This is a genomic window from Bacillus sp. LK2, assembly GCF_001043575.1.
GTDB lineage: Bacteria > Bacillota > Bacilli > Bacillales > Bacillaceae_G > Bacillus_A > Bacillus_A paramycoides.
This window is the reverse complement of sequence record NZ_LDUK01000044.1, coordinates 1-47,590: the sequence shown is the minus strand read 5'-3', so window position 1 is coordinate 47,590 and position 47,590 is coordinate 1. Positions and strand designations below refer to the sequence as shown.

General features: G+C 35.5%; 48 protein-coding genes, 3 pseudogenes and 1 riboswitch. Of the genes and pseudogenes, 9 read left to right on the top strand and 42 right to left on the bottom strand.

All coding sequences use genetic code 11. From position 1 onward, the window contains the following. Nucleotides 1-428: 428 nt before the first annotated feature. Together VK90_RS22155 and VK90_RS27715 are read right to left on the bottom strand one after the other, a co-directional pair. The gene (locus tag VK90_RS22155; RefSeq protein WP_053081452.1) at nt 429-1,031 is read right to left on the bottom strand and encodes an alpha/beta fold hydrolase; all 603 of its coding nucleotides are present in this window, start codon (nt 1,029-1,031) and stop codon (nt 429-431) included. Nucleotides 1,032-1,037: 6 nt separating this feature from the next. Next, the gene (locus VK90_RS27715; protein WP_053081451.1) at nt 1,038-1,310 is read right to left on the bottom strand and encodes an alpha/beta fold hydrolase; all 273 of its coding nucleotides are present in this window, start codon (nt 1,308-1,310) and stop codon (nt 1,038-1,040) included. 1,014 nt (nt 1,311-2,324) lie between these two features. Here VK90_RS27715 and VK90_RS22150 point away from each other — a divergent pair. Beyond that, entirely contained in the window at nt 2,325-2,765 is a 441-nt protein-coding gene (locus tag VK90_RS22150; protein ID WP_048375267.1) for a YaiI/YqxD family protein, read from the top strand. Nucleotides 2,766-2,850: 85 nt separating this feature from the next. Here VK90_RS22150 and VK90_RS22145 read toward each other — a convergent pair whose 3' ends face one another. From VK90_RS22145 to VK90_RS22115, 7 genes and pseudogenes are all read right to left on the bottom strand, one after another. Next, nucleotides 2,851-3,165, bottom strand: coding sequence for a DUF3892 domain-containing protein (locus VK90_RS22145; RefSeq protein ID WP_048375266.1), 315 nt, complete (start codon nt 3,163-3,165; stop codon nt 2,851-2,853). Nucleotides 3,166-3,356: 191 nt separating this feature from the next. After that, nucleotides 3,357-3,776 carry a GNAT family N-acetyltransferase gene (locus tag VK90_RS22140; protein WP_048375265.1) on the bottom strand — a complete coding sequence of 140 codons (420 nt, stop codon included), beginning with the start codon at nt 3,774-3,776 and terminating at the stop codon, nt 3,357-3,359. 51 nt (nt 3,777-3,827) lie between these two features. Then, nucleotides 3,828-4,652: a DUF2785 domain-containing protein gene (locus VK90_RS22135; RefSeq protein WP_048375264.1), complete on the bottom strand. Its 825-nt coding sequence runs from the start codon at nt 4,650-4,652 to the stop codon at nt 3,828-3,830. A gap of 125 nt (nt 4,653-4,777) precedes the next feature. Further along, on the bottom strand, nt 4,778-5,449 hold the full coding sequence (locus tag VK90_RS22130) for a uridine kinase (RefSeq protein ID WP_048375263.1): 672 nt from the start codon (nt 5,447-5,449) through the stop codon (nt 4,778-4,780). Nucleotides 5,450-5,619: 170 nt separating this feature from the next. Continuing rightward, complete coding sequence (locus tag VK90_RS22125; protein WP_048375262.1) at nt 5,620-6,363, bottom strand: metallophosphoesterase family protein; 744 nt, start codon at nt 6,361-6,363, stop codon at nt 5,620-5,622. 85 nt (nt 6,364-6,448) lie between these two features. Next, nucleotides 6,449-6,781 (bottom strand): annotated as a pseudogene (locus VK90_RS22120) (phosphotransferase); the annotation flags it as partial. Nucleotides 6,782-6,795: 14 nt separating this feature from the next. Continuing rightward, nucleotides 6,796-7,593: a VOC family protein gene (locus tag VK90_RS22115; RefSeq protein ID WP_048375260.1), complete on the bottom strand. Its 798-nt coding sequence runs from the start codon at nt 7,591-7,593 to the stop codon at nt 6,796-6,798. Between the two features lie 207 nt (nt 7,594-7,800). On the opposite strand from VK90_RS22115, the gene VK90_RS22110 reads away from it, so the two are divergent. Continuing rightward, complete coding sequence (locus VK90_RS22110; RefSeq protein WP_048375258.1) at nt 7,801-8,703, top strand: sulfite exporter TauE/SafE family protein; 903 nt, start codon at nt 7,801-7,803, stop codon at nt 8,701-8,703. A gap of 40 nt (nt 8,704-8,743) precedes the next feature. Here VK90_RS22110 and VK90_RS22105 read toward each other — a convergent pair whose 3' ends face one another. Continuing rightward, nucleotides 8,744-9,193, bottom strand: coding sequence for a GNAT family N-acetyltransferase (locus VK90_RS22105; RefSeq protein ID WP_048375268.1), 450 nt, complete (start codon nt 9,191-9,193; stop codon nt 8,744-8,746). A gap of 385 nt (nt 9,194-9,578) precedes the next feature. Continuing rightward, a riboswitch (Lysine riboswitch) is annotated at nt 9,579-9,771 on the top strand. Between the two features lie 112 nt (nt 9,772-9,883). On the opposite strand from VK90_RS22105, the gene VK90_RS22100 reads away from it, so the two are divergent. The 3 genes from VK90_RS22100 to VK90_RS22090 all read left to right on the top strand — a co-directional run bounded on the left by VK90_RS22100 (nt 9,884) and on the right by VK90_RS22090 (nt 12,574). Beyond that, on the top strand, nt 9,884-11,350 hold the full coding sequence (locus VK90_RS22100; protein ID WP_048375256.1) for an amino acid permease: 1,467 nt from the start codon (nt 9,884-9,886) through the stop codon (nt 11,348-11,350). Between the two features lie 113 nt (nt 11,351-11,463). Continuing rightward, complete coding sequence (locus tag VK90_RS22095) at nt 11,464-11,775, top strand: iron-sulfur cluster biosynthesis family protein (protein WP_048375253.1); 312 nt, start codon at nt 11,464-11,466, stop codon at nt 11,773-11,775. Nucleotides 11,776-11,803: 28 nt separating this feature from the next. Then, a complete protein-coding gene (locus tag VK90_RS22090; RefSeq protein ID WP_048375251.1) occupies nt 11,804-12,574 on the top strand; it encodes a DNA alkylation repair protein in 771 nt (256 codons plus the stop codon). 64 nt (nt 12,575-12,638) lie between these two features. Here the strand turns inward: VK90_RS22090 and VK90_RS22085 are convergent, their stop codons facing one another. Continuing rightward, a complete protein-coding gene (locus tag VK90_RS22085) occupies nt 12,639-13,130 on the bottom strand; it encodes a DUF2716 domain-containing protein (RefSeq protein ID WP_048375249.1) in 492 nt (163 codons plus the stop codon). 198 nt (nt 13,131-13,328) lie between these two features. Here VK90_RS22085 and VK90_RS22080 point away from each other — a divergent pair, with 198 nt between their 5' ends. Then, nucleotides 13,329-14,093 (top strand): class I SAM-dependent methyltransferase, encoded by a 765-nt coding sequence (locus tag VK90_RS22080; RefSeq protein ID WP_048375247.1) that lies wholly within the window; start codon nt 13,329-13,331, stop codon nt 14,091-14,093. 81 nt (nt 14,094-14,174) lie between these two features. Here the strand turns inward: VK90_RS22080 and VK90_RS22075 are convergent, their stop codons facing one another. The 13 genes from VK90_RS22075 to VK90_RS22015 all read right to left on the bottom strand — a co-directional run bounded on the left by VK90_RS22075 (nt 14,175) and on the right by VK90_RS22015 (nt 25,704). Beyond that, nucleotides 14,175-14,699 (bottom strand): NUDIX hydrolase, encoded by a 525-nt coding sequence (locus tag VK90_RS22075; RefSeq protein ID WP_048375245.1) that lies wholly within the window; start codon nt 14,697-14,699, stop codon nt 14,175-14,177. Between the two features lie 143 nt (nt 14,700-14,842). Continuing rightward, nucleotides 14,843-15,364 (bottom strand): signal peptidase I, encoded by a 522-nt coding sequence (lepB, locus tag VK90_RS22070; RefSeq protein WP_025147835.1) that lies wholly within the window; start codon nt 15,362-15,364, stop codon nt 14,843-14,845. Between the two features lie 102 nt (nt 15,365-15,466). Further along, on the bottom strand, nt 15,467-17,641 hold the full coding sequence (locus VK90_RS22065; protein ID WP_197088223.1) for a peptidoglycan D,D-transpeptidase FtsI family protein: 2,175 nt from the start codon (nt 17,639-17,641) through the stop codon (nt 15,467-15,469). 254 nt (nt 17,642-17,895) lie between these two features. Beyond that, nucleotides 17,896-18,636, bottom strand: coding sequence for an NAD-dependent protein deacylase (locus VK90_RS22060; RefSeq protein ID WP_082148017.1), 741 nt, complete (start codon nt 18,634-18,636; stop codon nt 17,896-17,898). A gap of 67 nt (nt 18,637-18,703) precedes the next feature. Next, nucleotides 18,704-19,351 (bottom strand): pyroglutamyl-peptidase I, encoded by a 648-nt coding sequence (pcp, locus tag VK90_RS22055; protein WP_048375239.1) that lies wholly within the window; start codon nt 19,349-19,351, stop codon nt 18,704-18,706. Nucleotides 19,352-19,367: 16 nt separating this feature from the next. Then, on the bottom strand, nt 19,368-20,330 hold the full coding sequence (locus tag VK90_RS22050) for a DUF979 domain-containing protein (protein WP_048375237.1): 963 nt from the start codon (nt 20,328-20,330) through the stop codon (nt 19,368-19,370). A gap of 1 nt (nt 20,331) precedes the next feature. After that, on the bottom strand, nt 20,332-21,027 hold the full coding sequence (locus VK90_RS22045; protein WP_048375235.1) for a DUF969 domain-containing protein: 696 nt from the start codon (nt 21,025-21,027) through the stop codon (nt 20,332-20,334). 22 nt (nt 21,028-21,049) lie between these two features. Beyond that, nucleotides 21,050-21,811 (bottom strand): 5-oxoprolinase subunit PxpA, encoded by a 762-nt coding sequence (gene pxpA, locus VK90_RS22040; protein WP_048375233.1) that lies wholly within the window; start codon nt 21,809-21,811, stop codon nt 21,050-21,052. An 18-nt stretch (nt 21,812-21,829) separates the two neighbouring features. Continuing rightward, entirely contained in the window at nt 21,830-22,819 is a 990-nt protein-coding gene (locus tag VK90_RS22035; RefSeq protein ID WP_048375231.1) for a biotin-dependent carboxyltransferase family protein, read from the bottom strand. Next, nucleotides 22,810-23,523: a 5-oxoprolinase subunit PxpB gene (pxpB, locus tag VK90_RS22030; RefSeq protein ID WP_048375228.1), complete on the bottom strand. Its 714-nt coding sequence runs from the start codon at nt 23,521-23,523 to the stop codon at nt 22,810-22,812. Before pxpB ends, VK90_RS22035 begins: the two co-directional genes overlap by 10 nt. A 14-nt stretch (nt 23,524-23,537) precedes the next feature. After that, on the bottom strand, nt 23,538-24,290 hold the full coding sequence (locus tag VK90_RS22025; protein WP_048375226.1) for an IclR family transcriptional regulator: 753 nt from the start codon (nt 24,288-24,290) through the stop codon (nt 23,538-23,540). Between the two features lie 157 nt (nt 24,291-24,447). Then, nucleotides 24,448-24,999: a signal peptidase I gene (gene lepB / locus VK90_RS22020; RefSeq protein WP_002172560.1), complete on the bottom strand. Its 552-nt coding sequence runs from the start codon at nt 24,997-24,999 to the stop codon at nt 24,448-24,450. A gap of 27 nt (nt 25,000-25,026) precedes the next feature. Next, entirely contained in the window at nt 25,027-25,704 is a 678-nt protein-coding gene (locus VK90_RS22015; RefSeq protein ID WP_048375224.1) for a copper homeostasis protein CutC, read from the bottom strand. Nucleotides 25,705-25,908: 204 nt separating this feature from the next. Here VK90_RS22015 and VK90_RS22010 point away from each other — a divergent pair, with 204 nt between their 5' ends. After that, nucleotides 25,909-26,829 carry an MBL fold metallo-hydrolase gene (locus VK90_RS22010; protein WP_048375222.1) on the top strand — a complete coding sequence of 307 codons (921 nt, stop codon included), beginning with the start codon at nt 25,909-25,911 and terminating at the stop codon, nt 26,827-26,829. A gap of 312 nt (nt 26,830-27,141) precedes the next feature. Here the strand turns inward: VK90_RS22010 and VK90_RS22005 are convergent, their stop codons facing one another. The 12 genes and pseudogenes from VK90_RS22005 to VK90_RS21950 form a co-directional block, all read right to left on the bottom strand. After that, nucleotides 27,142-28,290: an acyl-CoA dehydrogenase family protein gene (locus tag VK90_RS22005; protein WP_002172566.1), complete on the bottom strand. Its 1,149-nt coding sequence runs from the start codon at nt 28,288-28,290 to the stop codon at nt 27,142-27,144. A 154-nt stretch (nt 28,291-28,444) separates the two neighbouring features. After that, nucleotides 28,445-29,113 (bottom strand): YdcF family protein, encoded by a 669-nt coding sequence (locus VK90_RS22000; RefSeq protein WP_374202580.1) that lies wholly within the window; start codon nt 29,111-29,113, stop codon nt 28,445-28,447. 303 nt (nt 29,114-29,416) lie between these two features. Further along, on the bottom strand, nt 29,417-30,004 hold the full coding sequence (locus VK90_RS21995) for a GNAT family N-acetyltransferase (RefSeq protein WP_048375219.1): 588 nt from the start codon (nt 30,002-30,004) through the stop codon (nt 29,417-29,419). A 199-nt stretch (nt 30,005-30,203) separates the two neighbouring features. Then, nucleotides 30,204-30,584: a VOC family protein gene (locus tag VK90_RS21990; protein ID WP_048375216.1), complete on the bottom strand. Its 381-nt coding sequence runs from the start codon at nt 30,582-30,584 to the stop codon at nt 30,204-30,206. 86 nt (nt 30,585-30,670) lie between these two features. After that, nucleotides 30,671-31,186: an SRPBCC family protein gene (locus tag VK90_RS21985; RefSeq protein ID WP_048375214.1), complete on the bottom strand. Its 516-nt coding sequence runs from the start codon at nt 31,184-31,186 to the stop codon at nt 30,671-30,673. Nucleotides 31,187-31,215: 29 nt separating this feature from the next. Then, nucleotides 31,216-31,560 carry an ArsR/SmtB family transcription factor gene (locus VK90_RS21980; RefSeq protein ID WP_002137101.1) on the bottom strand — a complete coding sequence of 115 codons (345 nt, stop codon included), beginning with the start codon at nt 31,558-31,560 and terminating at the stop codon, nt 31,216-31,218. A gap of 734 nt (nt 31,561-32,294) precedes the next feature. After that, nucleotides 32,295-33,623 (bottom strand): YjiH family protein, encoded by a 1,329-nt coding sequence (locus VK90_RS21975; RefSeq protein WP_048375211.1) that lies wholly within the window; start codon nt 33,621-33,623, stop codon nt 32,295-32,297. 126 nt (nt 33,624-33,749) lie between these two features. Continuing rightward, entirely contained in the window at nt 33,750-34,628 is an 879-nt protein-coding gene (locus VK90_RS21970) for an aminoglycoside phosphotransferase family protein (protein ID WP_048375209.1), read from the bottom strand. After that, entirely contained in the window at nt 34,615-35,145 is a 531-nt protein-coding gene (locus VK90_RS21965) for a GNAT family N-acetyltransferase (protein WP_048375207.1), read from the bottom strand. The genes VK90_RS21970 and VK90_RS21965 overlap by 14 nt, the downstream gene beginning before the upstream one ends. A gap of 23 nt (nt 35,146-35,168) precedes the next feature. Further along, nucleotides 35,169-35,632 (bottom strand): annotated as a pseudogene (locus VK90_RS21960) (DUF2691 family protein). A gap of 204 nt (nt 35,633-35,836) precedes the next feature. Then, complete coding sequence (locus tag VK90_RS21955; protein ID WP_048375205.1) at nt 35,837-36,271, bottom strand: ferritin-like domain-containing protein; 435 nt, start codon at nt 36,269-36,271, stop codon at nt 35,837-35,839. 230 nt (nt 36,272-36,501) lie between these two features. Then, nucleotides 36,502-37,683: a YhgE/Pip domain-containing protein gene (locus VK90_RS21950; protein ID WP_048375203.1), complete on the bottom strand. Its 1,182-nt coding sequence runs from the start codon at nt 37,681-37,683 to the stop codon at nt 36,502-36,504. 172 nt (nt 37,684-37,855) lie between these two features. On the opposite strand from VK90_RS21950, the gene VK90_RS21945 reads away from it, so the two are divergent. Further along, entirely contained in the window at nt 37,856-38,473 is a 618-nt protein-coding gene (locus tag VK90_RS21945; RefSeq protein WP_048375201.1) for a TetR/AcrR family transcriptional regulator, read from the top strand. Nucleotides 38,474-38,495: 22 nt separating this feature from the next. On the opposite strand, the pseudogene VK90_RS29955 reads toward VK90_RS21945, so the two are convergent. The 5 genes and pseudogenes from VK90_RS29955 to VK90_RS21920 all read right to left on the bottom strand — a co-directional run. Further along, nucleotides 38,496-38,618: pseudogene (locus VK90_RS29955) on the bottom strand (YolD-like family protein); the annotation flags it as partial. 139 nt (nt 38,619-38,757) lie between these two features. Then, nucleotides 38,758-41,145 carry an immune inhibitor A domain-containing protein gene (locus VK90_RS21935; RefSeq protein WP_048375198.1) on the bottom strand — a complete coding sequence of 796 codons (2,388 nt, stop codon included), beginning with the start codon at nt 41,143-41,145 and terminating at the stop codon, nt 38,758-38,760. A gap of 340 nt (nt 41,146-41,485) precedes the next feature. Beyond that, nucleotides 41,486-44,092, bottom strand: coding sequence for a phosphoenolpyruvate synthase (ppsA, locus tag VK90_RS21930; protein WP_048375196.1), 2,607 nt, complete (start codon nt 44,090-44,092; stop codon nt 41,486-41,488). 133 nt (nt 44,093-44,225) lie between these two features. Next, complete coding sequence (locus VK90_RS21925) at nt 44,226-44,567, bottom strand: YolD-like family protein (protein WP_048375194.1); 342 nt, start codon at nt 44,565-44,567, stop codon at nt 44,226-44,228. Continuing rightward, on the bottom strand, nt 44,564-45,829 hold the full coding sequence (locus VK90_RS21920; RefSeq protein ID WP_048375192.1) for a Y-family DNA polymerase: 1,266 nt from the start codon (nt 45,827-45,829) through the stop codon (nt 44,564-44,566). Before VK90_RS21920 ends, VK90_RS21925 begins: the two co-directional genes overlap by 4 nt. Before the next feature lie 202 nt (nt 45,830-46,031). Here VK90_RS21920 and VK90_RS21915 point away from each other — a divergent pair, with 202 nt between their 5' ends. Continuing rightward, nucleotides 46,032-46,382 (top strand): YxeA family protein, encoded by a 351-nt coding sequence (locus VK90_RS21915; protein ID WP_048375190.1) that lies wholly within the window; start codon nt 46,032-46,034, stop codon nt 46,380-46,382. A gap of 183 nt (nt 46,383-46,565) precedes the next feature. Here the strand turns inward: VK90_RS21915 and VK90_RS21910 are convergent, their stop codons facing one another. Continuing rightward, the gene (locus VK90_RS21910; protein WP_048375188.1) at nt 46,566-47,204 is read right to left on the bottom strand and encodes a class I SAM-dependent methyltransferase; all 639 of its coding nucleotides are present in this window, start codon (nt 47,202-47,204) and stop codon (nt 46,566-46,568) included. Nucleotides 47,205-47,590 lie beyond the last annotated feature (386 nt).

Sequence of the window (47,590 nt, the reverse complement as noted above, 5' to 3'; positions counted from 1 at the left end):
CCCTTAAGTTGATGGGTGTGTGGTGGTACCCCAATTTATAATCCTTTGTTTAGTTGATTATTCTTATTTTTAAGATACACGATGCTTTACATCTGTGAATACGACTCCCGCTATAGGCTATGTCCTCCTTCAAAAGCAATTAATCCCTTATATAATTCTTTTGTTTTATACTTTTTCGCGTATAGTATGTAGTCTTTTATTTTCAACTAATTTATTCTGAAAAGACTACAGAAATTTTAAAAGCTCAAACAACCATAACTTCGTACTAAATATAGGAAGGGGTTAAATTTATAACAATAAAGTCGTTTAAAAGTCTAAGTTTCATTCCACAATAGTACCTTATTCTGGAATAAGGTACTATTGTGGAATAAGGTACTATTGTGGAATAAGGTTGACATTCAACATAAAAATGACCATAGGAACCTAGTCTAGTTACCTCTTACAAATTCCTTTATAGCGGATACCACTTTTTCAGGCTGTTCTTCGGCAGCAAAATGTCCGCAATTTCCGATTATCCTTGCTTTGATATTTTGTAAACCATTTTCTCTAAATCCTTTCATATATGTTTCAATATCTATGCGTTCATCTTCTCCGCGCAGATAGAGAATCGGAATCAAAACAATTTCATCTTTCGACGCGAAATTATCTTTTTGATCCTGATCAAAATATCTATAAAAATCAAATCCTGCTTTCAGAGCTTCTGGACGGGTGTAAGCATTGGTATATGATTTTCTAAGGGCATCACTCATCTTCTTACCTTTTCCTGCAAGGACATCATAAAAGTAGGAAAAATATAGAGATTCATTACCCGCAACCAGTTGTTCAGGTATTTCAGGTATAGAATGAAAAGCAAAATGCCAGATGTAAGGATTGCTTTTCACTATGTCCCAAGGATCAACTCCTGGGATAACGACATTCATAATAACCGCGCGTGTAACCCTATTTAGAGATTCCTTTAAAAATGCATAAGTTATTTGTCTACCAACATCACATCCGACTAAGGTGACATCGGTTAAATTCATAGCATCCATAACGCCTCAAACATATCTTGCTATATTCCGTTTGCTGTATGACTGTAGCTGGATTTCCGAGTCTCCTATACCGGGCAAGTCGATGGCTACAACATGATAGTCCTCAGATAGGACTGTCATAACTGTTTCAAACTCTAACCAACATGCCGGCCACCCATGAATAAAAAAGATTGTTGGCTTTGACTCTGAACCTGCTTCGACTACATGGATAGGTATCTCTTTAACAATAACCTTCCTGTGTGTGAAGAATGGTTTTGTACCTTTTTCCGTATTCACCATGTTGTCTCACTCCTTATAAGTATGTTGACCACAATACGAGCAATCGCAACCAGTTTCTTGACTTTATACAAGTTCCCAATGAAATAATTCTATATAATTAAAGAATGATATTGCCATTAAACAAAACTAATTACCATTGGAACTTCTGTAACTTTTATCTCCATTTATCAACCATCTCCTGTTGACACGCAAGGGAACTTGTGTTCTTTTTGTAATTTTCAGAATACACTATTTGTACCTCTTAATCAACCCTATAGCAGACTAATTATCCTCCATATTTAGCCCCTCATATAAAGTGAAACTTTAATCAGTGGGGGTTTTGTTCATCCCCCACTGATTATTAGTTGAACCAATCGGGCGTTTACGTGCAGTTGATCTCCCACCTAACTTCCTCGCATTCTCCGAATTTTGAGGTGGGAGTCTTACTGCCCGTTAATGCGGGATAAATGAGTGATCAATCTTTTTTATTATCAATACATGAAACGTGAAAAATCATAAAAAATGAAAGGTGATACATATTAGTCATGTATCACCCTTATAATTCTTGTTCAACATTCGTGCCCTTTAATAAAAAAATGTTTTTTTAACGAATTTACCGAAAGAATTCTCCTTCCTCAAGCGTGTGAAGGGCGATAGCCCAACGGTAGGTGGGAGATGAATTTCGGTTTGGCATAGCCAAAAACTTTTGATAAACTAGCTATATGAAGTTCTTTGATAACTTGATATATGAGGTTGCAGGAAGAAAATAGAGTGCGAAAATCAAGCCATTCGGTTCCTGCGTAAAATATCAACCGTACCAAGAGAGCATCCAAGCGTTGGACATCTAGGGGTGGAACACTCCGAAGTAACGCTCAGGGAGACGAAAGGTTACTTTCGTCGTGGAACTGAGAAGCTCCCACTTCAAGCTTTGCTAAGTGGTGAGTAGTTCACTGAGTTTAGATAAATCTTCCTCGTTTGACAAAAGATAAATCTGCCATTATTATCAATTCGTACTTATTTATGGGAGTGATAAAAATGAAAATTTACGTTGATGCAGATGCTTGTCCTGTAAAAGATATTGTTATCTTTGAAGCTACGAATGCTGAAATTCCTGTTACCCTCGTTACTAGCTTTTCTCATTTTTCTAATGCGGAGCAGCCAGCAGGTGTGGAAACAATTTATGTTGATTCTGGAGCAGATGCTGCGGACTATCGGATTATGCAGCTAGCAAAGAAAGAAGATTTAATCGTTACGCAAGATTATGGTCTTGCTTCGCTCGCTTTAGCAAAAGGCTGTGTAGTTCTTCATCATAAAGGGTATAAGTATACAAATGAGAACATTGACCAATTATTACAAACACGTTATTTAAGTGCAATGGTACGAAAAAGCGGAAAGCGTACAAAGGGGCCAAAACCATTTACAGCTGAAGATAAAGAAAAATTTAGAGAGCTGTTTAAACAAGTGATTTCACTTTGAAATGAATCTTCTATTTGTAGGGAAAACTGAGCAAAGTAAAGAAGAGAATATCCAAATGAACATTCTCTTCTTGAGGTTTACCCATTTAAAAATCAGGTAAGTTATCTAAATTATTTTCTTTCGTTCCATCAGGTTCACTACGTATAATATCCCTGCCATACTTATGGAATACGTCCACATGAGCTAACTTCCCTGATTTTGCTTCATCAAGAGCAGTAATATAATCTAATTCTCGTCCACTACTTGTTTTAAAGGCAATTAAATCACCTTCATCATTTTTACGAACTGCAACAATTTGTTCTGCTCCTGAATCGACTTCCCGGGCTACTTCCAATTGTGCCTGCTCTTCTCCTTGATGTAAGTAATCATTATAAACTTTTTGAAAATCTTTTTTATCCATAAAACTCACCTCCAAAACATTTTATTAGTATGTTTTGAAGTTATTAGTTTTATGTACTATACCCATCAAATTAACAAAAATACACTCCCCTAAAGAGATAACCCAAATCATAATTTTTTCAATCTATTACAACTTCATTTTTAAATTTTATAGAGTACCTCTCAACATTAGGGAATTAAAACTGTTAATATTTACTTTTTTGAAATTACAGTAAACATCCCCGTCATGTTTGGCGAGTAATCTTGAAAATCAAATTTTTCATAGAATGGTTCTTTACCTTGTGATGCAAACAAACCGACAAATGCCTTATCCGGGGCATTTTGATTTAAATATTCAACCAACATGTTCATTATTTCTTTCCCAATACCATTCTTCTGATAATCTGGATGAACTACTATGTCTTGAATATAGAAATAGATAGCCCCATCACCAACAATTCTCCCCATGCCTACAATTTGTTCATTATCATTGACTGTAATGCAGTAAATTGAATTTTGAAGTGATGTTTCCGCCACTTCAAAATTCATATAATCAGTCCATCCGACAGACTCACACAAATATTTATATTCTTCCAATGTTGGAATGTTATTTTTAAACTCATATTTCTTCAAAATGTATTCTCCAAGTCCGCAATGTTAGCAAGTATATAAATTCGACATTTTTTAATATCTACGCAAATTCTTCAAAGTCTCCAATATATCATCTGTAAAAACAGTAGATCCCTCTTTCTCTAAAGCTGTAAAATATAAACTTCTTAAGAACGCTCTAATATTTTGTACTAAAATAGCATTTTGAGGATTTCGGATGTCTTCAACAATTGCTATACTATGTAGCCAGTTGCTCCACTCTTCTTCAGTTAAAAGATTTTGGTTACGTAATGACATAATTGGCGTTACTAATCTCTCATCCTCAAAGTTTATGTATACGTAATCATTCAATCGAACCTTTTGACGAACTGCAGCTAGTATCGCATATGAAAACTCGCGATTTTGTATCGTACGTGCTAAAGCATCTAACGCATCAGCCGCATGTGCAGTAGAGTGCGCCCATCCTTTTCCTTCTACGTAACCTCTTACATCTTCTTCTAAATATACATATTCCAAAACTTGTTCTGCCACACTGTACAGTTGTTCTTCCGTTAACAATGGTTCTCTTTCATGTACAGATAAAATAAGTGGTGGAATTAATACGGAAAACGCACGTTTAAAAACAGAGTCTGTTCCCTTTTCACCAATTTTATAAAATAAATAGTCAGGACTAATCGCTTGTAACATTAATCCTCGTAATTCCTTTTGTCTAAATACATCATTTGTAATCCATGTGTGAAGCGTACTATAAATCAAATCATCACGTAATTCAGCTTCTGGTGATCCGATATAATCTAGCATCCACTGCGCATATGGATATGCATCTACGTCTTCTGGTACAGCATAATTGTTATTTTTTATTTGTTGTAGTTCTTCTTTTAATTCTTGTACTTCCGTCATTATATGTCCTGTCCCCTTTTTACGTTTTTTAACTTATTTTTGCCTTATCCCCTGTAATTTTTTTCATAAAATTAATTTAATTATAACAATAAATAAAAGGTTATACATATATTTCTGACTGTGCATTACTTTCGTTCATGGAATATAACATCTGGATTTCCAAAATCACTATTCAGAAATATAGCATCCGCACATTCTTTCGGATTATGCTCTTCTATATACATCTTACAAGCCGCATGATACCTGCCCAAAAACATCTTCTCTGCTTCTTCATAACTCCCAAAAGCTTCAGTCTCTCGCTTTGCACCACGTTTTCTCGCAATCTCAAAATCTGTATCAACAAAAATTTTATATTCAAATAAATGCTCAATGTCTTTTTTTAATAGAAATGTCCCATCAACTATTAACACCATATTAGGCGGAGCCACTACAGGTGCATTCTGTACAGGGATATCCGTTATTAAATTATGAGAAATCGTTTCGTAATGTAAATCTCCATTAGGTCCTAAAGGCATTAATAACCTTTCTTTAAAGGCTTTATAATCGTGTGCATCTTCATAATATCCTCTTGCAGATTCTTTACCTTGCGCATATCGAATCGCTCTCGGGTTATGAAAATCGTCAATGCTGGCACGTGTTACTTGCACTCCCCGTTTTTTCATTTCCTCTGCTAGTTCGTTTGCAAATGTTGTCTTTCCTGAGGCTGTAATACCACTTACTCCAACTCTTAACGGATGAGTTAAATTTAACGCTAAAATATGATCAGCAATTTCTTTCATTCGTTTTTGGCGATGCACGACATTCCCTCCTTAATATTGTTTACATAATATAATTATAATAAATAATTTTTGTCACTATTTGTCGGTAAATCGATATTTTGAAAAGACCGTTGATATATTTCACGTTACGACCGATATATTTGAAAAATTTTTGATATCGTTCCATTGACTATTGATCTAGATATTCCCTACTTCGCTTTCAATCCTCGATACAAAGCAGTCCGTAATTCCTGCTTATATTCCTCAATTTCTGGCATATCAAGCTCTTCCGCTAATTGAATAGCTAATTCAATATCATACGGTACACGTACGAGTTGAATGGAAAAACTCGTTGCTTCTTTTTCGTTGTACATTCCTTCAAAGATTAAATACGAAGCTTGTGTAATTTCAAGTGGGTTTCCTACGCTACCTGTATTGCACAACGTTTTCCCTCTGAAATTTTGAACGTACGCTTGGTGAACGTCACCGTAGCAAACAACATCTGGTTTTCTTTCCCCCTCTATATTTTCCGTCAAATCGCTATTTTCGAACATATTTTTACGCTCTTCTCTTGAAGCGTACGGTTGAATCCTTTCATACAAACTTCTTGGCGAAGCGTGGAACATACGAATAAGTTTTCCACTCATAAAAAATTCGATAGAAAATGGTAGATTTCTTAAATACTCATTTTGTTCCTCTGACAATTGTTTTTGATGCCATTTTAACGTTTCAAACTCAGTCGGTTTTGTTATAAAGTCATCCCAATTCCCCATAACAACTTGTTCACATTCTTTACGAACGATTTCAATTACTTCGCTTGAATGAGGTCCTTTCCCTACTAAATCACCCAGACAAATAATGCGTTCTATTCCTCTTAATTTAATATCTTTCAGTACGGATTCTAATGCTGGAATATTACCATGAATATCTGAAATTACCGCAATTTTATCCAAATGAATCCCTCCATCATTTATCGTTTACTATATTCGTATTAAATGATTGATACCATCTCGGAACATAAGAAGAAAAATCGTTATGCTCTTCGATAGATAAAGTTTTTAATATATCTTCACCATCTAATCCATCAATCCACTCAAAAACTTGTACACATTTCTTTAATTCGGTAAGGCTTATAAAATGAATTAATTTTGGCATGGGAATATGTAATGACTCTAGCCGCTGCATATATTCATATTCTTCCTGCTTCCGTTCAAAATATGAAGAATCACATACTTTTATAAAATACGTTTCTCCACTCTCTAATTCAATTTTATATTTCTCATCGAACGAAAAACCTTTTGAAATAACAATCGTTCTTAAAATAAGAGGCCAGTCTAGTTTTCTTTCTATCGCTTTTAAAATTGTCTCCACAAAACTCACCTCTATTAATATATGTACATACTACCTAGTACTTGATGCTCCTGTTTTCCTTCCCCTTTAAACTCCACCGCAAACGGATATTCTCCGTACTGTACTAAACGTTCTTGTACGAATCCTTCCCCTACCGGTTCACAAAACTGCACACTAATACCACCAAATAATACACTTTGACACTCTGCATTCCACTCTTCATCTCTTATGATTGAACTTACTGTTAATCCCATTACTTCTTTCCATTTCTGCACTGTTTCTCGAACATTTTTCACCGCATAATGAATTGTTTTTATTTCTTGCACTCTGTTTTTATGTTCCGTAATCGTCCCTGTTTTACGTAGATCGATTCTTCTTTCTTCATCCGTTTCATTCCACTGTATAAAGAATGGTAATTTTGGTCCGTCCTCTTCCTGCTTTACAAATAACATTTTCCATTCTAAAAGACGACCATCTTTTCTCACTCGTTTTCCTTCAAATGGTCCTATCGTTTGTAAACCATGCTTGCTTAAATTAATTGCTAATTTTTCAATTTCATCTGTTCGAATTGCGATTTGTAGCATTCCTTCTGCATTTTGCAATTTAACAACCGTTTCCTGCACTAATGGATTTTCTGCTTCTTTCGCTTTTTCTTCGTGCTGGACTGCTAAAAATTCTATATATGATAAATCAAAGTAACATAAACTATTCCAAGTACCCCAGTTTGTATGCTGCCCGCCTGGCACTGTATGAAAACCTAATGACTGCATTTGTTTTGCCGCTTCCTCAGGCGTACAATGAACTGCGTGAACGAGATGATCAAATGCTAACATATTCTTTCTCCCCTTTCTCTCCATCCTTTTATTGTATATTTTCTCTTTCTTTCATTCAATTCAAAAAACTTAAAAACCTAGTTGATTTATATGATTAATATGTATTATAATGAAACAAATTTATATCTTGCTGATTGGAAAAACCAAAGGCACTTTTCTCACACGGGAAAAGTGCCTTTTTTATTTATTATTACAGGGGGATTATTTATGCAGAAATTAATTGTCTTTGCTATTATTGGGTTTTTCGCTCAATTGATTGATGGAGCGCTTGGAATGGCGTATGGGGTAACGTCTTCCTCTTTATTATTAATGTTTGGTATCGCACCAGCTGTTGCTTCTGCATCGGTTCATTTAGCTGAAGTAGTCACTACTGCCGCTTCCGGTGCATCTCATATACGATTCGGAAACGTTGATAAATATACAGTTTCTAGACTTACATTACCAGGGGCGATCGGTGCTTTTATCGGGGCATGTTTTTTAAGTAATTTACCTGGCGATGTAATTAAACCATACATTTCCTTATTTTTATTTACTTTAGGGGTTTATATTTTATTACGATTCCTCATTCAAAAACAAATTGTTGCTTCAAATAAGCGTATGTCTGCGAAACAACTTGTGCCGCTTGGCCTTTTTGCAGGATTTGTTGATTCAACTGGCGGTGGTGGCTGGGGACCTATTACGACACCTGTTCTTCTTGCAAGAGGCAATGAAGCTAGAAAAGTTATTGGATCTGTAGATACGAGCGAATTTCCTGTTTCACTCGCTGCAACAATCGGCTTCTTCATCTCACTTGGCTGGGAACAAGTAAGCTGGGTTTGGGTGTTTTCCTTAATGCTCGGTGGTGTTGTTGCAGCGCCAATTGCAGCATGGTTAGTACGCATCGTTCCTCCACATTTACTCGGCGTACTCGTCGGTGGCCTTATTATCTTTACGAATATACGTACATTACTTACATCATTTAAAGTTGATCCAACTATTATTACACTTTCTTATGTTGCAGTTGGTCTAGTCGTTATTATTTCTATTTTCATTTCTGTCCGCAATCATTCAAATCATTCGAAACAAACGACGATAGGCTATCCGACAGATCAAAAACAAATGCTACCATAATTGCGCAAAATACCGTCCGATTTGCTTCGGGTGGTATTTTTTATTTTTCAATCTTCCAATTAATCATCGTTTCAGTACTATTTACTTTATTCATATGTAATTTCTCTAATACACGAATAGAGCTATAGTTATCAAGGAGTGTCTCTGCTATAACCGTTTCCACCTCTCCTGTTTGAAAAGCCCACTTCATTAATTCACGAACCGCTTCTGTTGCATACCCTTTATTCCAATATTTCTCAATAAACCCGTAACCAATTTCAACTGTATGATTCTCATTAGGTGCCCCTTTAAATCCTATATCACCTAAAACGATGTCATCTTCTTTTCGAATAACATACCAAGCGCCCCACGGTAATAAAGCCGCATCTTGTTTCACATTTTCTACATGCCCTAAAATATGCGGACCACTATTGTATCCTTGATTATTCGCAATTTGAACCCACTTTTCCGTACACGGGATAATATGTAATCTTTCCGTTTCTAATTTCATAACGATGTCCCCTTTTCCATTAAACAATACTTCAATTTTATCATAAATATAAAGAATATTCATTCTTTTCAACACGCACATATGTTTATTCTTGAAACAAAATAAAGAACTAATCCCCTTTTGATGTTTATGTCGAATTATATTTTCTGAATTTTCTTTTAATTTTAGAGGATTTTTCATTATTTTTTGCGAAACATTTGTATAACAATTTTTTCTTTGCTTATTGTTACATAATAGTAGGTTCGGGTGGAGTTTTGCAAGCGTTTCCTATACAATAACCGATAATTTTTGACTTTTCCCTACAAAATTCCTTGCAATATTTTCAGAAAGTCATTACAATTGCCATATATTAAAAATCATAGCAATAAATAAATCCTCATCAATCCGATGAGGTAGAGGTTGCAACTTTTAAGAGTATAACGGCCGAGACACAGAGAATGTCATCGACTCCGTTTGAAAGGAAAAGTTGCCGAAGTTTATATTTCTTCTCTGGAAATATGGGCTGGGGCTGTCTCCGAAAGGAACAGAACTGTCACGTTTACAAAATTACCGTGTAGACGTGGGGTGCTATCTTAACGGAAGGGTATGATGGGGTGGTTATTTGTGAAACGTTCCGCCTAATTCTTTTGGCGGTTTTTTGTATTTTTCTCCCCCGCTCCTTCCTATCTTACAAGAAAAGGAGTGTTGAACATGAATAGCGCAACGAATCAAGCTACCTCTAAAACGCAAACTACACAAGGACAAGGTGAATTAAAACGTGGATTAAAATCTCGTCACCTTACAATGATTTCTCTCGGTGGTACAATCGGTACCGGACTATTTCTTGCCAGCGGTAGTGTTATCCATACAGCTGGTCCCGGCGGTGCACTAGTTGCATACGCTGCAATTGGGATTATGGTTTATTTTTTAATGACAAGCTTAGCAGAACTCGCAGCTTACATGCCTGTTACTGGATCTTTTAGTACTTATGCAACAAAATTCGTTGATCCATCACTTGGTTTTGCACTTGGATGGAACTATTGGTATAACTGGGCGATTACGATCGCAGCTGAACTAGCGGCCGTAACATTAATTATGAAATTTTGGTTCCCAAATACACCTTCTCTTATTTGGAGTGGACTTTGTTTAGCTATTATTTTTCTCTTAAATTATTTATCTGTTAAAGGATTTGGTGAATCTGAATATTGGTTCGCACTTATTAAAGTAGTTACTATTATTATCTTTTTAATTGTCGGTTTTATGATGATTTTTGGAATTATGGGCGGCGAATTTATTGGATTTAAAAACTTCACTGTTGCAGATGCACCATTTAACGGCGGAATCATGACAATTATCGGTGTATTTATGGCCGCTGGATTCTCATTCCAAGGAACTGAATTATTAGGAGTGGCTGCTGGTGAAACGTCTGATCCAGAACGTAATATTCCGAAAGCAATTCGTTCTATTTTTTGGCGTATTCTATTATTCTACATTTTAGCAATTCTCGTTATTGGTTTATTAATTCCTTATACGACTGATAGCCTTGCAGCAAGTGATGTTACAGTAAGTCCATTTACACTTGTATTTGAAAAAGCGGGCGTTGCCTTTGCTGCTTCTGTTATGAACGCTGTTATTTTAACTGCTGTTTTATCTGCTGGTAACTCTGGAATGTACGCATCAACTCGTATGCTTTGGGATTTAGCTCGCCAAGGAAAAGCACCAAAGTTTTTAGGTAAATTAGATAGCCGCGGTGTACCTGTTAACGCATTAATCGCAACATCAGTAGTTGGTAGCGTCGCTTTCATCGCTTCTTTATACGGTGACGGTGTTGTATACATTTGGTTATTAAATGCTTCTGGGATGTCAGGATTTATTGCTTGGGTAGGAATCGCTATTAGTCATTACCGTTTCCGAAAAGCATATATTGCCCAAGGAAAAGATTTAAAAGATTTACCATATAAAGCAAAATGGTTCCCGTTCGGTCCAATCTTTGCATTTACACTTTGTGTGATCGTTATTTTAGGTCAAAACTACGGAGCATTTATGGGAGCATCTATCGATTGGAACGGTGTACTTGTTTCTTACATCGGTTTACCACTCTTCTTAGTACTATGGTTAGGATATAAATTTACTAAGAAAACGAAAGTGATTCCACTTGATAAATGTGAACTGAAATAAAGTACAACGAGCAAACAATATTGTTTGCTCGTTTTTTATTGCAATGCTTCTTCCTTCCCTATTTCTTCTGTTTTTGCAATAATAGAAGAAACATAAATAAAGGTTGGGATCCAATGAACATTCGTATTACTGATGAAGCAAAAGCAGCTATACAGAGGCTAGAACGTGAAGACAAAAAGATCATTCGCATTAGAGGAACAATGACAAACTCTTGTAGTATTTTTGTTGATGTTGATCTAATTTGGGATACATATAATGCAAATGACGTTGTATATGAAGATGAACAGCTTATTGTACAAATGGACTCATTCACAAAAGATTATACTGGGGATACGTTAAAACTTGATTATAAGACAACTGGTTTTAGTATTACGACTCCAAGTGAGACTTTGGTTTATGGATTGTCGATTAAACAATCAAAATAGTTTTTCATTTGGCCAATGAGGTGAAAAAATGGGTAAATATGTTCCGTTAAAATTTTTATTTAATGAAGAATTAGCAGAAAAAATGGCTGATTCTATTTCTAAGCACGATCCTAATTTCTCTAAAAGAAGCTTTGTAGATTCTGTAACATGTAAAGTTGAAAATTTAGAGTTAAAACAACGTGTAGAAGTAATAGCAGATGAATTACAGAATGCATTACAAAAAGATTTTAATGACGCAATACGTATATTACTTAAAACATTGGGACCAGAAAATACAACAGAAGTAGGCACATTTACAAACGGCTATATGTATATGCCTATTGCAAAATACGTTGAAAAATATGGGATTAATGATTTTGAATCCTCGTTCAACGCAATGTATGAAATAACAAAAAGAAATACTGCTGAATATGCAATTCGGCCTTATCTTGAAAAGTACCATGAAGAAACATTGAACTTATTACAACAGTGGCTACATGACGAGAACAGCCACATTAGGAGATTAGTTTCCGAAGGTACTAGACCAAGACTTCCTTGGGCCAAAAAAATAGGAGCTCTTAAAGGTGACTTTAGGAACAATTTAGAACTTCTTGAACCATTAATGAATGACCCTTCTAAATATGTTCAAAAATCAGTAGCCAATCATATCAATGATATTACAAAAGAAGATAAAGAACTCGTTTTTCAATGGTTGCAACAATTGCGCGAAAAAAAACATCCTGTTAATCCTTGGATTATGAAACATGGGTTAAGAACGGTGATAAAAAATGGAACTTTACCAAAAGATTTTTCTTTTTAAGTATTTTAAACAAAAACGCTTATGCTTCAAAAATGAAGTATAAGCGTTTTTTCTCTTTCAAACATTATCCCTGCCTTAAAATCTTATAAAACATTTCCGGTTTATTTTGCTCAATGCTCTCTATTAGTTCTTTTCCAAATATCGTTATACTCTTTTCCCAAGGATGACCTAAATACCCCCACTTCAAGTCCTTCTGAATAAAGAAATAGTAGTCTCCATTTGGGATGATTGGAATTATCCACTCATCAAATTCATTTCTATCGAACTTTAAATGTGGATTTACCCAGTAACATTCATGTTGCCAATCAAGTACCGTTATATATTCATCTAATTCTGTATTCTCTCTAAAAGCTTGTAACGCTTTTTCTTCAAGCTCGTCATATGCACTTAAATCCACCGACTCACCGAAATACTGAGAAATATCATATGTAACAAAAGGACTTGGCACTTTAAATGATGGAAATGTAACATCACTCGGTGAAAACTCAAGTTCACTGTATACCCTGTCCCAAATTTGATCGTACTCTTTGTCTGTAAACTCAATCCAATTTTTCATTAAACAACTGCCTTCCCTTATAATTTCAAAGGATTTCCACTCGACTATCCCGAATATATAAATAACTATTCTCGCGAGGAGCGAATGTAATATGAATCTATTCGAACACGAAACGTAAGACCGCTTCATTTTAATAAGAGGTCCTCCCTTTCTCATTTCTTACTATATCATTCATTAACGAAATAGGAGGACAATAATATGAAACGTGATCCATTATTTTCAGCACTATTAGAAAGTGCAAAGACAAATTTTAGCGGCTGGGACTTTTCTTTCATTTCAGAAACTGGTCGAATGAATAGCGAGCCTTTATCATGGTCGTACGGTAGCGCTGCTTTCCAGCTTATGCAACATGCAAAATCAATGCTAGATATGGGTACTGGCGGCGGAGAGTTTTTATCTATGTTACAACCGTTTCCGCCAACTATTTACGCGACTGAAGGCTATGCTCCAAACGTACCAATTGCTCGGAAAAAATTAGAGCCTTTAGGAGTTACAGTTATAGAAGTGGCTGATGATACTGCTTTGCCATTTCAAGACAGTCAGTTTGATTTAATTGTGAATCAACATGAATCATATTCTGTTTCTGAAGTGAAAAGAATTCTTTCCTCCAATGGAACATTTCTTACACAGCAAGTCGGTGGTCTTGATTGTGCCCATCTTAATGAGCTGTTTGGTGCACCGCTTAATTCAGAATTTGCAAGTTGGTCACTCGAAACAGCATGTAGTGAATTAAAACAAAGTGGATTTACAATTATAGAAGCGAAGAAAGAGTTCCCTCTTCAGCGCTATTATGATATCGGCGCTGTCGTTTATTATTTAAAAGCAATTCCGTGGCAAATCCCTGATTTTACTATCGAACGCTATAATGAGGAATTGTATCGCATACATGAAATGATCTTGCAAAAAGGATATTTCGATGTAAAGCAACACCGCTTTATCATTAAAGCAAATTATGTAGAGTAAAACTTGAATTAGCATTCCCTGCAAAAAAGCCAAATTCCAATAAAGGATTTGGCTTTTTTTAGTATTTTAACAGGGCTTCTCCTATTGAGAAACGAGATGTTTTGCATGTCGTTTTTTCGTATCATCTTCTGTCAGAATAGAAGTTATGTAATCAATGATATTCCGGTTATCATAAATAAAGGTATGCTCTAATTTGTTATCCTCTTTTAATAATATCGGTAAGTATCTTTGTAAATTGCTTACTACACCTCTGTTATCACCATCTAATATCCAATCGATTGACTTCCATTCTAATATTCCTTCAGCCGTGCTTAATGGTGTGTCCATATGTACTCCATCTGGTAAATCAGCAAGGAATACATACATTCCCTCACTATCCCGAGGCTCGTCTTTATCTTTAAAGATAACATTCCCCTTATACGTTACACTTTGAAGCTGAATTCCCGTTTCCTCAAACGTTTCTCTAATTACTCCTTCATATGGGGTTTCATTATCCTCAATTTTACCGCCAACACCATTCCACATTCCCATTGTCGGCTTTTTGTTCCTATTCAAAAGGAGTATGTTATCCCCTTTTCTAATGAAGCATATTGTGTACTTATACATACTATCATATCCTTTCTATTTCCTAACCGTTAACTTAATATAAAAGCGTTACTTATCATCACCCTAACAGGAGCACTTGAGGATGAAAAGGTTCATCTAATTCATTCGTTGTTTTTTGAAGAAAATAAAATAACTAGACTAAACTAGTCTAGTATTTTCATTTTCGAAAAAGGATAATATATAAATTCCACCTTGCCAATAACGTTATCTTCTTCAATATATCCTAAGCCATTTCGACTATCCCTACTATACTCACGATTATCTCCCATTACAAATAACTTATTTGGTGGAATCTTTGTCTTTTGAAAGTTGTAAAACACTTGTGTATTGTTATATAGGTCTTTATTTATATACGGTTCATCTTGCTTTTTGTCATTAACATATACACTTCCATTCGTTATGTTAATGACATCACCAGGAAGTCCTATTACGCGTTTTACATAATATTTCGATCCATCTTCTTCTTTAATAATGACGATTTCTCCGTGCTGTATGTCAGAAACATGTACAGCAGCTTTATTTACAAATACGTAGTCTTCTTCATGTAAAGTCGGTTGCATTGATTTCCCTTCAACTTTACATAAGGTAAAAGACTGATACACTACTACCAAAACAAATATAAATAGTATGTACTTTCCCCAGCCGCCCTTGATCTCCTTTTTCATATGTATTCCCACCTTATCAAAACACTTTTCAGCTCAAAAATATATCACTGCACAATATGGTTTCATCTGTGCAGTGATATACTACAATTTTAATTTCGTTTTTTACTGTACATTATTCGGCTGTTGTGCAACCGGGACTGCACTTACACCTGATCTCTGTGCTTTCAAATCAAAATACGCATCCAAAATTTCTTTACCAATTGCAGAATTAATACCTGATTTATCATTATTCACCCACGGTACAACAACAGAAAAAGCTACTTCCGGATCAGCGTCATATGGTGCATAACCGGCGAGAGTTAAATTATAACATTTTTTTCGGTTATTGTTCTCATCTCTTCCAATATCACTTTCCCCACCATATACCGTCTCTGCTGTTCCTGTTTTTCCAGCCGGTTTATACGGTAGACCTTTAAAAGTTCCAGTACCTGTCCCATCAGCTTCCTGGAAAACTCTTCTAAACCCTTCTTTTACATGATTAATATATGTAAGATCCATATCCACTCGATTTAACACGACTGGTTCTATCGATTGAATGACTTTTCCTACTTCCTCTGGTCTATTTGGTTGCTCTCTAATTTCCTGTACAATTTGTGGTTTCATCCGGTAACCACCATTTGCAATTGTTGACATATATTGCGCTAGTTGCAGCGGCGTATATGTATCATATTGTCCAATCGCATAATCAAGTAAAAAACCTGGTATATTATCTGTTCTACCTATTTGACCCATCGATTCATTCGGTAAATCTATGCCAGTTGGCACGCCTAAACCAAATTGTCTAAAATAATAACGCATTTTATTAAATGCATCTTGTTTAATATCTAACGGATTGTTTGGTACGTAATCAACCCCTGCAATTTTTAAGGCCGTATTAAACATGTAGACATTGGATGATACTTGCAATGCTCTTAAATCATCAATATCTCCAAAGTCTTTCCACGATTTCTTCGGCTTCGAACTTCCTTTAAAGAACATTGGGGCATCAAAGAAATGTGTATATGGCTTAATCGCTTCTGTTTGATATCCCGTTAATACCGTAGCTCCTTTCACCGTTGATCCTAACTCATACGAGCTTATCATCGTTCCTAAAGCGTAGTCTTCTATTTGCATTCCACCGTCTTTATTTACAATTTTCTTCCCTGCCAATGATAAGATTTGGCCATTTTTTGGATTCATCATAACGACGAACGCACGGTCCATCATCGGTTCTGAAGAATGAAATGCCCTTAAATTTTTTTCAAGACTTTCCTCCACTTTCTTCTGTAGATCCATATCAACTGTTAATATTAAATTGTTTCCACTTTTTCCTTTTGTCACTTTTTCAGTCCGAATAATATTTCCCGCTTTATCAGTAATATTTTTAGACTGTTCTTTCGTCCCATGCAGTGCATCTTCGTATTGTTTTTCGATGTAACTCTTACCGATACGATCATTTCGGTTATAATCTCGTACTAAATAATAGTCTAATTGCTCCCTCGGTAATCCTTCATTCTCACTAGAAACACTACCAAGTACAGAACGGAGTATTTTGTCATTTGGGTATTCACGCTCCCAATCTACAGTCGTATCTACGCCTGGCAAGCTCGACAACCTTTCACTAACTACTGCGTATTCATTTTGACTAACATCTTTTTTGACAATTTGGGGTGTCATTTTATATCCCGCATTCATTTTACTTTTAATTGCTAGTACTTCTATATCTTCTTTTGAAAGCTCATTTAATTCTTCTTGTGTAATTCTTTCCCTTCTCAGTTCTTCCACTTTTTTATCTAAGTCTTTTCCTTCTATTTTCCGCTCTCTAAATGTATTCTCATCATCTTTTGTTACTTTTTTTGCTGCACGCTCTTCATTTAACTGCATCCAAAAGTCTTTTTTATCTGTCTCTGTTAACTTGTCCATATCTTCTTGTGGCATTTCGATTAACTGTGCCAATCCTCTTGCTACTTTTAAAACTTCCTTCGAGTCTACCCCTTTCATTTTCGTGTATGTAACTGTTCGTAACGGTTTATTATTAACAATAGGTTTTCCTTCTCGGTCAAACATTTTCCCTCTAGGTACAGGTGTACTCACCGTTACATCTTCCTTTTTATTCACTTCATTTCGATACGTTTCTCCATCAATGATTTGTACTTTACCTAGCTGAATAATAATAGCTGAAAATAAAAGAAATACGACAAAAAATAATACATTTAATCGAAATGGAATATGAGTCTTTTTCTTTTTCGACTGTTTCTGCTTCTCCTTTTTCTGTCTCATTTTGCTCCCTCGCTTCATTCTATTAACATTTCTCTGCATGAAAAAAATACGTTCCCTACATTGCACGCAAATACATCATTATGTATCAAATTTATTTATATGATATATATAGAATTTTATATTAATTACAAAAGAAAGAAAAGATTTAATTTTCAGTTTTCTGTGTTCATACCCTATTTATTACCATTCCCCTTACTAAGCAATAACATGAATATATTTCATACAAAAAAACTGAGGTGGCCACCATTCACCTCAGTTTTTTAATCAAATCATTATTCTTTCATTGAAGATAGGCTTTCTACAAATTCACCAATCTTATTTTGGAAAACATAATCAAAATTATATTCTTGTCCTGTTAACTCTTCATTTACTAAAATTGTTGTTGCCCCTACTTCTCTCTTTGCCATTTCTGGGAATGAAGCGACAGGCTGTACTTTTAATGACGTTCCCATTACGAGAAGTACATCTGTTTCATATAAACGTTTTATCGCATTTTGATATTGTGGTAACGTATCTCCGTATAAAACAACATCTGGATTTAGAATGAAATTACATTTCTCACAGCGCGGCACTTCATGATCAATCATATACTGTAAATCATATCCCGCTTTACACTTCGGACAATGCGCAGTTTGAAGTGTTCCATGTAAATCAATTACATGTTTACTTCCACCTAATTGATGCAAACCATCAATATTTTGCGTTAAAATCGTTATGTCTTTTCCTTGTTCCTCTAGCTCTGCTAAAAAGTGATGCCCACGATTCGCTTCATATTGATGAAACGTATTAATTTGAAAGATTTCTTTATAATGCTTCCAAAATTCTTTCGGATTTCTATTATAATAGCCTCTTGATAAATACATCTCTACATTCGCATCAGCATATAATCCATTTGCTGAACGAAAATCAGGGATTCCACTTTCCGTGCTTGCACCAGCACCTGTTAACACTGTAATTTTCTTTGCTTTTTCTAATATCGAACGTACTTCCTCATATTGCTGCACAAAAATCACCTCTATGTATATTCATACACTATATTATACCAGTTGTTTATAGAAGGTGTTGTACAATTCGCTTTATTTAATGCGTCGCGCCCCCGCATTCAACAATATCTATTTCCACTTCTGTTGTTACCTCAACTGCTAATTGTATCCCTTTACGAATCGTAGAAAGTGACATACTCGGTTGCCCTGGATAATTACTCGCTTGTTCTGGTAGGAACGGAATATGAACAAAACCACCTTTTATTTTCTTATCATGTTTCTCTAGTTCATGCATAAGACCATAGAATAAGTGATTACAAACGAATGTACCTGCAGTTTGTGAAACGGAAGTTGGTATACCTTCTTCGCGAAGTCTTTTTACGATTGCTTTCATCGGAAGTGTGGACCAATACGCAATAGGGCCTTCTTCTACAACCGGTATATCCACCGGCCTGTTCCCTTCATTATCAGCACTTCTTGCATCGTCAACGTTAATTGCTACACGCTCTATCGTAATATCTGCCCTGCCCCCAGCTTGTCCAATACATATAATAATTTCTGGAGTCAGCTCTTCTATATACGCTTTTAATACTTGTATTGATGTATGAAATACAGTTGGAACTTGTTTACTAATAATCTTGTACTCTCCGATTGTTTGTTCATGCAAACTTTTTGCGACTTCCCAAGCTGGATTGATGCTTTCTCCGCCGAACGGATCAAATCCCGTTAGTAATACTGTTTTCATAGTTTCACTCTCCTAATTAGAAACGATATACAAGACCGTACATAATAAACATATTTATAATGAAAATCGAAATAGCAATTGGTACTTGCGCCTTAATGACAGCATTTTTATCTTTCAGTTCTAAAAGCATCGCCGGAACGATATTAAAGTTTGCCGCCATTGGAGTAATCAGCGTTCCGCAATATCCAGCAAACATGCCGAGTGCTGCCATAATCGCTGGATTCCCCCCATGCATTTGTACAATTAGAGGTAAACCGATTCCGCCAGTAATTACTGCAAATGCTGCGAATGCATTCCCCATTACAACTGTAAACAGCATCATTCCTAAACAATATGCCATAACAGCAACGAACGGATACTCTGTCGGTAATACTTGTCCGACTAAATCAGAAACAACTTGTCCAACGCCAGACTTCGCGAAAATACCGCCAAGCGCCGCTAACATTTGTGGTAAAATAACAGCCCAGCCAACAGCTTGTAATAATCTACTTCCTTCTTGAACAGGCGTTGTTATTTTCGCCTTTGTGATGCTCATCGCCGCTACGAAAGCGAGTAACGCTCCTAATGCTAGTGCAATTAATGTCACTTTATCAGGATCAACAAGTGCGACATTTCCCCATTTGATTTTTCCTAACGTTAGTGTTCCGATAATTGTAAAAATAGGTATTAAAAGTGCAGGCATGAAAATTTTATTTTTTAATTTCTCAGCATGTTTCACACGTTCTTGTACTGGTACTTCTTTCTCCTGAGATTTTGTTACTTTATTTAATGAAGCTAAAACGACCATGACAAGTACAATACAGCCAACATAAAACGAAGGGATTACATTTCCAAATATAAATGTAACTGCAAACAATGCCCAAAATAAACTAGAACCAAATCGGTTTGGATGCTCACGATCAAATGCAATCCGAACAGCGATAAATGCAACTATTATACCTAATATATAATAAATTGTATCCATTGTTATCACGTTCATCTTATATAACCTCCTTCTCTTGTTTTTCTTCTGCCTTCATTGTTTTCTCTATATACTTATCAAACCTTCTAAACCTAATCCAGCTCACAATAAGGGCAGATATCGCAGTCGGAATTCCCCAAAGCGCCATATCCCATACACCGACATGCATTCCTACTGAATCGAAGAACCCTTTCATTAATAAAATGGCACCAGTTGCGATAAAAATATCTTCTCCGAAAAACCAAGCTGTGTTTTCCGCAGCTGCTGCGTTTGCTTTAATCTTCTCTCTTAATTTTTCAGGAAGTTTACCATACCTACCTTGCGCAGCTCCCTCTGCCATTGGTGCAACAAGTGGTCTCACTGTTTGCGCATGACCACCAATATTAAGTCCAAGTGCCGCTGAAGATTCTCTTATCGTAAAATATGACATTAATACTCTTCCAGTTGTAGCTCCTTTTGACTTCGTTATAAGTGCCTCTGCTCTTTCCTTTAGCCCATAACGCTCTAATATCCCGATTACAGGTAAAGTTAACAATATTGGCATAGACATATATCTGTTTTCTACGAAAAATTTACCGAACATGCTGATCACATCATAAAAGCTTAAGCCTGAAACCATACCAGTAACAATACCTGCAACCATAACTACTAACAGTGTATTTAATCTAAATAAAAAACCAACCGCAACAAGTAAAATTCCAATTAATTTCACCATTTGTAACACTTCCCCTCATTTTTTATTTTGGTGCACTTATAGAAATACCGTTAAGTTCGAATGTTCTGTATATTCTCCCCGCAAATTGTACTGCTTTCTCTCCATCTCCATGTAAACATATCGTTTGCGCCTGAAGTGCTACTTTCCCTCCAGTAACTGCTTCTACATACCCTTCTTTCACCATTTGAAGTACTTGGTTTATTGCTTCGTCTTCATTTTTTATAAGAGCATTTTCTTCTGTACGGCTTGTTAAAGTTCCATCCTGCTTATACGTACGATCAGCAAAAGCTTCTTGTACGAAAGTTAAGTTATACTTTTCCGCCGCTCGCGTAAATGCATCGCTATTCGCTAATCCGTAAAGTAATAGTTCAGGGTTTATATGAGAAATTGCCTTTGCGATTGCATCCGCAATTTCCGAATCAGTTGCCGCCATATTATATAGGGCACCGTGTGGCTTTACATGATGCATATTTCCTCCAGTAGCTTTAACAAATCCGTCCAATGCGCCAATTTGATATAAAACATAATCGTATACTTCACTTGGTGAAACGTGCATGTTCCTTCTCCCAAATCCAATTAAATCAGGAAATCCGGGATGCGCTCCGATTGCTACATTATGTTGTAATGCTTTTTCAACTGTTTGCCGCATAACGGTCGGATCACCAGCATGAAATCCACAAGCAATATTTATTGAGGAAACGAACGGAAGAATTTCATCATCATTCCCCATTTTATAAGCTCCAAAACTTTCTCCTAAATCACAGTTTAAATCAATTGTAGTCACGATGTTTTCCTCCTAATCTCAGCTTCGTAAAGCGATGAATTTCTTTACTAGACTCATATTTTCTTCCTGCTTTATATATAATTGTTCAGCTTCTTCCATAGAGATTTTTTCAAAAGTTACATAGTCTCCTGGTTTCAACTGCGCTAGAAGAGGTAAATCTACTGAAATGACATTTCCAATTCGCGGATAACCACCTGTCGTTTGTCTATCTGCCATTAGTATAATAGGCTGTCCACCATTCGGTACTTGAATTGTTCCAAATGTAACTGGACTCGATAAAATTTCTATCTCTTCAACTCTATTTAAAACTTCTCCGTCAAGCCTATACCCCATACGATCAGCATAATTGGACACTTTATACTCTTTCGTAAAAAACGACTTTGTACTTTCTTCTGTAAATTGATCATATTCAAAGTCTGTTATAACGCGAAGAGTAGGATGCTTCTTATATTTTGGTAACGCCTTGTTACAAATTGCCCACTTCGTTTTTATACGCTTTTCTTCTTGTAAGTTTTGTATGAAACGACTCGCAACTTCTGGTCGTGTACCAATTTGAAAATAGTCTCCTTTTTTCAGCATTCTCCCTTCCATACCGCCAATAGCAGCACGTATGTAAGTACTTTTGCTTCCCATCGTACGATCAATATCGATACCGCCCGCAAAGGTCACATACGCCCTACACCCGCTTTTCGCTTTTCCGAAACAAAGCATGCTTCCTTCTTCAGCTAACACGGGACGCCATAACGGAATACGTTCTCCATTTAATAACGGTTCCATATTTGCCCCGCCAATCGCTAATAAAGTCGTTTTCTTTATTAACAATTTAGGCCCCATTATCGTAATTTCGAGTCCAGCTTCATTCTCTTCATTGCCAACTAACATATTAATCATCCTGAGTGCGCTCTTATCCATAGCGCCTCCAACAGGTACACCATATTGTTGATAATGATAACGTCCTAAATCTTGGACTGTTGTAAACATCCCAGCATGCAAAACCTCTACATCCATTCTTTAGCCCCCTCTAACGATACGTACTCTTCCTTTGTTATCGGGATAAAACGTAAATACATACCGCTTTGAATATAGGTAGGTGTTTCTTCTTTCGGATTAAATAAAAGGATTGGTGTTCGGCCAATAATATTCCATCCGCCCGGCGTTTCAAGCGGATAAATACCTGTTTGATTTCCGCCAATACCTACTGAACCAGGTGCGATTTGTAACCGTGGTGTTTCTTTTCTAGGTGTTTCTAATTCTTTCGGTAATCCTCCTAAATAAGGGAACCCAGGTGTAAAACCTAACATATACACAAAATATGTCGTTTCACTATGTATTCGAATAACATCCTCTACTTGTAACCCGTGATAGTGTGCGACCTCTTCTAAATCTGGCCCATATTCTCCCCCGTAGCAAACTGGTATGGAAATATGTTTCACATCCCTTTTCATTTCTTCCTTATAAGTATCATATAGCCCATTTATGTACTGGCATACGTAATCATATGGTCTTATATTTCTATCATTTTTCTTCCATACTTCGAACAAATTGTAGTACACCGCTAATGAAGTAAATGACGGAACACATTCTATCATCCCTGAAAATGGATGTTGCTGCAGTGCTTGAAATAATCGCTGTACTTTTTCATATATGTCCATCCCGATTTCTTCACCAAATGTAACAATAATTGCTTGATCTCCTAACGTAGAAAATTTCATCCCATTCCCTCTTTCTACTCCCAAAAGCCGAGTTCTTTCGAAATGCGGTACGCTGTTTCTTTCACTTTCGCAATAAAATACGGAATGTTACTTTCGCTATATTCAATTGCTAATCCTGAAATACTAATACCCGCTACAACAGTTCCATCATTTGCGAAAATTGGCGCTGCTATGGCCGCTGTATGATTTTCTAATTCAGAATAACTAATTGTATACCCTTCCGTTTTCGCCATATGTAATACTTCTAGCAAATGCTCTTTATTAACAATCGTTCCATCTGCAAATTGCTTTAAATTTATTGCCTCTACATATTTCCTTTTCTCTTCCTCAGAAAAATACGATAGTAAAATTCTCGGACACGCGCCGGCATACAGTGGAGCTCTTCTTCCAACCGCCGTATAAACACGTACCGGCTGAGCTCCTTCCATCTTTTCAACATAAATTGCATCATTACCATCTTGAATAATTAAATTAACTGCCTGTCCTAAACTATCTCTAAGCTCTTTCATATATGGAAGAGCAATATTTCTTACCGATAACCTTTGTGAAACAAGTTGACCAAATCGTAAAAAAACGACTCCGAGACGATACTTACTCTTTTCTGTTTTTTGTAAAAACCCCATCTCTTCTAACGAACCAATTAAACGATAAACAGATGTTTTTGGCATATTCGTAAGCTGAACCATCTCTGTTAAACTTAGCTCCTCATGTTCATAAAACAACTCCAAAATATCCATTGTCTTAACTGCCGTTTTATTTATATTCATCCTATCTCCTTTATGTTCCGAATTTCGGAACTTGAATTCCGTTTTTCGAAACAAATATATAATTAAAAATTATAAAATATTCTTTAAATTCTATCAATATATTTTTGAACAAATAAAAAAGTATGGAAGAATACCTCTCCCATACTTTCTCTACACTTTATAACGCTCTTACTTGTTTCAATGGCCAGAAAACAGCTTGTCCTTTTCCGACAATTTCATCTTCTGAAATAAATCCAAACATACGACCGTCTTTAGAAACTTCACGATTATCTCCTAAAACAAATACTTGGCCTTCTGGCACTTTCGTTTTCCCTGTAATTTGTTCTAACGTAAAATCAGGAGTTAATACACGACCAGCTGCTTTTTCTTTATATTCTTTTAAATACGGTTCTTCCATCGCTTTTCCGTTTACATATAAAACATCATTTTTATACTCAACTGTATCACCTGGTAAACCAATTACTCGTTTTACTAAATCATACCCTTCTTTTCCGTGGAAGATAATAACGTCAAAGCGATCTAATCCATTAATACTATAACCAATCTTATTAACGAGAACTCGCTCATTATTTTCTAAAGTTGGCATCATCGACTCACCTTGTACTAGTGAAGGCGTAAATAATATCCCTCGAACGATAAAAGCAATCCCAAGTGTAATCCCTATCGTTTTAATCCATGAGATTACTTCTTTTTTCGTATTTTTCTCCATCTTTTCCCCTCTTTTCTAACATGACAACTATTTTATTAAAACTGCTAACTCTTGTACTAACCCTGGATCAATTTCAGAAAAACATGATTTACCTTCTCTCACAGCTGTACCTACATGTGCCTGCGCGATTCCAGTTTCATCTAGCAATTGTTTTACATTCTCTTTCGTTACTCCGCTTCCAACAATAAGCTGTATATTCCCTTCACTTTCCTTTTGCATCTCTCTAAGCACCGGAATATTAGCTACTACATTTCCTTGTCCGCCTGAAGTTAACACGTGAGTAACTTTATTGAATTTCTTCAAAACTTTCATCGCTTCTGCCGGATTTTCAGTATCATCTATCGCACGGTGATACGTTACATTTATTCCATCTACAACAGATAATAAATCTGCTAATTTCTCTTTATCAACTTCATTTTGTTCATTTAATACACCTAATACAACACCAGCAGCCCCAAGATTTTGAGCAACTTCAATATCTTCTTTCATCATTTCAATTTCTTCTTCCGTATATATAAAAGACTTCGCATGCGGACGAATCATGACATGAACCGGTATTTGTACTGCTTCTACTGCTTTTTTTATAAAGGCATAACTCGGTGTTAAACCACCTTCTGTATACGATGAAATGAGTTCAATTCGATTTCCACCAGCCTTTTCAATTCGCTTCACATCTTCTAAACAAGTTGCAATAACCTCTAGCATGAGATAACCTCTTTTCGTGCTTTTTTCTCATTATACAGTAGTAGAAATAAGAAACCTAGCTTTCTCCTATAAAACTATAAAAAGAAGAATGAAAAGAAAGATTTTTTGAGTTGATAACACATATTATATATATTGAGTTTTTAGAGGAATCTGTCCTTTAATATCGAAAAATTAGGTAAAATTGGAACTCAAGGAGAGAGGAAAATGGATACGGATTTTTTAAGCAAACATTTTAGTCTTGAAAAAGTTAGTGACGGGATATACGCTGCAATAGCGAAAGAAGGCGGTGGCGCCGTAGCAAATGCAGGTTTTATTGATTTAGGGGATAAAACAATAGTTTTTGATGCATTCAACACACAACAAGCTGCCGAAGATTTAAAGTATATTGCCGAAAAAATAACAAATCGACCAGTTACATGGGTTATAAATAGTCATTGGCACGGAGATCATATTCGAGGAAATCAAGTGTTTAAGGATAGTACTATTATTTCAAGTCAAATCACATACGACAAAATGAAGGATATTCATCCATCGAGAATCGATAAGCAGAAAAATGATATACAAGGTCTAAGAAATTATATTCAATCTTTAAAAGAACAAGTAAATCAAACCGATAATCCCAAATTAGAACATCAAATAAACTTTTTAAGCGAATTAGAAGTTTCATTACCAACTTTGAAATTAATGTTACCGCAACAAACATTTTTTGATGAAGTAACTTTTCATGGAATTAATCGTAACGCAAAGCTTTTCACATTAGGTGACGGGCATTCATTCTGTGATGCCATTCTTTATATTCCAGAAGAGAAAGTGATATTTATGGGGGATTTATTATTTGTTGATTGTCACCCGACATTTTTTGAAGAATCGAATCCAGAGAATTGGATTCATATTTTGGAAAGAATTTCGGATATGGATATAGAGATTGCGGTTCCAGGACACGGTCCAATTGGAACAAAAGTACATATTTCGAAATTAATAGATTATATAATTGATTTAACTGTGCTCACACGAACAAACATTAATATCGAAGATACTATTGTTCCTATCAAATACAAGAACTGGGATTCTCCAGAAATCTATCAACAAAATTTAAAAATGCTAAAAGGTATAGTAAGTCGTTAAATCAAAACATTCAGATACCATTAACTACAAACAAGTAGATTAGCACTACATTTAATGGTGATTTTATAAAGAATTTGCAGGTATTCGAAAACTTATTTATTAGATTCGCAAGTACGTTAGTGGAACAAGGAACAGAAAAATAATCAATTTCATTAGTAAAGGTAAACCACCACATCCATCAACTTCAAAATTTTATGATGCACCCAAAACGAGAAAATTGTACATTTTCACCCAAAGATGTTAATTTTCTCGTTTTTGGGTATTTTTTTTCGTTAGCTTGATAGCGATGTGGACAGCCCCTATGTTTTATAACTACGACCGAAACGCCGCATCCGCCAGTATGGAAAGTGTTGCATCATCCATCGGCGGATTGTGTAAACCGGCTCTGACGTTTAAATAATAACGATGAAGCGGATTTTTTTCTGATAAACTTTTCGCTCCGACGATACGCATTGCTTTATCTACAATAGATATAGCCGCGTTTGTTACAACATATTTCACTGCCGCTAGTTCTGCTTGCAATGAAAGTTTATCTTCTGCCTCATCGTATTTTTTCGCAATTTGATATAAAAAGACACGAGCTTGCATAAGCTCAAGTTCTAATTCTCCAACTAATCTTCTAACATTCGGTAATAAACTAATAGCATGATTCAAACTATTTGGTTTGTATGATTCCGCAAACTGAACTGCATAATTTCTTGCCGATTGTGCGATTCCTAAATAACATGCTGGTATATGAAGTAACCAACCAATTCCCTTCGTTTTAACCTTTGAACCCTTTATATCAGTGAAAAAACGATCCGGTATCTCTACATTTTGTAATACAAGATCATGGCTAGCAGTCCCTCGCATTGAAACGCTATCCCAAGTTTCTTCAATTGATACACCTAACGTATTCTTTGGAATGACAAACTCCCCGATTTCTTCCCGGCCTTCAATACTTGCTGAAATAATAAAATAATCTAGCACTGGTGCCATCGTCGTAAAAGTTTTTCTTCCATTTATAATCCACTTATCACCTTTTTGAGTTGCTACTGTTTCTGGTTTTCCGCCGCGCGTAGGACTACCTGTCTTCGGTTCTGTTGAAGCTCTATTAAAAAGTGCACCATTACGCACTTCCTTACAAAACCAAATGAACATCTCCTCGTTCCAAGAACGGTTTTCCGCTAATTCCTTTACAATACCGAGATGCCATCCAATTGACAATGCAGTAGCACCACAGCCTTCTGCTATTTTCTCTTGAAATAAAACAAAATCGTATAAGGAAATCGCATTACCTCCCAATTCTTTTGGCAACGTTAATTTTGTATATCCGATATCTTTCAAATTATTAATATTTTCATACGGAAATGACCCTAATTCACTTAGTTGATGCTCCCTTTCCATGAACTTCGGAATCAATTTATTTATTTGTTCAATAATTAAAGATTGTTCTTCTGTTTCAACAAATGAGAGTGCCATACTATAATCTCCTTTATGTTCGATTCATAAACCGTTCATTTTGCCATTATGATTATATGAAGCTACCTCTCTATTGTTTCACTATTCCGATAAAAATACAATGTTTTTGAACAATAAGAAAAGTTCCTATATAAAGATAGATTCTTTTCTTATATTAATCCCCTTTCAATGCCTTTAATGGCAAAGAGGTTACATATCCAATATACGAGAATAATTCTTTAAAAAAGAATGGGATTTCTGTATCTAACGTTTTATATGCTGACGTTGGAGTCGGTGATGCATATGCTTCAATATTAATATGTTTTGCGATTCTCATTGCGCGTTTCATATGAAGTGGATCACTCACGATCGTATATGTGCGTATTCCATTCTCTATTCCAACTTGCTTTGCATTTTTTAAATTCTCTTCAGTGAAAAGGGATTTTGTTTCAATTAAAATATCCTCCTCTTTTACACCTTGTTTCAATGCATATACTCTAGCAGTACGCGCTTCCTCAAGCTCTGCTTCAAACTTTGTACCACCTGTAAAAATAATCTTTTTAATATTTCCGTTCTTATATAAAGAAATCGCATGATTGATTCTTTCTTTAAATACAGGAGATGGTTTTCCGTTCCATGAAGCTGCTCCTAGTACGATTCCAGCATCCGTCTTCACATCATCTTCTGTTTTAAAGCGGTAACTCCAAATATCGTAAGCGGCATAGCTTACATATAAAATAATAGAACAAATCATAAGCAAGAACACTTGCAAGATTCTTCTTTTCTTACTTTTCTTACTCTTCTTATTTTCTTTCATTAATAATTGCCTCCGTACATCATCCATACTTCTATATAAAAACGTATATATCAAATCATTTTGTTTGAATTTGTTTAAAAGAAGGAATTTTTCTTGTTATATATGTATTAAAGGGTTTTCATTTAAAATTGAGGATTATCAATTCATTTTTCGTTTGCGGTTTTCATTACATTTGTGTAATTTATAAGTTTATTACCATACAACTACATTGTAACGAATTTTTTCTCATAATGGAATGATGAAACAAAAGTAACTAAAAGAAGTAACAGTTTTGTAAGAAAAAAGGCATATTTTTCATCTACACGATCCATATACCTTTCCTATTATGAATTATAATTTTTCTTTATACGACTCTAACTTTTCTAATAAGCGTTCTTTCACAACTGGCCATTCACTTGCAATAACACTATACACAACAGCATCTCTCACATGTCCGTTTGGCAATCTTCTTTCATTTCTAAGTACGCCTTCTTTTACTGCACCTAGCCTTTCAATTGCTCTTTGCGCTTTCTCATTTCTTACATCAGTCTTAATTTGAACCCTCAGCATATGTAACTTTTCAAAAGCGTACTCAAGTAACATATACTTACACTCTGTATTTATACTCGTACGTTGTACACTCGGGTCATACCACGTTTGTCCTAACTCAACTGTCTTATCTTCAACTGAAATGTTATATAAGCGTGTACTTCCTACAATTTCATTTGTCTTTTGATCAACAACTACAAATGGTAAATCCTTACCTGCCCCATAAGCTTTTATCGCCTTTTGAACATATTGCTGCATATCTTGAACAGTATTCATTTTAGAGATTAAATACGCCCAAATATCTCGATTTCCTTCCACAATTGAAAACATTTTTTCGACATCATTGCTATCTATTAACCGTAACTTTGCTCTTTCATGAATAATTTCCATTTTTAGCCTCCCCCTTTGTTGTAACTATATCATACTATTTTATATTAATTTATTATTATACATTAACACAAAGTGCTTATATTACAGAAATATAATATAAATTCAAAATAAATGTTTACCCCAAATACCTCATAAACTGCATTTTATGATAAATAAAAATGCGATGCCTTTATTCAAGCATCGCACCAATAATTTGAATTTACTTCTTTTCCATTACTGCAAAATAATTATTTTCGCTATCTGCAAAATTAAACACTCTACCCGAAGGCATATTTACAATTTCTCCGATTGTAACATTTTTGTTTGATAAATCACTATATAAATTATCGAAATTTTTCGAGAAGAACATTAAAGAAGGTGTTCCAAGATTTAATTCAGGCGACATTTTCGCAATGAATTCCTTATTATGAAGAATAATGCTTGTTTCAGCTTCTTTTGTTGGAGCAATTTCAATCCATCTCATACCTTGACCGTTATCTTCCTCTGAAATTACACTAAACCCTACTTTCTCTGTCCAAAATTCCTTTGCTTCATCTTGGTTATTAACATACAACATGATTTGACCAACATTATTAATCATTTATTTTAACTCTCCCTTACAAAAATTTCTATTAAACCCAATGCTTTACTTTACTATCACCGAAAATAAAATTACGGTACAAAAATCTATTTCAGCGACTGCAATCTCTCGTTCAAACGATCCCATGTTTCGGTGATACCTTGTAACATACCCATGTCCATAACGCTCTTAAGTGCCTCTTTTGAAACATATTCAGCACGGTTTATTAGCTTTGTCTTTCCACCTAAATCGATGAATTCCAATGTCATCTCTGTTGACGGCATAGAATCATTTACATTGCCTTCAGCATCCGAAAAGTAATCAGTGTAGGCAATTTTCTCTGGCTCAATAATCTCTTTATAAACTCCTTTTCCCCATGATTCCATACCAAAGAATTGCCCCAGGTTCTGATCGACACACTTCATACAGTAGTGCCAAACGCCTCCTGGACGGAAGTCGACAGTACATGCTGGAATTTCCCAGCCCCTTGGTCCCCACCATTGTTTCAAATGCTCTGGTTCTTTAAACATACTGAATACTAAATCGCGCGGCGCATCAAAAACGCGCTCCAGTACTAATACCCGATCGTTCTCTACTCTCGATACCATTGTATTGTTTGACATTTTAATTCCTCCTTAAATATGAACTGATTTTATGACTTTTCCTTGTTTTGCAATTCCTTCAAATACTCATCTAAATTATCGAATCTCTCTTCCATCACACGCTTAAATGACTGTACCCAACAATCAAGTGCTTGGAAAGGCTCAGGTCGGAGCTTGTAAATCCGGCGATTAGCTTCAGCCTGCACTTCCACAATCCCTGTATCGCTTAACACTTTTAGGTGTTTCGAAGTTTGTGGTTGCCTTAACCCTAGATGATCGGCAATTTCCCCAACGGTTAAGGGACCGTCACGCAAGAGTTCAACGATGTTCATACGATTCGGTTCAGATAAAGCGCTCAACGTCGTCATATTCACGCCCGGAATTTTTCCCGACATATCACTCACCTCGTAAAGTGATGGTCTCCGGTTATAACACATCAATATCATCACTAATATTATCGTCCTGTTGAATCGATTATAACCATTCAGGAATATTCCTGTCAAGGAATATTCAAAATCTAAATTGATACAAAACGTAGTCGTTACTTAAAAATAAAAATGGATTAAAAACATTTCACAAACCTATGTTTTACGATAAAGTGAAACTTTAATCAATGAGGATTTTGTCCATCTCTCATTGATTATTAGCCCACGTCAATCGGACTTTTACGATAAATAAAAAGAAGTCATTTGAAAAAAAATAATCAAATGACTTCTGCTCTTCTTGAGTGGAAATTGATCACGATGAGCAATTTATTTTTATGGTTAATCATTTGGTTTTTTATTGGTGTATTTATCGCTGCTATGGTTACTTACTTCAAACTCAAACACCTTCAAGATTAATGGGAAGAGTATCTAGTACCGCAAATGCAATGGTGCACGGTGCGTGCTATGGTCATTTCACCTACATTGGGTTCAATTTTAGCCCTATGGATAAAAGTAAGCGGCGTTTTTCTACTTGCAGGAGTATTAATCACAAGTATTGGTATGATTATATACTTAGCTAATTCGTTATTTATGAAAAAATCATCTAGAGTTACTTTAGAACATAATTAACATTATGCCATTTTCTAAATAAAAAAAATCAGAAAATGGCATATATTCAGAAATGAAAACCTAATATTAACTATTTATAGCAACATATACGCAATCGGCGTAATAATAAGCAATGTTAAAATCGTTCTTTGCACATATAAAACAATAAGTTCAGATACTTTTAACGGAATATCTGTCGATAATATACAAGGAATTGATGCGGAGAAAAATAAAATAGATGATACCGAAACAACCGCAATTACAAACTTTGTCACGAGCGGTGCACTTACAACTAAAAGTGAAGGTAAAAACATTTCTGCAATACCAACTGATGCTGCTTTAGCAGCTAGTTCCGCTTCTGGAAGTTGTAGTAACCAAGTGAATGGGTAGAAAATATAGCTAATCCAATCAAATATTGGCGTAAACTTTGCTAAGACGATACCAATTAATCCTACTGACATAATCGATGGTAAAATTCCCATCGTCATAATAAATCCATCTTTTAAGTTCACTGCGATATTTTTCATAATACTCGGTGCAGATTTTGATACTTCTAATGCATCTTCCCAAGCTCTCTCTAACATTTTCTCTTTATAAACGGGCTCTGGGAACCCTTCTTTCGTAATATATGTATCTGGCTTTTTGCTAAGTGGCGGGATTCTTACGGTGATAGCAGTCACGATGAATGTTACAACAAGCGTAGTCCAAAAGTACATATTCCATAGATGCATAATATCTAATGTTTTTGCGATGATGATCATAAATGTTGCGGACACTGTTGAGAAACCTGTGGCGATGATTGCTGCTTCTTTCGTCGTATACTTCCCTTCTTTATAAACACGATTGGTAATGAGGAGCGCAAGCGAATAGCTTCCAACGAAGGAAGCAACCGCATCAATTGCTGATCGTCCTGGTGTATTCCATAACGGTCTCATAATCGGACGGCAAAATGTACCGATAAATTCAAGTAATCCATATCCGACTAATAACGCTAAAAACGCCGAGCCAATTGGAACGAGTAAACTCACTGATATAACTAACTTCTCGTACAAAAACGGTCCAACATCTGGCGCAAAGAACCAAGCTGGTCCTACTTTCAAACAATATAATACGCCAAAAACAACGCCGACTACTTTTAAAATAGAAAAACAAATGTCTACAATAGATGCATTCCATTTTTTCGTATAAAATGGATAAACCGCACCAATTACCATAACAAGCAGTGCATAATAAGGTACTACAGAAGGTACAGTAGCTCTTATCCACGATACAATATGATCAATCATAATAGACGAAGCACCGTTTATCGTAACTGGTACGAAAAACATAAACACACCAACTAGACTAGCGAGAATAAACCGAAGAATAATCCCCTTCTCTCGCCCTGTCTTAATTACATTACTTTTTAATTCAATTTCACTCAAAATTCGACACCTCCTATTATCTAAATATTCTGTATAATGATGTTATATTCCTTCTTTTGATTTTGAATATTTAATCATATGAAAAAGCCTATTTTGAAATATACAGATCAAAATAGGCTTTTTCTATTACCTCTCATAATCATCCACAATCACTTGAATCACACGACAAGATTCTTCTGCCATTCTTTTATTACTATTTCTATTCGCATCATATGTAATTAACGCCTTCCAAAGCGCCCATCCTCTCGCTCTATTCCACGTTTCTTCATCCATACTCAATACTTCTTTAAATATGTTTCTACTATTTTTATCAAAAAACGTCCATGCCATCGCTGCATCACAGGCAGGATCTCCTACTCCTAAAATACCAAAATCAATTACGGCACAAAGCTTTCCATCTTTAATGAGTAAGTTCCCCGGCGCTATATCTCCATGAACCCAAACTGGTGTGCGTTCCCATGTTGACCGAAGTGCTAAATCCCAAAGGTGCTTTAATAATGTTTCATCAAAAACGTCCTTATTATTTTCAATAGCCACTCTCGCTTCGTCATCATATACAGATATAAGCCCGCCTCGGTAAAAATTATGTGCTCCAGCTATTGGTCCGTTACTCGCATCAATTGATTGTAATTCTATTAAAAATGCTCCTAAGTCCGCTGCAAATTCATCTAAGTCACGAACATTTTCTTTCGTAACCGTCTCTCCTTCTATCCATTTATTAATAGACCAAGGCCACGGATACTCTTCAGACGGATTCCCTTTCGCAATTGGTGCAGAAATTGGTAAAGAAAGTTCCTTACTTAATATAGGAAGCCACTTGTTTTCTTTCTCTACTTGAGGTGCATACGCTGCATCACTTGGTAATCTTACACTCATCTGTTTCCCTAAATGAAACGTTCTATTATCATGCCCGCTACATTTCACTGGCTTAATTTCTAAATGTGCCCATTCAAGAAACTGTTCTTGTACTAACCTTTTAGCTAACTCTGTGTTAATTGGATTCATTCACTTTCCTCCTTTTCTTTTGAAACTTACTAAGTCCATCCGTACTACCGATATATTCAAAACTACATCGTTTATAAAAATCATTCAACGTACGATTATGCCCAACACAATCTAACTTTAAATAATTTTTATCACATTGTACATTCTCGTCTATCCACTGTAAAATCCATTCTCCTATTTCATTCCCCTTATACTCCCGTTTCACCGCAAATCTATGAATATATAATGAATCCGAAACTTCCTCTTTACCATAAATACGTTCATCCCATTCATTTTGTTTAGGAGATGCTGTAACCGTACCGACAATTTCATCTTCTTTTAAAACAACATACGTATATTTCTCTCTTATACCTTCTAGTATTTCAGCTGTAGCTTCTTCTCCTAAAAGATACTGCCATTGATCCACTTCTTTATCTTGTAACCACTGTGCTACTTCTTTTAATAGAGTAATAATGCTTTCACTTTCATCTTCAGTGGCAATTCGAATTTTATATTCTTGAACTGTATTTCTCTCCATATTTCTGTTCCCCTTTCATATTACTACCATACTGACAAACGCGTTCTACCGTCGTTTTCATCTGTAATGTATTCTACATATAACCCTTGATTAAGTGCGTTTTCATACATCATTTCAATCACTTCTTGGTCTTTCGCATAAATTTGTATGTAATCACCATCCGCCACTAGAACGACTACTTCACACATACTCTCTTTAAATTCTTCATGTGTTTCAATTTCCCCTAGTACTTCTCCTTTTGGATATGCTTTTAAATCTACAAATATAAGATAATATATGCTTTCCTTTAATAGTTTTTTAATTCTGAGCCTTTCATGACCTCGTTATCTTCTGAAAATAATTCTGGACCTAATCCATTCCCCACTATTAAATAAGATTCCTCATTACCCACTTTCCAATCAAACGCAGTAATATCAATTGGCTTTAACACTTTCCAAAGTAGATTATCGTATCCACCTGGAATATCTACTGTAATTCCTCTTTTCATTTGTTTGCTCCTTCTTTATGGACCATGAATAATCATCTCTTTTTCTCAAATAAAAACAGTAATTATTACCTAATCAAGCATATTATTCGTTGAAAAGCAAGTAATTCCCAATGGTTCGCTCCAGTTTTAAATTAAATATATAAATGCACCTCAGCGGTTAAACATAACTGAGGTGCTTTTTCTTTTATTTATTTTTTTAGTAATTCACTTCGTTTTCACAAAATAATATAAAAACCACACCGCATGATTTTGTTCATCCGCAGCTATTCTACGCAACAACTCTTTCAGATGCGCATCCGATGTTTCGTCTGAAATTTCTAAATAAAAATCCACTGTCTTTTGTTCATCTTGTATAGCGAATTCTAATCCTTGTAAGTACGTATTAGGGCAATCTTCTGTAATCTGTGGTTTCGGCTGTCTGCCAGTTAAATTCGTATAGATTTGTACAAAATGATGAAAATGTCTTATTTCATCATTACGGATTTCAAGAATTTGTTTTCGTTCCACCTCATTTGGAGCCATGTTAGCTAATTTAGCGTAGCAATTTATAGCGCTATACTCTCCATTAATTGCTTTTTCAATATCACTAATCAGCTTATCATTCTGTCTATACCAATCATGATAATTCGAATTATACATCGTATCCCCTCCATTATTTCGCATAACATTTTATGCAATTTGAAATAGTAGGAGCATGTATATATACAGGGACAGAATGGACCCATTCTTATAATCCTTTACTCCAATCCCCCTTTAAAAATATTGAAAAAGCCTAGTTATCACTGTTTTCGTTTCCTATCGATTAAACATTCTATAATGATTTCACAAAAAAAAGAACGTTTCACTACTAGTGAAACGTTCTTTATCTTTTAAGCGTTTAATTCAGTTTTATGTTCCTTTATTGCACTACGTTTGAAAGCAGTTGCTAAAATGATAACCATACTTACCACACCAATCCAAACGAGCACAATAACAGGTGTATTCCAGCTTAACCCTTTTCCAAAGAAGAATATTTCCCTGAGTCCTTCGATCATAAACCGCATTGGCAACCATGAGTGCACCCAATCTTGATAAAATGACGACAACATTTCAGGTGCTAACGATAATAACGGTGCTCCAAAGAATAGTAATAGAGCGAATAACCCGATTCCCTTTAGTCCGACTAATGAAAGTACCGCAGAAATCATTAAGAGGAAGCTAAAAGAAGTAATGGATAAAAATAAAGCCGTATCCGAGAAATTCGGGATATTTAATCCTACCATTCCATCCGCTATCCATGTAAGACCAAATCCAATTACAAGCGCTGCAACTGCTCCTGTTACTATTTGTTTTACTTTTAATACAAAGTTTTCTTTTCTTGTACCTACCGGCATTTTACTAATGGCAATAAAGATGATTGCTGCGCTCGCTAAACTTGCAATCCATAACGGTTGGAATAAAGAAATTGGCGAGTTACCGTTCGCACTATTTTTTCCGATTTCATTTACATTTGTCACTTTCTTCGTAATTGGTGTTACTACATTTGCAACTTGATCTGCTGTTAATGTAGTTCCTTTTGCTTTAAATCCTTCTAATAGTTGTGTACGAACATTATTGTTCATATTATCAACTACGCCATTTAACATTTGCCCTGCCATAGTTGAAGCAGCCATATTCATTCCTTGATTAATATATATTTCTACCTCTGGCGAAGATGGCTGTGGTGTTCGTAACAATGCTTGTTTTACGCTAAAGTCTTTCGGAATGACTAATGCTGCGTAATACTCTTGATTATTTAAACCTTTTTGAACTAATTCCTTATTTTTTACTTCCACCCATTTCACCGCAGGTTCTTCATCCGTTTTTGATGTTTTTTTGATCATATCAACAATCGTTTGCCCCATATTCATTTTCGCTTGATTCGGAATTTCCACTCCTTGATCCTCATTCACAATTGCTATTGGCAAGTTTTTCGGCTTAGGTTGAACTGTTGGAAATAACGTTAATGAAAAAATAAAAACAACAAGTAGTGCAATGACTGGTGACAAATATAAAAGCTTATTTTTAAACATTTTCTGTTCTCCTCCTTTAATTTCAGTTACAATAAATGAACAGCGTGTTGTTTATTTATATTTTGAATTATATGTTTGAGCTAAATCTTATTCAATAATCAAAAATCGTGAATGTGTCGGTTATAAGACACATTTTTGAAATGTGTTGACTAAAATTAAGGAGGGACATGCTTTGCGCGATAGTAATTTAGATTTGCGTGTTATTCGCACAAAAACTGCCATACGAAATGCATTAGTGGAGTTAATTGAGGAAAAAGGTTTTGAAGCAATTACGGTGAAAGATATTACAACGAAAGCGAACATAAATCGAGGTACTTTTTATACACATTATCAAGATAAATTCGATTTAATGACGAAATGCCAAGAAGAAATTATGCATGAGTTTTCTAGCATTGCAAAACGGAAATTTCCAGAAGTTATTGCTGACCTTGGGTCAAATCCTTCCCCAACGACGCCGTTTGTACTTATCGCTTCTATTCTTGAATTTCTAAATGAAAATAGTGATTTTATGAAAGCTGTACTAAGCCCAAAAGGAGATTTATCTTTCCAAACAAAACTGAAAGATTTTATGTGGAAAACACTATTTGAAGATACAAACGGTGCTCTCATTAATAAGGAGAATTTACTTGTTCCAAGCCAATACTTAGCTTCTTATATGGCATCTGCTCATATAGGTGTCATTCAACAATGGTTAAATAATGGACAAAAAGAAACACCTGAGGAAATTGCTCATATTTTATCAACAATCGCAATTCATGGTCCTTTCTATGCAGCTGGCTTAAAGAAATAAGCCAGCTGCATAGAAACATGTTTTAATCAATCTCAATTACATCAATAAACTTAAAAATTCTTTTATTACGAAAAACATCCGTACAAGTAATCGTCTCATTTAATGGATTTATATCAACTACTGTTATGTAATTTTCATATAAATGTAAGCGTATTTTCATTGAAATAATACCCTTTACCAAACTTCTAGGCTGAGTAGTTACTATTATTTTATTAATAACTTTAAATTTATGTTTCTATGAAAAAAGCTGTTGAAAGGAATCCCCTTCAACAGCTTCTCCATTATTAACGATATAAACGAACTGCACCTGCAGAATTATCATCTGCTTGTCCAACTACTTCAAATTTCAATCCAAGTTTCGGTACATTACGCCCTGCATCTGGGATTAAGTTGTTCATATAAGATTTCGAATCATCAAACTTCGTTACACCTGGTAATCCTTTAGACTCAAATGTTCCGCGTGATGGAGATACAACTTTCCACGCTGGTGTTTGGTTAAAGGAGAACGCAGCATCTGCAATTTGATATCGTGTACTATTTTTAACAGTTGGTTTACCGTTTAACGTTCCAACAATTGCCTCTGGGTGAGAGTCAACAACTCCTAAGAAACCTTCGCCTGGATGAATACCAACCCAGTTATCTGTAAAGCTAGAGTCTGCATACCATACAACAAGACCTGTATTGTACGGTACACCGCTGCTATATTTTAACGCTTCATCAGCACCAGCATAGTTTCTCCACTCTAAATAGTAGTTATGTTTCTTCTTATAAAAGCCGTCTGATACAACGAAACCGTTTAATTTAAATTGTGGTTCACCTTCTGCATCATCAGAGAACACAACTTTTCCATCGACAGTTAATGTTGCATTATCAAGAGTAAAACCACTTGGTGCCGTAGCACCATCTGTAATGTATTCGAATACTAATTTTACTTTTTGACCTTTAAATTTGCTTAAGTCATATGATTTATCTATCCATTTTCCTTCTGTTGTGTCTAGACCATTTTTAACATTCTTTTCACCAATTCGATCCACTAACGTTTTCGTACCATCTTCTGTCACAGCATGTACTTCAAGGAAGTCCCAACCAGTTTCAATTTCATACAATGATTTGTAATCAAACTTCGTATTTGTTGCATTTGTTAAATCAAACACTGGCGTTTCTAGTGTCGTATGAAGATCATCTCCTTTTGTACTAAAGTAATATTTCTTACCAAATGCAGGCTCAATACCTTTTACATCTTTATCTGGTAAGTTAACACGAACGAGACCAGGACGAGCTGATTTCGTTACACTTTGATCTAAGTATGTCGCAAAACCGATACCGCGATTTAATTTATCATAGTCAGCCTCTACAATATTCGCCCAGTTTCCGCCAATGTTCTTTTGAAAGAACTCTTTGTTTTGCGGAGAGAAACTTGGTGGCGTTGAACCTGCAATTTTACCTGCCCAGCTGCCGCCGCTCATAACAGACCAAGAGTTAATCGGCTCACCTGATCCAGAGTATTGCGTATCATACTCATCTGGAAGACCTAAATCATGACCAAACTCATGTGCGAATACACCAACTGCTCCGTCTTCTGGCTCAATTGTATAATCGTATGCAGCCATTTTACCGCCATAGTTATCAACTTTTGATTTTGTTCCATCAATTGGATATGGGTTTCCAAGGTTCCATCGATGTGACCAAATTGCGTCGTCACCTAATCTACCACCGCCTCCATCTTGACCAACTCCAGCGTGAATGACCATTAAGTGATCAATAAGACCATCTGGTTCGTTTTTATTTCCGTCTCCATTACTGTCATATTGATCGTATTGGTCAAATTCTGATAAATCCATACCGCTTGCTACAGCTGCATCTAATGCCTCTTTTACAAGATCACGAGGTCCTTTTGGTCCTTTATTATCATGACCGCCATCGCCAGCATCTGCACCATAATCCGCTGCTTTACCAGGAACTGTTAACCACTTTGTTACTGTTCCATCGACGGTATAACTGCCGCCTGATTGCTGTTCATAATATTGTTTAAATGTTGGAATTTTTGAACCATCAAAGAGTGTAAATGGCTCATCACCAAATAACATTTTTTGATAATGTTCTGGATTAAAATCATTTGAATACATATAACCTGGTACTTGATCAATATTGTTATGCTTAAAGTCAGCAAACTCTACTAGCAATACAAGTACTTTATCTTTACGAACAGGCCCATTATATTCTTTTTGCTTCGCTGAACTAGTTGGTACTTTTCCGTTTAATCCACCTTTAACCTGCTCTTGCCCAGCTACTGGACCACCAGCAGGTTGTTCAGCTTTTTCTTTCATATCTGCTTTTGCATCTTTCACTTTTTTCAAAACGTCAGAAGCTTCTCTCGAGACACTGTCCCCCGCTGCTGGTTCTTTTCCAGCATTCTTGCCTTTTTTCTTCTCTACGTATTTTTCAACAGCTTTTAATGTGTCTTCTTTCGACGCAGATTCACTAATTACACCACGCTGCTTCAACGCGTCTCCTAAACGGTCCTCTTGAATTAAATTTTCATCAATTGGACTTAAAGATCCTACATTAGACGGCGTTGCCGCATAAACAGATTGACTACTAAATCCAAATGTGCAACTAAGCACAGCTGTCGCCGCAAGCGTAGACAGCACCTTAAAAGGCTTTTTCTTCATCCCTATTCCTCCCCATTATTAAATACGTCCCAACGTTTATATAGTAAAGAATATTCTAATAATTTGCAATATACTGTCTTATTTTGTGATATTTTTGAAAATATTCTTTGTTTTAGATTGATATACATTCTGATTCATCGATTTTTATAGTTGCTTCTTTCATGTGAATTAGAATCGTGGCATGTATGTTTTCTTCTACGACAGGGACATTCAAAGAAACCCAATTCACATACTCATTTTTATTTCATTCTTTAGTTTCAGTTGATAGTAGCAGGCTAAAAAAATAAAGAGATCGTCCACTATATTTAGTGAATGATCTCTTTATTTATCTAAAGTACAACTACAATATTTCAATATACCCTTCTGTTCCATGCACCCGAATTCGTTGCCCATCTTTTATTAGTTTCGTAGCATGCTCTACCCCGACTACTGCTGGTAATCCATATTCACGTGCAATAACTGCTCCGTGTGTCATGAGTCCGCCAACTTCAGTGACTAACCCTTTTATAGACACAAATAATGGTGTCCAGCCTGGATCAGTAAATGCCGTAACTAATATATCTCCATCTTCTAAATTCGCTTCTTCCATGTTTAAAATAACACGAGCTCTCCCCTCAATCACTCCAGAAGAAACAGGTAAACCTACTATCGCTTCGACCGGGAGATTTTCTCGTTTATATTTACCTATAATAATTTCACCATCAGACGTAATTACACGCGGCGGCGTTAGTTTTTCATATAATTTGTACTCATTTTTCCGATTATTGATGACCTCGTAAGTTAGTTTATTTGTGCGAACGACTTCGTGAAGTTCTTCAAAAGTCAGATAGTATATATCTTCTATTTCATGAATAACGCTATTTTGCATGAGTTGCTCGGCTTCTTTCAGTAATGCCTGCTTATATATGAAATAACGATTAATCATTCCGTATTTTGGATATTCACGATAACCAGTGAAATTCCGGATTAAACTGATCATTCGCTTCGTCTCTTCTACTTTTTGTACGCCATCTGGTACATGCTGCAATCGATTCAATAAATCTTCTCCTTTTTTCAAAGCTTCCTGCAGCCCTTCTTCAAATTTCCGCTTACTAGCACCAGCTTCAAAGTCTCTTATATTATTTAAAATCATTGGGATAATTGTAGTTGGCTTTTCACTCCAGCGCGTTTTCGTAATATCGATTTCTCCGCTACATCTCATTCCGTATTTATTCAGAAAAGCATAGATTGCATCTCGGGCTTTCTCCCCACCTTTAAACTTAACTAGTTCATCTAAAAAGCTGTCATCTTTTATATGCTGTAAATACTCAATGACTTCTGGATACGGTCGAATCACATCTGCAACATCCAATAATGCTAGCCCCATTTCTGACGTAATATTGTTTTGTACAGATTGTGAAAGTATGTCTGCTACATTTTTTTCACCTAGCCATTGCTCCATCTTTTCATTGATCCATGATGAAGCAACCATACCTGCCATAATTACAGCTATACTTTGCGGGTTAAATAATACTTTCCGTAATTGCTGGATGTCTTCCAAAATAAAATCAAGTACATCCACCCCTGATTTCGTTTGAATGTTTTGTTTTAACTCTTCGATCGAGGCTTGACTATTCTTTATTAAATCCGTAACGATTGCTGGATCATTTTCGATTTGTGGTTGCGAACTTGCAGATGGCATACTTTTACCAACACTTTTTTCTTTTTCATCATCCGGTAACAATTTGATAAAATCATCTCGCTCTATTACAGTCGTTAATGCATCTTTGATGAGCGGATCCGATTTTCCTAAAGTATTGATTAAGAACTCTCTGCTAGCAGGTGAAGCTAATCTTTGTGTAGCATCAACAAACAACCTTCCCCCCGCTTTACGCATAGGCGCACGAGTCGTTAACAGGAAAAAAGACAACCCTAGTGGTTTCATTGCATCAGTCATCATTTGTTGGTGACCAACCGATATATATACATGATTTTCTTGATCATTTGCTTCTGGAATTGGATATAAAGTCGTGATAGGTCGACTTTGGACAATATAAAATGTATCATCAACTAAACACCATTCAATATCTTGCGGACAACCAAAATAAGCTTCAATCTGTCTGCCGATCTGTGCTAGTTGTAATATTTGTTGTTCCGTAAGTGTTTGAATCTTTTGCTGAGTGAGATCGATCTGTTTTGTCTCTGTTCCGCCCTCTTTTAAGGCATAGATAGCCAATTTTTTAGTTGCGATCATCTTATCGACGATTTCCCCTTCTTTTACTTTATAATTATCAGCAGAGACCAGTCCTGATACTAATGCCTCACCAAGTCCAAAACTGGCATCAATTGATAGCACCTTTCGATTAGAAGTAATCGGGTCAGCAGTAAATAAAATTCCCGAAGCCTGCGGGAAAACCATCCTTTGAACGACAACACATATAGAAACTTGACTGTGTTCAAAACCATTTTGCATTCGGTAAATGACCGCTCGATCTGTAAATAAAGAAGCCCAACACTTTCTTACATGCTGCAAGATTGCTTCTTTTCCGATGATATTTAAATACGTATCTTGTTGACCAGCAAACGAGGCATATGGTAAATCTTCAGCAGTAGCACTAGAACGTACTGCATAAGCATGTTCATTTCCAAAACGAGAGAGATAACGAGCTACCACTTCCGCTACATTAGAAGGAATTTCTACTTCCATAATGGTTTCTCTAATCTTCTTACTGATTTCACCAATTTGATCTCGGTCCTCAATTTTTAGCCTTGTTAATTGATTCAACAAAGCTTGAAACGCTTCATTTTGCTCGATTGCTTTTTCATATCCTACCGTTGTAACACAAAACCCTTCTGGCACTTGTATACCTTGAATATTTGATAACTCCCCTAAATTCAAGCCTTTTCCGCCAACGAGCGAAAGCTGCGTTTTTTGTATTTCCTGAAAATCGAGAACGAAAGAACTCATTCGGCACCTCTCCTTACTATTCGTGTGCTATTGATTGTAGCAAGAGTAAATGAGAATAAACAGTCTATTTTGACCGTTAATTACATGATATAATTAAGTTAGGAAGAGATAATTATTTTTATTTCCCCTCCCTCTAATTCACTTCAATTACATCAACAAACTTAAAAATTCTTTTATTACGAAAAGCATCCGTACAAGTAATCGTCTCATTTAATGGATTTATATCAGCTACTGTTATGTAATTTTTATATAGATAGCCATCTTTATAATATGTAAGTAAAACCTCTTCCTCACCTAAAAATGAACATAATAGCTTATTTTCAATCATTTCTTTTGCATCTTGCGTTAAGATTGGACGCGGGACTTTCGTTTGCTCATGTATCATTTCTTTAATAGTTACGAACTGCTCTGGCATACTAGCAAACGGTTGCCACTTTACCATGCCTCTTCCTTTTGGCATATTAGCATTCTTCACGATTTATGACCTCCTAATAATGTGTTTCTATATCTTGCTGTTGCGACGCTCGTGTAGGAAATCCCCCGTAAAATACTGTTCTTACCAAATCGTGTTCGAATCTCGTCCATGACCTTCGTTAATCGCATTTCTTTTTCTCTTTGTATAATGTTATCGAAAAGTGAAATTTGTTCTTCTCCTTCATTTATTAAATTTGTTAACGAAATACTTATCGATCGAATCGGCTCCCCCGTATGACGCTCATATAAAAAATATGTACAAATATTATAAATATCCAGCGTTAAATTTGTTGCCCGGTTTAACGTATGCGCCTTTCTTATTCCCCCGCCATATTCCTTGCTATACCCGACTGAAAAATGGATTGTTTGAGCACATTTCTTTTCTCTTCTCAACCTATAACAAACTTCTTCTATATGCTCTAATAAAATAACGACGAATTCTTCTATCGAGTAATCACGAAATAATATTTGGCTCTTCGCTATAGATGTTGTCGCTGGAACATATTTCTCTGCTATTCTGCTAAAATCAATCCCATTACTATGCAGATGTAATTCTTCTCCTATTACACCGAAAGATTGCTTTAAATATTTCAAAGGATACTGCGCTAATTCTCCAATTGTATGTATACCTTTTCGATTCAATTTCATTTCAGTTTTATACGATATACCCCAAAATTTACTGAGCGGTCTAATGCTCCATAACTTCTCGGGTATATCGTCATATGTCCAATGCGCTATTCCATCTTTATTCTTTTTCGCTTCAATATCCATTGCTACTTTACTCAATAATAAATTCGGCCCGATACCAATCGTACTTTCAATCCTTGTACGTTCATATATTTCTCGCTTGAACTTTAATGCAAACTCACACGGGTTACTCGCAAATAAATGAATACTTGCAGTCATATCCATGAAAAACTCGTCGATACTATATTGATGAAAATCTTCCGGTGCAACATATTGCAAAGCTAAACCTGTTATGTAAGTTGAACACTTCATATACGTATGCATAATCGGATTCACAATAATAATATCTGGCCGCTTTGGTATTTCGTACAAACGTGCCATCTTCTTTATTCCTAATGCTTTTAATGGTGGTGTTGCCGCTAATACGATCGACCCACTCCGATTTACATCTCCTACAACAGCCAATTTTGTATAACGTGGATCAAGTCCTTTTTTAATACATGATACGCTCGCATAAAAGCTACGAAGATCTACACAAAGAATAATTCGATTTGGCAATAGAGAATAATCATACAAGGGAATCACTCCTAACAAAAGAACATTTGTTCTTATTATATACGAACTTACGTTCTTTTAAAAGGTGTTTCCATGAAAATTTTGGTTAAAATAACCGTACTTTAAAAACCTGTTTTAAGAAAAACTTAAGGAATTTCCCTCTATATTCATAAGAAGTTTTTTCTATACTGAAAAATGTAAATACGCAAAAGGAGAAACAATAATGAAGAAATTTGCACTTTGCATAATAGGAATAAGCCTTCCTATATACTTACTACCTTTCATGTTACGCGGGGGTTTGGACAGATTTAATCCGATTGCTGAAGAAAAAAATGTATACGCCATTGCGAAGGGATATGGCGTTCCGGATTATAATCATAATGGAAGAGCTATGTACTCATTAAAATGTGTTGATGAATCAAGGAATGAGAAAGAATATACAGTAGGAACTAACACTCCTAATGACTTTATAAGAAAAACTCACTTAAAAATTCATGTGAAAGGCAGGTATGTTTATTCTTATGAGGTCATTTCTGAAAAGGATATTCCGGAGAAAATAAAGGGACAATTGTAATATAGTATATAAACAAAAAAGCCGATTTCTTTATCGTATAGGAAATCGACTTTTGGCTTAGTTATTGATTTAGTAATAAAAAATCACCAGTGCTTTTATTAGTAAAATTAGATAACATTTTAGATTACATGTAAATAGACTTTATTGTAATTTTGTTTCGCTATTAGTGTATTACAAGTTATTTTACTTTTTCACTCTACCTATATATAATAATCCATTAGAACGGTTACCATTCATTGTTACGTACTCTACTTTTTCATACTCTAATTTCTCAAAAGTATTTGTCCATTCCTTTACACGTTTTTCACTATGATGGCGCAAAATAGCTCCATCATATAATTCAAATACGCCATAAGTGCCATACTTATCAACATACTGTTCATAGCGTGTTTTATTTCTTTCATCCTCATTTAGTAAAAAATCATTAATATAAATAATACCTTCTGGTTTTAATACCCGTTTAATTTCATTTAAAATAGAATCCTGTTCTTGATTTTGGTATACACAGGTTAGAACTGCAAATAATAAAACGGAATCAAAAAAATTATCCGGGAAGGGAAGTTTCCCGCTTTTAATAATATTAAAATCAATAGCTATATCATTTGATTTAGCCCGTTTAATCATTTCTTCTGAAAAATCCACACCATATAAATTCGTAAATTGTTGTTCTTTTAGTTCAAGTAATGTTCTTCCGTACCCGCATCCATAGTCCAATAAGATTGAATCCTTATTTACATACTTTGAGAATAAGTCAAGTTGAAAAGGTGTCGTGAATTCTTTTTCATTTGCTACTCCATTCCAATATTCTTTTTGTTTATTCATATGTGACAACATTCCTTTCCCATAAATTCCCTTGATTATATTCCTAACAAAAAGAAAAAAACAGTCTTTACATTCATTTGTGTATTTGATACAAATCTGAAATAACTATAAAAAACACTATCCTTTCCTATGATTTTACAGAAAGAATAGTGTTTTTTTCATTTCAGGGTAATCTATTTTCTTAACTTGATGGGTATGTGATGCTACCCCACACCCATCAACTTAAGGGATATATTTATACAAAATGCGGTCTTTTCACGTAGTATTTTATTATCGTTTATAGATGTTATAAAAGTAGGCATATCAAATAAACCCTGACGGGTTTGAATTTTTTTACTATGCTACCTGATGAGTAGAAGTGGTATACTCATAGACAACACCCAAAA

Excerpts from the sequence above, each read along its gene's own strand:
- VK90_RS22115 (WP_048375260.1), bottom strand. The coding sequence starts at position 7,593 with ATGTTAGCATTTGATCATCTCGTTCACGCAGTTCATTGTACGCCTGAG.
- VK90_RS21955 (WP_048375205.1), bottom strand. The coding sequence starts at position 36,271 with ATGTATAATTCGAATTATCATGATTGGTATAGACAGAATGATAAGCTG.
- VK90_RS21995 (WP_048375219.1), bottom strand. The coding sequence starts at position 30,004 with ATGGAAATTATTCATGAAAGAGCAAAGTTACGGTTAATAGATAGCAAT.
- VK90_RS22135 (WP_048375264.1), bottom strand. The coding sequence starts at position 4,652 with ATGACGGAAGTACAAGAATTAAAAGAAGAACTACAACAAATAAAAAAT.
- VK90_RS22025 (WP_048375226.1), bottom strand. The coding sequence starts at position 24,290 with ATGAATATAAATAAAACGGCAGTTAAGACAATGGATATTTTGGAGTTG.
- pxpB (WP_048375228.1), bottom strand. The coding sequence starts at position 23,523 with ATGAAATTTTCTACGTTAGGAGATCAAGCAATTATTGTTACATTTGGT.
- VK90_RS22105 (WP_048375268.1), bottom strand. The coding sequence starts at position 9,193 with ATGAAATTAGAAACGGAAAGATTACATATTATCCCGTGTACGGAAAAG.
- ppsA (WP_048375196.1), bottom strand. The coding sequence starts at position 44,092 with ATGAGTTCTTTCGTTCTCGATTTTCAGGAAATACAAAAAACGCAGCTT.
- VK90_RS22050 (WP_048375237.1), bottom strand. The coding sequence starts at position 20,330 with ATGAACGTGATAACAATGGATACAATTTATTATATATTAGGTATAATA.
- VK90_RS22155 (WP_053081452.1), bottom strand. The coding sequence starts at position 1,031 with ATGGATGCTATGAATTTAACCGATGTCACCTTAGTCGGATGTGATGTT.
- VK90_RS22035 (WP_048375231.1), bottom strand. The coding sequence starts at position 22,819 with ATGGATGTAGAGGTTTTGCATGCTGGGATGTTTACAACAGTCCAAGAT.
- VK90_RS22100 (WP_048375256.1), top strand. The coding sequence starts at position 9,884 with ATGAATAGCGCAACGAATCAAGCTACCTCTAAAACGCAAACTACACAA.
- VK90_RS21985 (WP_048375214.1), bottom strand. The coding sequence starts at position 31,186 with ATGTCAAACAATACAATGGTATCGAGAGTAGAGAACGATCGGGTATTA.
- VK90_RS22150 (WP_048375267.1), top strand. The coding sequence starts at position 2,325 with ATGAAAATTTACGTTGATGCAGATGCTTGTCCTGTAAAAGATATTGTT.
- VK90_RS21910 (WP_048375188.1), bottom strand. The coding sequence starts at position 47,204 with ATGAATAAACAAAAAGAATATTGGAATGGAGTAGCAAATGAAAAAGAA.
- VK90_RS21990 (WP_048375216.1), bottom strand. The coding sequence starts at position 30,584 with ATGATTAATAATGTTGGTCAAATCATGTTGTATGTTAATAACCAAGAT.
- VK90_RS21935 (WP_048375198.1), bottom strand. The coding sequence starts at position 41,145 with ATGAAGAAAAAGCCTTTTAAGGTGCTGTCTACGCTTGCGGCGACAGCT.
- VK90_RS21965 (WP_048375207.1), bottom strand. The coding sequence starts at position 35,145 with ATGGAGAGAAATACAGTTCAAGAATATAAAATTCGAATTGCCACTGAA.
- VK90_RS22075 (WP_048375245.1), bottom strand. The coding sequence starts at position 14,699 with ATGTATAAGTACACAATATGCTTCATTAGAAAAGGGGATAACATACTC.
- VK90_RS22015 (WP_048375224.1), bottom strand. The coding sequence starts at position 25,704 with ATGCTAGAGGTTATTGCAACTTGTTTAGAAGATGTGAAGCGAATTGAA.
- VK90_RS21915 (WP_048375190.1), top strand. The coding sequence starts at position 46,032 with ATGAAGAAATTTGCACTTTGCATAATAGGAATAAGCCTTCCTATATAC.
- VK90_RS22110 (WP_048375258.1), top strand. The coding sequence starts at position 7,801 with ATGCAGAAATTAATTGTCTTTGCTATTATTGGGTTTTTCGCTCAATTG.
- VK90_RS21950 (WP_048375203.1), bottom strand. The coding sequence starts at position 37,683 with ATGTTTAAAAATAAGCTTTTATATTTGTCACCAGTCATTGCACTACTT.
- VK90_RS21980 (WP_002137101.1), bottom strand. The coding sequence starts at position 31,560 with ATGTCGGGAAAAATTCCGGGCGTGAATATGACGACGTTGAGCGCTTTA.
- VK90_RS22065 (WP_197088223.1), bottom strand. The coding sequence starts at position 17,641 with ATGAAGCGAGGGAGCAAAATGAGACAGAAAAAGGAGAAGCAGAAACAG.
- lepB (WP_025147835.1), bottom strand. The coding sequence starts at position 15,364 with ATGAAAAAGGAGATCAAGGGCGGCTGGGGAAAGTACATACTATTTATA.
- pcp (WP_048375239.1), bottom strand. The coding sequence starts at position 19,351 with ATGAAAACAGTATTACTAACGGGATTTGATCCGTTCGGCGGAGAAAGC.
- VK90_RS22090 (WP_048375251.1), top strand. The coding sequence starts at position 11,804 with ATGGGTAAATATGTTCCGTTAAAATTTTTATTTAATGAAGAATTAGCA.
- VK90_RS27715 (WP_053081451.1), bottom strand. The coding sequence starts at position 1,310 with ATGGTGAATACGGAAAAAGGTACAAAACCATTCTTCACACACAGGAAG.
- VK90_RS22145 (WP_048375266.1), bottom strand. The coding sequence starts at position 3,165 with ATGGATAAAAAAGATTTTCAAAAAGTTTATAATGATTACTTACATCAA.
- VK90_RS22085 (WP_048375249.1), bottom strand. The coding sequence starts at position 13,130 with ATGAAAAATTGGATTGAGTTTACAGACAAAGAGTACGATCAAATTTGG.
- VK90_RS21970 (WP_048375209.1), bottom strand. The coding sequence starts at position 34,628 with ATGAATCCAATTAACACAGAGTTAGCTAAAAGGTTAGTACAAGAACAG.
- VK90_RS22000 (WP_374202580.1), bottom strand. The coding sequence starts at position 29,113 with ATGGATGATGTACGGAGGCAATTATTAATGAAAGAAAATAAGAAGAGT.
- lepB (WP_002172560.1), bottom strand. The coding sequence starts at position 24,999 with ATGGAGAAAAATACGAAAAAAGAAGTAATCTCATGGATTAAAACGATA.
- VK90_RS22080 (WP_048375247.1), top strand. The coding sequence starts at position 13,329 with ATGAAACGTGATCCATTATTTTCAGCACTATTAGAAAGTGCAAAGACA.
- VK90_RS22005 (WP_002172566.1), bottom strand. The coding sequence starts at position 28,290 with ATGGCACTCTCATTTGTTGAAACAGAAGAACAATCTTTAATTATTGAA.
- VK90_RS22010 (WP_048375222.1), top strand. The coding sequence starts at position 25,909 with ATGGATACGGATTTTTTAAGCAAACATTTTAGTCTTGAAAAAGTTAGT.
- VK90_RS22045 (WP_048375235.1), bottom strand. The coding sequence starts at position 21,027 with ATGGTGAAATTAATTGGAATTTTACTTGTTGCGGTTGGTTTTTTATTT.
- VK90_RS22095 (WP_048375253.1), top strand. The coding sequence starts at position 11,464 with ATGAACATTCGTATTACTGATGAAGCAAAAGCAGCTATACAGAGGCTA.